The sequence below is a fragment of the Streptomyces sp. NPDC050085 genome (assembly GCF_044460595.1).
GTDB lineage: Bacteria > Actinomycetota > Actinomycetes > Streptomycetales > Streptomycetaceae > Streptomyces.
Genome location: NZ_JBITJZ010000015.1, coordinates 113722 through 168574, shown reverse-complemented (window position 1 = coordinate 168574; position 54853 = coordinate 113722). Strand labels below are relative to the sequence as shown.

At 70.9% G+C, this 54853-nt stretch carries 54 protein-coding genes and 7 tRNA genes (2 of these 61 running past the window's edge); 17 read left to right on the top strand and 44 right to left on the bottom strand.

Annotation, left to right across the window (positions count from 1 at the left end):
- The 7 genes from ACIBUY_RS36315 to pgsA all read right to left on the bottom strand — a co-directional run.
- Positions 1–210, bottom strand: partial view of a YebC/PmpR family DNA-binding transcriptional regulator gene (locus tag ACIBUY_RS36315; RefSeq protein ID WP_365573508.1) — the 5' portion only. The gene continues 543 nt to the left of window position 1, outside the view; the window shows 210 of its 753 coding nt (coding positions 1–210); it begins with the start codon at positions 208–210; its stop codon lies off the left edge, out of view.
- Positions 211–259: 49 nt separating this feature from the next.
- Positions 260–871, bottom strand: a complete 612-nt coding sequence (pdxT, locus tag ACIBUY_RS36310; protein WP_399154912.1) for a pyridoxal 5'-phosphate synthase glutaminase subunit PdxT — start codon at positions 869–871, stop codon at positions 260–262.
- Between the two features lie 5 nt (positions 872–876).
- Complete coding sequence (gene pdxS, locus ACIBUY_RS36305) at positions 877–1788, bottom strand: pyridoxal 5'-phosphate synthase lyase subunit PdxS (protein WP_365573513.1); 912 nt, start codon at positions 1786–1788, stop codon at positions 877–879.
- 125 nt (positions 1789–1913) lie between these two features.
- The gene (locus ACIBUY_RS36300) at positions 1914–2459 is read right to left on the bottom strand and encodes a hypothetical protein (protein WP_365573516.1); all 546 of its coding nucleotides are present in this window, start codon (positions 2457–2459) and stop codon (positions 1914–1916) included.
- A 55-nt stretch (positions 2460–2514) separates the two neighbouring features.
- Positions 2515–3675, bottom strand: coding sequence for a glycosyltransferase family 4 protein (locus tag ACIBUY_RS36295; protein ID WP_365573519.1), 1161 nt, complete (start codon positions 3673–3675; stop codon positions 2515–2517).
- Positions 3672–4595, bottom strand: coding sequence for a phosphatidylinositol mannoside acyltransferase (locus ACIBUY_RS36290; RefSeq protein WP_399154911.1), 924 nt, complete (start codon positions 4593–4595; stop codon positions 3672–3674). The genes ACIBUY_RS36295 and ACIBUY_RS36290 overlap by 4 nt, the downstream gene beginning before the upstream one ends.
- Positions 4592–5254 carry a phosphatidylinositol phosphate synthase gene (gene pgsA, locus ACIBUY_RS36285; RefSeq protein ID WP_365573524.1) on the bottom strand — a complete coding sequence of 221 codons (663 nt, stop codon included), beginning with the start codon at positions 5252–5254 and terminating at the stop codon, positions 4592–4594. Before pgsA ends, ACIBUY_RS36290 begins: the two co-directional genes overlap by 4 nt.
- A 259-nt stretch (positions 5255–5513) precedes the next feature.
- On the opposite strand from pgsA, the gene ACIBUY_RS36280 reads away from it, so the two are divergent.
- Both ACIBUY_RS36280 and ACIBUY_RS36275 read left to right on the top strand, forming a co-directional pair.
- Positions 5514–7721 carry an elongation factor G-like protein EF-G2 gene (locus tag ACIBUY_RS36280; protein WP_365573527.1) on the top strand — a complete coding sequence of 736 codons (2208 nt, stop codon included), beginning with the start codon at positions 5514–5516 and terminating at the stop codon, positions 7719–7721.
- 166 nt (positions 7722–7887) lie between these two features.
- Positions 7888–9651: a hypothetical protein gene (locus ACIBUY_RS36275; RefSeq protein ID WP_399154910.1), complete on the top strand. Its 1764-nt coding sequence runs from the start codon at positions 7888–7890 to the stop codon at positions 9649–9651.
- On the opposite strand, the gene ACIBUY_RS36270 is transcribed toward ACIBUY_RS36275, so the two are convergent.
- Positions 9596–10369, bottom strand: a complete 774-nt coding sequence (locus ACIBUY_RS36270) for a YitT family protein (RefSeq protein WP_399154909.1) — start codon at positions 10367–10369, stop codon at positions 9596–9598. The genes ACIBUY_RS36275 and ACIBUY_RS36270 overlap by 56 nt on opposite strands.
- A gap of 113 nt (positions 10370–10482) precedes the next feature.
- Between ACIBUY_RS36270 and ACIBUY_RS36265 the strand changes: the two genes are divergently transcribed.
- On the top strand, positions 10483–11949 hold the full coding sequence (locus ACIBUY_RS36265) for a PLP-dependent aminotransferase family protein (protein ID WP_399154908.1): 1467 nt from the start codon (positions 10483–10485) through the stop codon (positions 11947–11949).
- 83 nt (positions 11950–12032) lie between these two features.
- Here ACIBUY_RS36265 and ACIBUY_RS36260 read toward each other — a convergent pair whose 3' ends face one another.
- Entirely contained in the window at positions 12033–12596 is a 564-nt protein-coding gene (locus tag ACIBUY_RS36260) for an HIT domain-containing protein (protein WP_365573539.1), read from the bottom strand.
- A gap of 66 nt (positions 12597–12662) precedes the next feature.
- Here ACIBUY_RS36260 and ACIBUY_RS36255 point away from each other — a divergent pair, with 66 nt between their 5' ends.
- Positions 12663–13352, top strand: a complete 690-nt coding sequence (locus tag ACIBUY_RS36255; protein ID WP_365573542.1) for a potassium channel family protein — start codon at positions 12663–12665, stop codon at positions 13350–13352.
- A gap of 75 nt (positions 13353–13427) precedes the next feature.
- Here ACIBUY_RS36255 and thrS read toward each other — a convergent pair whose 3' ends face one another.
- From thrS to ACIBUY_RS36240, 3 genes are all read right to left on the bottom strand, one after another.
- On the bottom strand, positions 13428–15407 hold the full coding sequence (gene thrS, locus ACIBUY_RS36250; protein ID WP_365573545.1) for a threonine--tRNA ligase: 1980 nt from the start codon (positions 15405–15407) through the stop codon (positions 13428–13430).
- 258 nt (positions 15408–15665) lie between these two features.
- Entirely contained in the window at positions 15666–16883 is a 1218-nt protein-coding gene (locus tag ACIBUY_RS36245) for a hypothetical protein (protein ID WP_365573548.1), read from the bottom strand.
- A 36-nt stretch (positions 16884–16919) separates the two neighbouring features.
- Positions 16920–17486: a DUF4365 domain-containing protein gene (locus tag ACIBUY_RS36240; RefSeq protein WP_365573551.1), complete on the bottom strand. Its 567-nt coding sequence runs from the start codon at positions 17484–17486 to the stop codon at positions 16920–16922.
- Between the two features lie 213 nt (positions 17487–17699).
- On the opposite strand from ACIBUY_RS36240, the gene ACIBUY_RS36235 reads away from it, so the two are divergent.
- The gene (locus ACIBUY_RS36235) at positions 17700–18425 is read left to right on the top strand and encodes a 3'-5' exonuclease (RefSeq protein WP_365573554.1); all 726 of its coding nucleotides are present in this window, start codon (positions 17700–17702) and stop codon (positions 18423–18425) included.
- Between the two features lie 84 nt (positions 18426–18509).
- Here the strand turns inward: ACIBUY_RS36235 and ACIBUY_RS36230 are convergent.
- From ACIBUY_RS36230 to ACIBUY_RS36190, 9 genes are all read right to left on the bottom strand, one after another.
- Positions 18510–18581 (bottom strand) — tRNA-Val (locus tag ACIBUY_RS36230).
- Positions 18582–18620: 39 nt separating this feature from the next.
- On the bottom strand, positions 18621–19070 hold the full coding sequence (locus tag ACIBUY_RS36225; RefSeq protein WP_399154907.1) for an SRPBCC family protein: 450 nt from the start codon (positions 19068–19070) through the stop codon (positions 18621–18623).
- A gap of 18 nt (positions 19071–19088) precedes the next feature.
- Positions 19089–21845: a Tat pathway signal sequence domain protein gene (locus ACIBUY_RS36220; RefSeq protein ID WP_399154906.1), complete on the bottom strand. Its 2757-nt coding sequence runs from the start codon at positions 21843–21845 to the stop codon at positions 19089–19091.
- 83 nt (positions 21846–21928) lie between these two features.
- On the bottom strand, positions 21929–22495 hold the full coding sequence (locus ACIBUY_RS36215) for a hypothetical protein (protein ID WP_399154905.1): 567 nt from the start codon (positions 22493–22495) through the stop codon (positions 21929–21931).
- A gap of 11 nt (positions 22496–22506) precedes the next feature.
- A complete protein-coding gene (locus tag ACIBUY_RS36210) occupies positions 22507–23379 on the bottom strand; it encodes a carbohydrate ABC transporter permease (protein WP_365573563.1) in 873 nt (290 codons plus the stop codon).
- Positions 23376–24332: a sugar ABC transporter permease gene (locus tag ACIBUY_RS36205; protein WP_365573566.1), complete on the bottom strand. Its 957-nt coding sequence runs from the start codon at positions 24330–24332 to the stop codon at positions 23376–23378. The genes ACIBUY_RS36210 and ACIBUY_RS36205 overlap by 4 nt, the downstream gene beginning before the upstream one ends.
- Positions 24333–24364: 32 nt before the next feature.
- Positions 24365–25684, bottom strand: coding sequence for an extracellular solute-binding protein (locus ACIBUY_RS36200; protein WP_365573569.1), 1320 nt, complete (start codon positions 25682–25684; stop codon positions 24365–24367).
- 213 nt (positions 25685–25897) lie between these two features.
- A tRNA-Val gene (locus ACIBUY_RS36195) sits at positions 25898–25969 on the bottom strand.
- A 61-nt stretch (positions 25970–26030) separates the two neighbouring features.
- On the bottom strand, positions 26031–26474 hold the full coding sequence (locus ACIBUY_RS36190; protein ID WP_399154904.1) for a TIGR02611 family protein: 444 nt from the start codon (positions 26472–26474) through the stop codon (positions 26031–26033).
- A gap of 190 nt (positions 26475–26664) precedes the next feature.
- Here ACIBUY_RS36190 and ACIBUY_RS36185 point away from each other — a divergent pair, with 190 nt between their 5' ends.
- Positions 26665–27078, top strand: coding sequence for an SsgA family sporulation/cell division regulator (locus tag ACIBUY_RS36185; RefSeq protein WP_004002642.1), 414 nt, complete (start codon positions 26665–26667; stop codon positions 27076–27078).
- A gap of 365 nt (positions 27079–27443) precedes the next feature.
- On the top strand, positions 27444–28013 hold the full coding sequence (locus ACIBUY_RS36180) for a CGNR zinc finger domain-containing protein (RefSeq protein WP_365573575.1): 570 nt from the start codon (positions 27444–27446) through the stop codon (positions 28011–28013).
- Between the two features lie 9 nt (positions 28014–28022).
- Here the strand turns inward: ACIBUY_RS36180 and ACIBUY_RS36175 are convergent, their stop codons facing one another.
- Both ACIBUY_RS36175 and ACIBUY_RS36170 read right to left on the bottom strand, forming a co-directional pair.
- Positions 28023–28229: a hypothetical protein gene (locus tag ACIBUY_RS36175; protein ID WP_365573578.1), complete on the bottom strand. Its 207-nt coding sequence runs from the start codon at positions 28227–28229 to the stop codon at positions 28023–28025.
- Positions 28230–28434: 205 nt separating this feature from the next.
- On the bottom strand, positions 28435–28881 hold the full coding sequence (locus ACIBUY_RS36170) for a hypothetical protein (protein WP_399154903.1): 447 nt from the start codon (positions 28879–28881) through the stop codon (positions 28435–28437).
- A gap of 178 nt (positions 28882–29059) precedes the next feature.
- Here ACIBUY_RS36170 and ACIBUY_RS36165 point away from each other — a divergent pair, with 178 nt between their 5' ends.
- Positions 29060–29569: a DsbA family protein gene (locus ACIBUY_RS36165; RefSeq protein WP_399154902.1), complete on the top strand. Its 510-nt coding sequence runs from the start codon at positions 29060–29062 to the stop codon at positions 29567–29569.
- Between the two features lie 3 nt (positions 29570–29572).
- On the opposite strand, the gene ACIBUY_RS36160 is transcribed toward ACIBUY_RS36165, so the two are convergent.
- From ACIBUY_RS36160 to ACIBUY_RS36150, 3 genes are read right to left on the bottom strand one after another with little or no spacing between them, the layout of a single operon-like run.
- A complete protein-coding gene (locus ACIBUY_RS36160) occupies positions 29573–30397 on the bottom strand; it encodes a GNAT family N-acetyltransferase (protein ID WP_399154901.1) in 825 nt (274 codons plus the stop codon).
- Between the two features lie 51 nt (positions 30398–30448).
- Positions 30449–31270: an aminodeoxychorismate lyase gene (locus tag ACIBUY_RS36155; RefSeq protein WP_365573590.1), complete on the bottom strand. Its 822-nt coding sequence runs from the start codon at positions 31268–31270 to the stop codon at positions 30449–30451.
- Between the two features lie 33 nt (positions 31271–31303).
- Positions 31304–32335, bottom strand: coding sequence for a chorismate-binding protein (locus ACIBUY_RS36150; RefSeq protein ID WP_399154900.1), 1032 nt, complete (start codon positions 32333–32335; stop codon positions 31304–31306).
- A gap of 167 nt (positions 32336–32502) precedes the next feature.
- On the opposite strand from ACIBUY_RS36150, the gene ACIBUY_RS36145 reads away from it, so the two are divergent.
- From ACIBUY_RS36145 to ACIBUY_RS36125, 5 genes are all read left to right on the top strand, one after another.
- Positions 32503–32575 (top strand) — tRNA-Gly (locus ACIBUY_RS36145).
- Positions 32576–32612: 37 nt separating this feature from the next.
- Positions 32613–32686, top strand: a tRNA-Cys gene (locus ACIBUY_RS36140).
- A gap of 1 nt (position 32687) precedes the next feature.
- Positions 32688–32759, top strand: a tRNA-Val gene (locus tag ACIBUY_RS36135).
- 40 nt (positions 32760–32799) lie between these two features.
- Positions 32800–32871, top strand: a tRNA-Val gene (locus ACIBUY_RS36130).
- A gap of 63 nt (positions 32872–32934) precedes the next feature.
- Positions 32935–33009: transfer RNA gene (locus ACIBUY_RS36125), tRNA-Val, on the top strand.
- 59 nt (positions 33010–33068) lie between these two features.
- Here ACIBUY_RS36125 and ACIBUY_RS36120 read toward each other — a convergent pair.
- The 4 genes from ACIBUY_RS36120 to ACIBUY_RS36105 all read right to left on the bottom strand — a co-directional run bounded on the left by ACIBUY_RS36120 (position 33069) and on the right by ACIBUY_RS36105 (position 35710).
- Entirely contained in the window at positions 33069–33353 is a 285-nt protein-coding gene (locus tag ACIBUY_RS36120) for a zf-TFIIB domain-containing protein (protein WP_365573596.1), read from the bottom strand.
- Positions 33354–33422: 69 nt separating this feature from the next.
- On the bottom strand, positions 33423–34373 hold the full coding sequence (locus ACIBUY_RS36115; protein WP_399154899.1) for a phosphotransferase family protein: 951 nt from the start codon (positions 34371–34373) through the stop codon (positions 33423–33425).
- 623 nt (positions 34374–34996) lie between these two features.
- A complete protein-coding gene (locus ACIBUY_RS36110; protein ID WP_365573602.1) occupies positions 34997–35194 on the bottom strand; it encodes a hypothetical protein in 198 nt (65 codons plus the stop codon).
- 237 nt (positions 35195–35431) lie between these two features.
- Positions 35432–35710: a hypothetical protein gene (locus tag ACIBUY_RS36105; protein WP_365573605.1), complete on the bottom strand. Its 279-nt coding sequence runs from the start codon at positions 35708–35710 to the stop codon at positions 35432–35434.
- 200 nt (positions 35711–35910) lie between these two features.
- Between ACIBUY_RS36105 and ACIBUY_RS36100 the strand changes: the two genes are divergently transcribed.
- Positions 35911–37110: a serine/threonine-protein kinase gene (locus ACIBUY_RS36100; RefSeq protein WP_365573608.1), complete on the top strand. Its 1200-nt coding sequence runs from the start codon at positions 35911–35913 to the stop codon at positions 37108–37110.
- A 22-nt stretch (positions 37111–37132) separates the two neighbouring features.
- Here ACIBUY_RS36100 and ACIBUY_RS36095 read toward each other — a convergent pair whose 3' ends face one another.
- The 10 genes from ACIBUY_RS36095 to ACIBUY_RS36050 form a co-directional block, all read right to left on the bottom strand.
- Positions 37133–37960, bottom strand: a complete 828-nt coding sequence (locus tag ACIBUY_RS36095) for an RNA methyltransferase (RefSeq protein WP_365573611.1) — start codon at positions 37958–37960, stop codon at positions 37133–37135.
- A 55-nt stretch (positions 37961–38015) separates the two neighbouring features.
- A complete protein-coding gene (gene cobA, locus ACIBUY_RS36090) occupies positions 38016–39251 on the bottom strand; it encodes a uroporphyrinogen-III C-methyltransferase (RefSeq protein ID WP_365573614.1) in 1236 nt (411 codons plus the stop codon).
- Positions 39252–39392: 141 nt separating this feature from the next.
- Positions 39393–42605: a nicotinate-nucleotide--dimethylbenzimidazole phosphoribosyltransferase gene (gene cobT / locus ACIBUY_RS36085; RefSeq protein WP_399154898.1), complete on the bottom strand. Its 3213-nt coding sequence runs from the start codon at positions 42603–42605 to the stop codon at positions 39393–39395.
- A 363-nt stretch (positions 42606–42968) separates the two neighbouring features.
- Positions 42969–44186: a precorrin-6y C5,15-methyltransferase (decarboxylating) subunit CbiE gene (cbiE, locus tag ACIBUY_RS36080; protein WP_399154897.1), complete on the bottom strand. Its 1218-nt coding sequence runs from the start codon at positions 44184–44186 to the stop codon at positions 42969–42971.
- Between the two features lie 115 nt (positions 44187–44301).
- Positions 44302–44940 carry a GNAT family N-acetyltransferase gene (locus ACIBUY_RS36075; RefSeq protein ID WP_365573623.1) on the bottom strand — a complete coding sequence of 213 codons (639 nt, stop codon included), beginning with the start codon at positions 44938–44940 and terminating at the stop codon, positions 44302–44304.
- Positions 44941–45087: 147 nt separating this feature from the next.
- Entirely contained in the window at positions 45088–45909 is an 822-nt protein-coding gene (locus tag ACIBUY_RS36070) for a MetQ/NlpA family ABC transporter substrate-binding protein (RefSeq protein WP_399154896.1), read from the bottom strand.
- On the bottom strand, positions 45909–46739 hold the full coding sequence (locus tag ACIBUY_RS36065; RefSeq protein WP_399154895.1) for a MetQ/NlpA family ABC transporter substrate-binding protein: 831 nt from the start codon (positions 46737–46739) through the stop codon (positions 45909–45911). The genes ACIBUY_RS36070 and ACIBUY_RS36065 overlap by 1 nt, the downstream gene beginning before the upstream one ends.
- 124 nt (positions 46740–46863) lie before the next feature.
- Entirely contained in the window at positions 46864–47583 is a 720-nt protein-coding gene (locus ACIBUY_RS36060; RefSeq protein ID WP_365573631.1) for a methionine ABC transporter permease, read from the bottom strand.
- Positions 47580–48635: a methionine ABC transporter ATP-binding protein gene (locus ACIBUY_RS36055; protein ID WP_399154894.1), complete on the bottom strand. Its 1056-nt coding sequence runs from the start codon at positions 48633–48635 to the stop codon at positions 47580–47582. Before ACIBUY_RS36055 ends, ACIBUY_RS36060 begins: the two co-directional genes overlap by 4 nt.
- 371 nt (positions 48636–49006) lie before the next feature.
- Positions 49007–49657, bottom strand: a complete 651-nt coding sequence (locus ACIBUY_RS36050; protein WP_365573636.1) for an HAD-IA family hydrolase — start codon at positions 49655–49657, stop codon at positions 49007–49009.
- A 71-nt stretch (positions 49658–49728) separates the two neighbouring features.
- Here ACIBUY_RS36050 and ACIBUY_RS36045 point away from each other — a divergent pair, with 71 nt between their 5' ends.
- Both ACIBUY_RS36045 and ACIBUY_RS36040 read left to right on the top strand, forming a co-directional pair.
- Complete coding sequence (locus ACIBUY_RS36045) at positions 49729–50088, top strand: hypothetical protein (RefSeq protein WP_365573639.1); 360 nt, start codon at positions 49729–49731, stop codon at positions 50086–50088.
- A gap of 124 nt (positions 50089–50212) precedes the next feature.
- Positions 50213–50596 carry a hypothetical protein gene (locus ACIBUY_RS36040; protein ID WP_365573759.1) on the top strand — a complete coding sequence of 128 codons (384 nt, stop codon included), beginning with the start codon at positions 50213–50215 and terminating at the stop codon, positions 50594–50596.
- Between the two features lie 29 nt (positions 50597–50625).
- Here ACIBUY_RS36040 and ACIBUY_RS36035 read toward each other — a convergent pair whose 3' ends face one another.
- The 3 genes from ACIBUY_RS36035 to ACIBUY_RS36025 form a co-directional block, all read right to left on the bottom strand.
- Positions 50626–51120, bottom strand: coding sequence for a GNAT family N-acetyltransferase (locus ACIBUY_RS36035; protein WP_365573642.1), 495 nt, complete (start codon positions 51118–51120; stop codon positions 50626–50628).
- A gap of 39 nt (positions 51121–51159) precedes the next feature.
- Positions 51160–51717 carry a sigma-70 family RNA polymerase sigma factor gene (locus ACIBUY_RS36030; RefSeq protein ID WP_399154893.1) on the bottom strand — a complete coding sequence of 186 codons (558 nt, stop codon included), beginning with the start codon at positions 51715–51717 and terminating at the stop codon, positions 51160–51162.
- A 74-nt stretch (positions 51718–51791) separates the two neighbouring features.
- Positions 51792–52985 (bottom strand): glycerophosphodiester phosphodiesterase, encoded by a 1194-nt coding sequence (locus tag ACIBUY_RS36025; protein WP_399154892.1) that lies wholly within the window; start codon positions 52983–52985, stop codon positions 51792–51794.
- 225 nt (positions 52986–53210) lie between these two features.
- Between ACIBUY_RS36025 and ACIBUY_RS36020 the strand changes: the two genes are divergently transcribed.
- Entirely contained in the window at positions 53211–53972 is a 762-nt protein-coding gene (locus ACIBUY_RS36020; protein ID WP_365573651.1) for a lysophospholipid acyltransferase family protein, read from the top strand.
- Between the two features lie 148 nt (positions 53973–54120).
- Here ACIBUY_RS36020 and ACIBUY_RS36015 read toward each other — a convergent pair whose 3' ends face one another.
- Positions 54121–54853 carry the end of an MFS transporter gene (locus ACIBUY_RS36015; protein ID WP_365573654.1) on the bottom strand. Its footprint extends 797 nt past the window's final position, so only the last 733 of its 1530 coding nucleotides appear in the window; its start codon lies off the right edge, out of view; its stop codon occupies positions 54121–54123.

The following is a 54853-nucleotide window of genomic DNA, read 5'->3' as shown; positions in this document are numbered from 1 at the left end:
GACGGCCGAGTCGATGTTCTTGTTCGGAACCGAGCTCTTCTTGGCCTTCTGGATGGCGTCGAAGAGGGTCGGGTTACCGGACACATCGGCGCCGCCCGTGCGGGCCGCGACCTCGATGTTCTTGATCATCTTCGCGAAGAGCTTGCCGCGCTTGGCGTCGATCACGGCCTTCTTGTGCTTCGTCGTAGCCCATTTAGAGTGGCCGGACATCTGCCTGTCTCCTTCGCGTAACCAACCTCTTTAACGAACGCCATGGATCCTACAAGGAACCCGACGCGTCCTTCTCCCTGACCATGTCCACGAACAGACCGTGGATCCTGTGGTCACCCGTGAGCTCCGGATGGAAGGACGTCGCGAGGACGTCACCCTGGCGTACGGCGACGATGTGTCCCGCGTGCTCGGCGAGCACCTGGACGTCGGCGCCCACGGACTCCACCCACGGGGCGCGGATGAAGACGCCCTCTACAGGATCGCCCTCCACGCCCTGTACGTCGACCGCCGCCTCGAAGGACTCGTTCTGCCGCCCGAAGGCGTTGCGGCGCACGATCATGTCGATGCCGCCGATGGTCTCCTGGCCCGAGCGCGGGTCGAGGATCTTGTCGGCCAGCATGATCATTCCGGCGCACGTGCCGTAGACGGGCAGACCGGCGCGCACGCGCGCGCGGAGCGGCTCCAACAGGCCGAAGAGCTCGGCCAGTTTGGAGATCGTCGTCGACTCGCCGCCGGGGATGACCAGGCCGTCGACCTCGGCCAGTTCTTCGGGGCGCCGCACCGGCCTGGCCACGGCGTCGGCCGCGGCCAGGGCGACGAGGTGCTCCCGTACGTCGCCCTGGAGTGCCAGGACGCCGATGACGGGTGTCTCTCGGCTCATCGGTGCTACCAGCCGCGGTTCGCGTAGCGCTCGGCCTCGGGCAGGGTGTCGCAGTTGATGCCGACCATGGCCTCGCCGAGGTTGCGGGACGCGTCCGCGATGATCTTGGGGTCGTCGAAGAAGGTGGTGGCCTTCACGATGGCGGCGGCGCGCTTGGCCGGGTCGCCCGACTTGAAGATGCCGGAGCCGACGAAGACGCCCTCGGCGCCGAGCTGGCGCATGAGCGCGGCGTCGGCCGGGGTGGCGACGCCACCGGCGGAGAAGAGGACCACCGGCAGCTTGCCCAGCTCGGAGACCTCCTTGACCAGCTCGTACGGGGCGCGCAGCTCCTTGGCGGCGGCGTACAGCTCGTTGTTGTCGAAGCCGCGCAGCTTCGCGATCTCGTTCTTGATCTGGCGCAGGTGGCGGACGGCCTCCACGACGTTGCCGGTGCCGGCCTCACCCTTGGAGCGGATCATGGCCGCGCCCTCGGCGATGCGGCGCAGGGCCTCGCCCAGGTTGGTGGCGCCACAGACGAACGGGGTGGTGAAGGCGAACTTGTCGCTGTGGTTGACCTCGTCGGCCGGGGTCAGGACCTCGGACTCGTCGATGTAGTCGACGCCGAGGGACTGCAGCACCTGGGCCTCGACGAAGTGGCCGATGCGGGACTTGGCCATGACCGGGATCGAGACCGCGCCGATGATCTCCTCGATCATGTTCGGGTCGGACATGCGGGCCACGCCGCCGTCCTTGCGGATGTCGGCGGGAACCCGCTCCAGCGCCATGACGGCGACCGCGCCGGCGTCCTCGGCGATCTTGGCCTGCTCGGCGTTGACGACGTCCATGATCACGCCGCCCTTGAGCTGCTCGGCCATGCCGCGCTTGACGCGGGCGGTGCCGGTGGCGGGGGTCTCGGACTGCGAAATGCTGCTGGACACGGGTGACCTCACTCGGTGAACTCTGCAGAAGGCTCGTTGCACCACCGAGGAAACTCCTGTGGACCAGGCCACTGCAAGGGCCAATGACCAGGAAGTGGCTCCTTCCGCCTGGCATTCGACGGAGGTCAGCTGGTGGCGCGGTCCGCGAGGGCCGTCGGGGGTTCGTCGTCCATCTCGAAGGCCAGCGGGAACGGGGCGTGCCCGGCGAGCCGGAACCAGCGGACCTTGCGGTGGCGGCGCAGGGCGCGGGCGGCGCGCACCGCGTCGTTGTGGAAGCGGCGGGCCATCGGGACGCGGCGCACGGCCTGGGCCAGTTCCTCCGCGGCCTCCTCGCCGCCGGGGGCCTCGCGCACGGCCTCGACCTGGTCGGCCTCGCCGAAGACCGCCCGCAGCGCCTGGCTGAGCTCGCTCTCGGCGACCTCGCGCTGCTCCTCCTCCGCCTGCCGGGCGGCGTGCGCGGCCTCGTAGAGCACGATCGACGCGGCCGGGTCGAGCACGCCCGACGTGGCCAGCTCCTGGGCGACGGAGGCGCGGCGCAGGAGTTGGGCGTCGAGGGCGGCGCGGGCCGCGTCGATGCGGGCGTGCAGCCGGTCGAGACGGCCCGCGGTCCAGCTCAGGTAGAGGCCGATCGCGAAGAGGCCTACGGCGATCCAGATCAGGGTGACGGTCACGGGCGCAAACGTTACCGGGGACCCGCGGCCGCCCCGTTCCCAGTCCGCCCCTGCCTCAGTCCCTGGCCAGGCCGAACCGCGCCCGGAACCCGGTCCGTTCGTCCGCCGCGACCGCTGCCGCGCCCTGCGTCACCGTCTCGTACACGCTCAGGATGTCCGCGCCCACCGTCGACCAGTCGAAGCGGCGTACGTGCTTGCTGCCCCGCTCGCGCAGTTCGGCGCGGCGCTCGGGGTCGCCGAGCAGGCGCAGCGCCGAGGCGGCCAGCGCGTCCGCGTCCTCGTTCGTGAAGAGCTCGCCGGCCCCGCCCTGGTCGAGGACCTGCGCGAAGGCGTCCAGGTCGGAGGCGAGCACGGGGGCGCCCGCGGACATCGCCTCGACGAGGATGATGCCGAAGCTCTCGCCGCCGGTGTTCGGCGCGACGTACACGTCGACGCTGCTCAGGAAGCGCGCCTTGTCCTCGTCGCTGACCATGCCGAGGAACTCGACGCGCTCGCGCATCTCCTTCGGCAGCGACTCGACGGCCTCCTCCTCGTCGCCGCGGCCCGCGATCAGCAGCCTCGTCTGCGGACGCTCGGCGAGGATCTTGGGCAGCGCCTTCATGAGGACGGGCAGGCCCTTGCGGGGCTCGTCGATCCGCCCGATGAAGCCGAGCGTGTCCCCCTGCCACTCGGGCTTGGGCTCGGCCTGCGCGAAGAAGTCGACGTCGACCCCGTTCGGGATGACGACCGCGTCACCGCCCAGGTGCTCGACCAGCGTGCGGCGCGCGTACTCGCTCACCGCGATGCGCGCGCTGATCTTCTCCAGGGCGGGCTGCAGGATCGGGTACGCGGCGATCATGGCGCGCGAGCGCGGGTTGGACGTGTGGAACGTGGCGACGATCGGCCCCTGCGCCGCCCAGCAGGTGAGCAACCCCAGGGACGGCGACGCCGGTTCGTGGATGTGGATCACGTCGAACGTGCCGTCGTGCAGCCAGCGGCGTACGCGCGCGGCGCTCAGGAAGCCGAAGTTGAGGCGCGCCACCGAGCCGTTGTACGGCACCGGAACCGCGCGGCCCGCCGAGACGACGTACGGCGGCAGCGGGGTCTCGTCGTCCGCCGGGGCGAGGACGGAGACCTCATGTCCCAGGGCGATGAGGTGCTCCGCCAGATCGCGGATGTGGAACTGGACGCCGCCCGGCACGTCCCAGGAGTACGGGCAGACGATTCCGATCCTCACGCCGGCCGCTCCTCGAAGTTCCCAGCGTTCTCGAAGTCAGCGAGCCACAAGCGCTGCAGCATGTGCCAGTCCTCCGGATGGTCCGCGATTCCCGTGGCGAAGGCATCGGCCAATGCCTGCGTCATGACAGACGTCTTCTCGGCGCGCGTACCTGTCTCGGGGACGTCGACGGGCGGATGGACGCGACCGCGCATTATGGCCGAGTCGTCGTACCAGAGCGTGACCGGCAGGAGCAGCGCGCCGGTCTGCTGGGCGAGCATCGCGGGGCCTGCGGGCATCCGCGTGGTCTCCCCGAAGAACTTCACCTCGACGCCGGAGGAGGACAGATCCCGGTCGGCGACCAGGCAGACCAGGCCGCCCGCCCGCAGCCTGCGCGCGAGCGTCCCGAAGGCGGCGCCTCCCGTGTGCGGTAGGACCTCCATGCCGAGGCCCTCCCGGTACGCGACGAAGCGGTCGTACAGGGTCTCCGGCTTGAGGCGCTCGGCGACCGTCGTGAACGGGGTCTCCAGCTTGGTGGTGACCCAGGCGCCCGCGAGGTCGTAGTTGCCCATGTGGGGCAGGGCGAGGATGACGCCCTTGTCGGAGTCCAGGGCCTCGGTGAGGTAGTGGACGTCCTTGGGGGTGAAGCCGTTCTTGATGCGTTCCGTGCTCCACGCGGGCAGCCGGAAGGACTCCATCCAGTAGCGCAGGTACGAGCGCATGCCCGCCTGGGAGAGCTGTCGCAGGCGCTCGGGCGTGGCATCGGGCACCACGCGCGCGAGGTTGGCCTCCAGGCGCAGGACGCCCTTGCCGCGCTTCTTCCACGCGATGTCGGCGATGCTCCTGCCCAGGCGCGTGGCGACCGGCTCGGGAAGCTTCTTGACCGTGGCCCAGCCGAGCCCGTACAGCGCGTCCGTCACCCGGTCCTGCGCGCCGCTCACGAGGCGGTCTCCTCCTGGGTGGCGGCCGCGGCGTCGGCCTCGGCGGACTCGCGGCGCACGGTCACCACGCGCTGGATCAGCGTGACGAGGCTGCCCACGGCGACGATCCACAGCGCGACCGGCAGCAGGTACTGGATGCCGGGCACGCCGAACTTGTGCAGACCCGCGAAGCCGGCCGCGACCAGCGTGATGACGAGGCGTTCGGCGCGCTCCACCAGGCCGTTGACGGCGACCGGCAGGCCGATCGCCTCGCCGCGCGCCTTGGTGTACGAGACGACCTGGCCGCTGGCGAGGCAGAAGATCGACACCGCGCACAGCACGTTGTCGTCGCCGCCGCCCGCGTACCAGAGCGCGAGTCCGCCGAAGATGGCGCCGTCGGCCACGCGGTCGAGCGTGGAGTCGAGGAACGCGCCCCAGCGGCTGGTGCGGCCGAGCTGGCGCGCCATGTTGCCGTCGACGAGGTCGGAGAACACGAACAGCGTGATGACGACCGTGCCCCAGAAGAACTCTCCGCGCGGGAAGAAGACCAGCGCTCCCGCCATCACTCCGGCAGTGCCGAGGAGCGTGACCGTGTCGGGGCTGACCCCGCGACGGATGAGAAACGCGGCGAACGGTGTGAGGACACGCGTGAAGAATGCACGCGCGTACTTGTTCAGCATGGCCTTCCCGAGGGTCGGTGCCGTGCGGCCCCTCTGGCCACCGGCTGGCCCATCGTAGTCACGCGCGCACGGATACGGCCGCCGGGCCACCACGCGCGCGTGCGATCGCGTACGACGTATGGACGCACAGTGACCGGAGTGGAAAGCTCAATGGCACCGCGGGCGTCGCCGAAGCCGCCTGAGCACGCGGGTTTGCGTGTCCGCATTTGTTTACGTGCCACACAGACCACCTCACCGAGGAATCAACCGGGAGGAAGGCATGGGCGACAAGGCGAACGCACACCCCGGAGCCGCCGGCAGGGCTACAGCGGCCGACCACCCCGCGTCCGTACGGAATGTGGTGCTGGTCGGCCACAGCGGATCGGGCAAGACGACCCTGGTGGAGGCCCTCGCACTGACCGCGGGGGCGGTGAACCGGGCGGGCCGGGTCGAGGACGGCACGTCCGTCTCCGACTACGACGAGATCGAGCACCGGCAGCAGCGCTCGGTGCAGCTCTCCCTCGTCCCGCTGGAATGGGACGGCTACAAGATCAATCTCCTGGACACCCCCGGCTACGCCGATTTCGTCGGGGAGTTGAGGGCCGGTCTGCGCGCCGCGGACGCGGCCCTTTTCGTTGTCTCCGCCTCCGACGGCCCCGAGACCATGGCCGGCGCGACCCGCATGGTGTGGGAGGAGTGCGCCGCGGTCGGCATGCCGCGGGCGATCGTCGTTACGCATCTGGAGGCGGCGCGGGCCGACTTCGACGACATGACGCGGACGTGCGCGGAGATCTTCGGGGGCGACGACCCCGATGCCGTACTCCCCCTGTACCTGCCGCTGCACGGCGCGCAGGCCGCGGACGGGCACGCGCCCGTGACGGGCCTGATCGGGCTGCTCTCGCAGCGCCTGTTCGACTACGCGTCGGGGGAACGCAAGGAGTCCGAACCCGGCGATGACCAGCTGCCGTTGATCGAGGAGGCACGCAACCGGCTGATCGAGGGGATCATCGCGGAGAGCGAGGACGAGACCCTCATGGACCGCTATCTCGGCGGCGCGGACATCGACGTCAAGACACTGGTCGACGATCTGGAGCGGGCCGTGGCGCGCGGCGTGTTCCATCCGGTCCTGGCGGCGGCCCCGGCGGCGGAGGGCGCACGGCAGGGCATCGGCACGGTCGAGCTGCTCGAGCTGATCACGGGTGGTTTCCCGACGCCCCTGGAGCGCGAGGCGCCCGTGGTGAGCACGCCCGACGGGACGGCGCGGACGGTCAAGGCCTGTGATCCGGAAGGGCCGTTGGTGGCGGAGGTCGTGAAGACCGCGTCCGACCCCTATGTGGGAAGGGTCTCTCTCGTACGGGTCTTCTCGGGCACCCTGCGTCCCGACGAGACCGTGCACGTGTCGGGGCACGGGCTCGCGGACCGCGGGCACGAGGACCACGACGTGGACGAGCGGATCGGCGCCCTGTCCGTGCCCTTCGGCAAGCAGCAGCGCACGCTGACCCACTGCATCGCCGGGGACCTCGCGTGCGTGGCGAAACTGACCCGGGCGGAGACCGGCGACACCCTCTCGGCGAAGGACGACCCGCTCCTGATGGCGCCCTGGGACATGCCGGACCCGCTGCTGCCGCTCGCGATCCAGGCGCACAGCAAGGCGGACGAGGACAAGCTGTCGCAGGGGCTGTCACGGCTGGTGGCCGAGGACCCGACCATGCGGCTCGAGCAGAACCCCGACACCCATCAAGTGGTGCTGTGGTGTCTGGGCGAGGCGCACGCGGACGTGGCCCTTGAACGGCTGCGCAACCGGTACGGCGTGCAGGTCGACCTCATCTCGCACAAGGTCTCCCTTCGGGAGACGTTCGCGGGGAAGTCGGGCGGGCGCGGCCGGCACGTGAAGCAGTCCGGCGGTCACGGGCAGTTCGCGATCTGCGAGATCGAGGTGGAGCCGCTGCCCGGCGGGGCCGGCATCGAGTTCGTGGACAAGGTCGTCGGCGGCGCCGTGCCACGGCAGTTCATCCCCTCCGTCGAGAAGGGCGTACGGGCACAGGCCGCGCGCGGCGTCGCGGCCGGGTATCCGCTGATCGACGTCCGGGTGACGCTGCTCGACGGCAAGGCGCACTCGGTGGATTCGTCCGACGCGGCGTTCCAGACGGCGGGGGCGCTCGCGCTGCGGGAGGCCGCGTCCGATGCCACGATCCATCTCCTGGAGCCGGTGGCCGAGGTGCAGGTGCTGGTCGGCGACGACTATGTGGGCGCCGTGATGAGCGATCTGTCCGGGCGGCGGGGCCGCGTCGTCGGGACCGAACAGGCGCCGGGCGGGCGCACTCTCGTACGGGCGGAGGTGCCGGAGATCGAGATCGGGCGGTACGCGGTGGATCTGCGCTCGCTGTCGCACGGGACGGCGCGGTTCAGCCGCAGGTACGCCCGGCACGAGCCGATGCCTCCCCAGCTGAGCGAAAGGATCCGCGAACAGGCGCAGGACTCCGCCTAGTTGGCCCCTGCTGTCGCCGAGGCCACCGACATCCCTCTTGTCAGGGCGGATGTCGGTGGCGGCCGTTACGCTGGTCGACGATCAGTCGGATCAGAACGATCAGCTGATCAACAGGTGTGCGGGGCAGGGAAGTCGGGAACAGCCGCAGCAGCGACGACGTGCGGCGATGGGGGCGGCAGTGGCGGACGATGCATTCGATTTCAGGCCGGGCGCGCAGGTTCCCCTGCAGGGATCGGCGGGCCGTACCGACGCGACCTTCGCCATCGCGTCGGCCGCGTACCGCGACGACCCCGCGGCGAAGATCCTGGACGCCAACAACGAGTGGCACAAGTCCGAGGTCAAGGACCCCAAGTGGGCGCTGCTGGCGCCCAATCTCGGTGAGGCGTTCTCGCAGGCCGTGCAGTCGCGCATGCTGGACGGCGGGCGCAAGCCGCTGATCCAGTCGTTCGGCGCCGAGCCGCAGGTCGTCGTGGAGCACTGCCTCGCGGCCACCCGCATCCGTCGGCAGCGCGACAGCATGCTGACGGTCCTGACGCTGGTTTTCGGCGTGCTGTTCCTGCCGGGGTTCCTGTTCTGGGCGGCGGCTTTCGAGCTCCGCCGCAGGAACAACAACAAGGTGGCCGCGGCGGAGAAGCAGGCCAAGGAGGCGCTGGACAAGAACAAGTCGGCCAAGGAGCAGTCCGACGCGAAGAAGGCGGAGCGCGACGCCCGCAAGCAGGCCGCGCTGACGACGGCCATCATCTCCGTCGTCGCCGTGGTCATCGTGATCGGCCTGGTCCGGATGCCCCCCACCGGAGGCTTGGCCTGGTATCTGCGGGCCGCGTTCGTGGCCCCGGTCATCGGCGGTGTGTGGGCCCGGCAGATCTGTCTGCGCACGGCCGCCGACCTGCGGGACCGCTGGGCGGGGCTGTTGTCGGGCGGCGGTGTCGGGGCGAAGATCCCGGAGGCGGTGCCCGGCAGCCCGGGCGAGACGGCGGCGGAGCAACTGCGGCAGAGCCTGGCCAAGTTGACCGCGGAGCAGCAGTCGAACGCGGTCTTCTACGCGGGGCCCAAGGGCATCCTCGGCATGGGGACGCGCTGGGGCAGCTGGCAGCTCGCCGAGGATCTGGTGCCGAGCGAGAAGGGCAAGGAGATCCACCCGTTCCGCAGTTGGACCGTGATCCGCGCGATCCAGGACCAGTTGCGCATGCTGGAGCGCGGCCCGCTGCACACGGGCGGTTTCCCGAAGCCCCACGTGGACCACTGGATCGTCACCCCGATCGGGGAGAAGGCGAAGGCCGTGTCGCGGCCCTCGGGCGCGGACGTCGACGCGTTCCGGATCAGGCCGCACGAGATAGAGCGGATCTGCAACGAGCAGCAGTTCGGCAGCGGCGAGCGCCACTACCTGGGCATCCAGTTCACGCTCTGGGACGGCCAGTTGGTGATAACGATGCTGATCACGGTGACAGTGCTGCACGAGACGTTGCGCATCGAGGTGACGGGACATGCGCTCGGCCCGGTCAACTCGCTGTTCACCTCCAAGCCCGAGCCGAAGACCAAGGAAGTCTCCAAGCCCATAGCGACCTGGGAGACCACGCAGAAGACCCTCCCGTTGGTCGACGCGGACGAGGCGGTCCGGCTGGCCATGCGGGCGCCCCTGACCATGTTCGGCAAGGGCCGGTCGTACCTCGACGCCAAGGGCGGCAAGCTCGTCCTGCCCGAGCCGTTCGGACTGCGGCACGCCTGGGCCGACCAGCCCTGGCGGCACCGGTTCATGGCGGACGACGCGCTGCGTACGGCGACGCCGGTGCTGCGGGTGGTGCACGCGGCGGCCCTGCGGGTCCTGGAGGAGCACGGCGTGGACACCGAGAAGTTCTCGGGCCGTTCGGGCGTGCTCAGTGGCCTGGTGCAGGATCCGACGCCGCGGAAGGCCGACGTGTACGACGCGTAGGCGCGGCGCCCCGGTCCCGGCCGTCGCCGTCCCGGCCGTCGCCGTCCCGGTCGAGGCGGTGCCGGTCGAGGCGGTGCCGTTCAGCGCGGTCCTGGTCAGCGCGGTCCCGTTCGGCGCGGTACGTGAAGCGGGGCAGGCAGTACTGCGTGACGGCCCCGACCGTGACCGCGTACAGGACGGTGCCGAGGCCCACGGAGCCGCCCAGGAGCCAGCCCACGGCGAGGACGACGAGTTCGATGCCGGTGCGGACGACGCGCAGCGAGCGGCCGGTCCACGCCGTGAGCCCGGTCATCAGGCCGTCGCGGGGACCCGGGCCGCAGCGCGCGCCCACGTAGACGGCGATCGAGAAGCCGTTGACGAGGACGCCCGCGGCGAACAGCGCGGCGCGGGCGGTCGGGCCCGGGCCGGCCGGGAGCAGCCACAGGCCCAGGTCGGAGAACCAGCCGACGGTGAGGATGTTGGCGAACGTGCCGAAGGTCGGGCGCTGGCGCAGCGGGATCCACAGCAGCAGCACGCCCGCACCGACCAGGGTCGTGAGGGTGCCGAAGCTGAGCGCGCTGCGGTGTGCGATGCCCTCACTGAGGACGCTCCAGGGGGCGAGGCCGAGGCCCGCGCGGACCATCAGGGACAGGCTGAATCCGTAGAGGGCGAGGCCGGTGAAGAGCTGGGGCAGGCGGCGCGCGGGGCGCTCGCGCAGGGGGACGTACGTGAGGGGCATGAGCGGTGACTCCGTGGTGGTTCGCGGGTGATCCGGGGTTCTTCCAGGCCAATGCCGCCACTCTGTAGATTGATCGGCACGGATTACATGGCCAATCGAGGGAGAGTGGTTTTGTGGGGGTCGCCGCCGGTCACCGTGAGCGGACACCGCGCACCATGGGCGCCCGGCAGCTCGCCGCGCTGCTCCCCGACCCCGCGCTCGCGCGTCCCGCGTACCGTCATCTCGCCCGTGTCATCGGCGAGTTGATCCTCGACGGACGGCTCGCGCTGCATGTGCGGCTGCCCGCCGAGCGGGAGCTGGCCGTCGCCCTCGGCACCAGCCGGACCACCGTCACGGCCCTGTACGACCTGCTGCGCGAGAACGGGTTCGCGCACAGCCGTCAGGGCTCCGGCACCTGGACGGCGCTGCCGCAGGGCCGCGCCGCCAAGGGCGTCAGCCGGCTGCTCGCCGCCGAGGACACGGCGATCGACCTGGCGAGGGCCGCGCCCACGCTGCCCGAGGGAACGCTGGCCGACGCGCTCGCCGAGGTCACCCCACGCCTGGCCGGGTACGCGGACACGCCCGGCTACCACCCGTACGGAATCCCGGAGTTGAGGTCGGCGCTCGCCGCCCGGTTCACGGCGCGCGGGCTCGCCACGACGCCCGAGCAGATCCTGGTGACAGCGGGCGCACAGCACGCGCTCAGCCTCGTCCTGGCGCTGCTGTCGGAACCCGGTGACCGGATCATGGTCGAGAACCCGTCGTACCCGAACGCGCTGGAGGCGATGCGGCGCGCCCGGCTGCGCACGGTGTCCGTGCCGGTGACGGACGACGCGGGCTTGGACATCGGGATCGTCGAGTCGACACTGCGCCACACGGCGCCCCAACTCGCCTATCTGATCCCGGACTTCCACAATCCGACGGGCCACGTGATGCCTGCGGACGCCCGGGCCGCGACCCTGCACGCGGCGAGCCGCTCGGGCACCTGGCTGATCGCCGACGAGACCCTCACCGATCTCGCCCTGGACGGCGCTCCCCCGCCGCCGTTCGCCGCGCACGGCCCTGCCGCGCAGGTCATCACGGTCGGCTCGCTGAGCAAGACGCACTGGGCGGGCCTGCGCATCGGCTGGCTGCGGGCCCCGGCCCGGCTCGTCACCGAGCTCGCGGCGCAGCGGGTGGCGAGTGACATGGGCGGTTCGGTGATCGACCAGCTCCTCGCCCTGGCCCTGCTGCCGCGCGGCGACGACCTCCTGCGCGACCGCCTCACCCGGCTACGCGCTCAACGCGCCGCGCTCATCGAGGAGTTGGGGCGGCACGTCCCGCACTGGAGCTGGCACACCCCGCCGGGCGGGCTCTCCCTCTGGGTCGACCTGGGCGCGCCGGTCGCCTCGGACCTGGCCGAGCGCGCCCTGGCCCACGGCGTCCGCATCGAGAGCGGCGCGTACTTCGCCACGGACCCTGGCCTGTTCGAGAACCGCCTGCGGATCCCGTACACCCTGCCCGAGGCCACACTCCGCGAATCGGCCCAACGCCTGGCCCGCGCAGCGGCGGACGACCCGGGCCCCACGCCGACCGCGTCACGGACGCACTGGATCGCCTGAGACGCCGGGGCCGGTGTTCCGGCGGCCGCGACGGCCGGCCACGTACGTGAACAGCTCGGCCGGCCCGACGTACCGCCAACGCCTCAGGCGCTCGCCCAAGCCTTCGCCAGTGCCGTGCGGGTGTCGCCGAGGAGTTGCGGCAGCACCTTCGTGTGGCCGACGACCGGCATGAAGTTCGTGTCGCCGCCCCAGCGCGGGACGATGTGCTGGTGCAGGTGTGCCGCGATGCCGGCACCCGCGACCGCGCCCTGGTTCATGCCGATGTTGAACCCGTGCGCCCCGGACGCGGCCCGCAGTGCGGTCATCGCGTGCTTGGTGAAGGCCGCGAGCTCGGCGGTCTCCGCCTCGTCGAGATCGGTGTAGTCGGCGACATGTCGATAAGGCAGCACCATCATGTGGCCGCCGTTGTACGGGTACAGGTTCAGGATCGCGAAGACGTGCTCGCCGCGGGCCACGATCAGGGCGTCCTCGTCGGACAGGCCGGGAGCGGTGCAGAACGGACAGCCGTCGTCGGCTCCGGGGCCGGTCGGCTTGCCCTCGCCCTGGATGTACGCCATGCGGTGCGGGGTCCACAGACGCCCGAATCCGTCCGGCTCACCCACAGGACCGATCCTCTGCTCCGGCTCACTCGTCATGCAGTGCAGCATATGGCGTCACCTCGGCAAGGCGTGTCGCCGGGTGCCGCCCCCGGCGGGCAGGGCGATGCTGTCGGGATGACCGACAGCCCCCTCGCCCGCTGGGAGCGGTACAACGGCCCCGCCCTGCTGATCGCCTCCGTCGTGTACCTCGCCTCGTACGCGATCAGAGTCCTGGGGCACGGCCTGCCCGACGCCGTCCGGGACACGTGTCTGGCGCTGACGCTGATGGCGTGGGCGGTGTTCCTCGTGGACTACGGGGTGCGCTGGCGGCTGAGCCGACAGCGGCCTGCCCACTTCCTGCGCACGCACTGGCTGGACACCCTGGTGCTGCTGCTCCCCCTGTTGCGCCCGCTGCGCATCGTGCAGACCTACGAGACGGTCCAGCGCCGCCACAACGAGCCGCGTCTTTCGCTGCACGCGCGCGTGATGACGTACGCGGGCATGTCGGCCGGGCTGCTCGGGTTCGCGGGCGCGCTCGCGGTGTACCAGCAGGAGCACGCGGCACCCGGCGCGAACATCCGGACCTTCGGCGACTCGGTGTGGTGGACGTGCACGACGGTGTCGACGGTCGGCTACGGCGATCTGGCGCCGGTCACTCCGATCGGCCGGCTCGTCGCGGTGGGCCTGATGGGCTGCGGTCTCGCGCTGCTCGGCGCGGTCACCGGCTCGTTCTCGTCGTGGCTGCTCCAGGTCTTCGCCCGGGAGGGGGAGGACACGGGAAGGCCCCCGGGGAAATCCCCGGGGGCCTCTCGAAGCGTGGACTGACGGACCAGACGGATCTGACGGTCCAGTCAGACGGATCCGACGGACCAATCTGACGGATCTGACGGATCTGACGGATCAGACCTGTGCCCGCTCCTCGACGACCTTCGCGATCTTCGCGATGGCCTCGTCGACCGGGATCCCGTTCTCCTGCGAGCCGTCGCGGTAGCGGAAGGACACCGAACCGGCGTTCATGTCCTCGTCGCCCGCGATGACCATGAAGGGGACCTTGGCCTTCTGCTGGTTGCGGATCTTCTTCTGCATGCGGTCCGACGACGAGTCGACCTCGACGCGCAGACCCTGGGCGCGGGCCTTCGCGGCGAACTCCTCCAGGTACGACACGTGCCCGTCGCCGATCGGGATGCCGACGGCCTGGACCGGGGCCAGCCACGCCGGGAACGCGCCCGCGTAGTGCTCGAGCAGCACGCCGAAGAACCGCTCGATGGACCCGAACAGGGCACGGTGCAGCATGACCGGCTGCTGGCGCGAGCCGTCCGCGGCGGTGTACTCCAGGCCGAACCGCTTGGGCTGGTTGAAGTCGACCTGCAGGGTCGACATCTGCCAGGACCGGCCGATCGCGTCCTTGACCTGGACGGAGATCTTCGGGCCGTAGTACGCGGCGCCGCCCGGGTCGGGCACCAGCGGCAGGTTCTGCTTCTCGGCGGCAAGCCGCAGCGCCTCGGTGGCCTCCGCCCAGTCCTCGTCCGTACCGATGAACTTGTCGGAGTCGTCGCGGGTGGACAGCTCCAGCTCGAACTCGGTCAGGCCGTAGTCGCGCAGCAGGTCGAGCACGAAGGTGAGGAGGTTGTCGAGCTCCTCGGCCATCTGCTCCTTGGTGCAGTAGATGTGCGAGTCGTCCTGGGTGAACCCGCGCGAGCGGGTCAGACCGTGCACCACGCCCGACTTCTCGTAGCGGTACACGGTGCCGAACTCGAAGAGCCGCAGCGGCAGTTCACGGTAGGAACGCCCGCGGGACTTGAAGATCAGGTTGTGCATCGGGCAGTTCATCGCCTTGAGGCGGTAGTTCTGCTCGTCGAACTCGATGGGCGGGAACATGCCGTCCGCGTAGTGCGGCAGGTGCCCCGAGATCTCGAAGAGCTTCTCCTTCGAGAGGTGCGGGGTGTTCACGAACTCGTAGCCGGAGACCTCGTGGCGGCGCCGCGAGTAGTCCTCCATGACCTTGCGGACGACGCCGCCCTTGGGGTGGAAGACCGCGAGACCCGGGCCGAGCTCCTCCGGGAAGGAGAACAGGTCGAGCTCGGCGCCGAGCTTCCTGTGGTCGCGCTTCTCGGCCTCGACGAGGAAGTCCAGGTACGCCTTCAGCTCGTCCTTCGACGGCCACGCGGTGCCGTAGATGCGCTGGAGCTGCGGGTTCTTCTCGCTGCCGCGCCAGTAGGCGGCGGCCGAGCGCATCAGCTTGAACGCGGGGATGACACGGGTGGTGGGCAGGTGCGGGCCCCGGCAGAGGTCCTTCCAGCACAGCTCGCCGGTCTTGGCGTCGAGGTTGTCGTAGATGGTCAGCTCGCCGCCGCCCACCTCCGCGTCCGCGCCGTCGGCGGCCTGGGCCGCATTGCCCTTGAGCCCGATGAGCTCCAGCTTGTACGGCTCGTCGGCGAGCTCGACGCGGGCGTCGTCGTCCGTGGTGACGCGCCGCGAGAACTTCTGCCCCCGCTTCTGGATCTCCTGCATCTTCTTCTCGATGCGCTTGAGGTCCTCGGGGGTGAACGGCTCCTTGACGTCGAAGTCGTAGTAGAAGCCGTTCTTGATGGGCGGGCCGATGCCGAGCTTGGCGTCCGGGAAGAGCTCCTGGACGGCCTGTGCCATCACGTGCGCGGTCGAGTGGCGCAGGATGTTGAGCCCGTCCTCGGACGAGATCTCGACGGGCTCGACCTCCTCGCCGTCGGCCACCACGTACGCGAGGTCCTTCAGCTCGCCGCCCACGCGGGCCGCGACGATGCTGCGCTCACCGGCGAAGAGCTCGGCGGCCGTAGTGCCCGTCGTCACCACGCGTTCTTCCCGCTCGGAATCGCGTTGGATGATCACACGGACGTCAGACACCGGTCTCTCCTACCTGAAGACGAAAGCCGCGCCATTACCTGTGACGCGTGCTGCAGCGATCGTACCGAGTCGCCGGGGCCACTCGCGAAACGGTTAACGGGCACCCCAGCGGGGCCGCCCGACGCTGCGCCCCCGCGACTCCGGCGGCTTCACCATCGACCGAGGTGTGAACGGCGGGCGGGCGCGGCCTCGGCGAGGCGGGCCTCGAGCGGCCGGGCGGCACGGCCGAGGGCCGTACGCGCACCGGCCCCTGAAGAGCTAGTCCTCCCCCGCGCAGGCCTCCTCGAAGAAGTCCAGGTTCTCCTGGAGCGACTTCATCAGACGGTCCCGCTCGGCCTCCTCCACCTGTACGGGTACCACGCCGGAGGCACCGGTGAGACGGCGGAAGCCGCCCCTGCTCTCCAGGCGTCCGTGCACCCGGATCGGCAGCCCGACCAGGTGCGCGTGGCCCGCGATCCGGTACGCCTCCTCGTCCAGCGTCATCCGTACGTGCGGGATCTCCGCGCCCGCGATGACGTGCAGGCGGACCGTGCCCTCGCCGCGCGGTCCGCTGCGGCGCATCCGGACGACGGTGCCGGTGATGCGTACGGAGATCGCGGGTTCGGCGTGCAGATAGCGGGCTCCGGCCTCGCGCAGCACGTCCAGGTCGCCGGGTGAGAACTCGACGGGCGCGTCGCCGTCCGTGCACTCCTCGGGCACACCCGCGGCGGGCGCCCAGGCGACGGCGACCCGGGCGCCCTCGGTCCCGCGCACCAACGCGACCAGTGCCTCGGTCAGTTCATGGCTGACGCCCGCCTCGACCGCGCCGTCGAAGGCGTCCATGCCGCCGGTGGCCCGCCGGTAGTCGATGGCCTCGCGCACCGCGTACAGCGCCTGGTGGAGGCGGACGGCGAGGCCGCGTCCGGTGACGACGGGCACGAAGGCGGTGAGGGTGCGGCCGCCGGGCGCCGTCTGCACCAGTACGTTCTCCAGGGCCGCGGCGGCGGGCCTGCGGTGCCGGGCCCCGTAGTACCCGGCGCGGCCGCGGGCGGCGAGGGCCCCGGCGAGCAGCATCCGCCGTGCCGCGGACCGCAGTTGCTCCTCGGCGGTCCAGGAAGAGGCGCCGCCCGGGCCCTCCGGGACGTCCCGCCACCACCGGATCTCGTCGCTCGGCACGGCGAGCGAGACGAGCACTTCGCGCGCGGAGGGGGTGCCGCTGCGCTCCAGCGCGATCAGCGCCTCGCCGAGCAGTTCCTCGCTGTCCGGGAACGCCCGGCTCTCCGGCACGAGCAGGCTCGTACGGGCTCCGGGGCCCGGCAGCGTCCAGCGCGCGTACCGCCCCGCCGCGCCGCCGCGCCGCTCCCAGCCGTGCCGGTCGAGCAGGGCGCTGAGGACGGCGGGGTCGACCTGAGCGGGCTCGGGCCCCGCGAGGTCGACGGGATGGGCGCGGGCCGCGCCGATGGACCGTACGGACTCGTCGAGCGGACGGTGCTGCATGCCGTAACTCCCTTCCAACCCCGCCCGGTTGACGGGTCAGGGCCGCCCGCCCGTCCCGACCCGGGTCATGATCTCGCACAGTGCGCGGTCGTCGAAGATCCGTGAGGTCGGGACGCGCACGGTGGTCCTGCGCCGGCCGGTGACCGGGTGGCCGGCGAGGTTGGTCCAGTAGCAGCAGTGCCGCAGGTCGAGCCGGTCGTGGCCGGCGCGCAGCCAGTCGTCCTGGGAGCGCGGTACGAGCATCACGACGAGGATCTTGTGCACCGAGACCGGGGTCCTGGCCAGCTTCTCGAGATGGGGGTTGTCGAGCGTGAAGGAGAAGGAGGGTCCCGGTGGGTGGGGTGCGATCTGATAGGTGGCTTTGAGCTGCACTTTTATGGTGACTTCGTCGTCGACCGTGTGCCCTGGGGCGCTGTGGCTGACGTGCCAGTCGATGCCGTTGTCGGGAAAGGGCTGCGAGAGCGAGCAGCCGGCGGCCGCGGCCACGGCGTGCAGATAGCCCACCTGGAGCGTCTCCATGCAGGCGGTGGTGGCGAGTGTGCCGCGCGGCGGTGCGAACCGCTCGGGCAGCAGCCCGCCCTGTTCGGGCTGCGCGAGCACCATGGTCCAACTGGCCTTCCAGAACGGTGAATCCCCGCGAAGATCAAGAATTTGATCAAGGCCGAGTCAATGGCACCCCGCTGAACTGCCATGACTCGTAACTGTGTTGTGACCGCTCCGCGTATCACGCAAACAGCCCGGGTATCACCGAATCGGGCAGGCGACGAAAAAGGTCGGGACGCCATCTGCCGTGCGTGAACAGGGAGTTGCATTGTCATGACGTGCTGGTACGAGGGCCCTCTTGCCGCCTTCGACACAGAGACGACAGGCGTGGACGTGGAGAGCGACCGCATCGTGTCGGCGGCGATCGTGGTGCAGGACGCGCCCGGTACGCGGCCGCGGGTGACGCGCTGGCTGGTGAACCCGGGTGTGCCGGTGCCGCCCGGAGCGACGGAGGTGCACGGACTGACGGACGAGCATCTGCAGCGCAACGGCCGCTGGCCGGCGCCCGTGATGGAGGAAATAGGCCGCGAGCTGGCTGAACAGGCGGCGGCGGGCCGCCCGCTCGTGGTCATGAACGCACCGTTCGATCTCACGCTCCTGGACCGCGAGTTGAAGCGCCACCGGGCGTCGACACTCGCCCGCTATCTGGAGAGTTCCCCGCTGTGCGTCCTCGACCCCCGGGTCCTGGACAAGCACCTGGACCGCTACCGCAAGGGCCGCCGCACGCTGACGGACTTGTGCGCGCACTACGAGGTCGAGCTGTCCGAGGCGCACGACGCGGCGGCCGACGCCCTGGCGTCGCTCGACGTGGTCCGCGCGGTCGGCCGCCGCTTCGCGACCCGCCTGGAGCGCCTCACCCCCGCCGAACTCCACACCCTCCAGGCGGTCTGGCACGCGGCCCAGGCCCGCGGCCTCCAGGCCTGGTTCGCCCGCAGCGGCAACCCGGAATCGGTGGACCCGGCATGGCCCCTGCGGCCGGAACTTCCGGCGGCGGCTTGATCGTTCCCCCGCTGGGGCCTCGAAGGCAGAAACGAAAAACCGGCCCGTCTCGAGGATCTCGATGACGGACCGGCATTCTCCGGGTGGGCGATACTGGGTTCGAACCAGTGACCTCTTCGGTGTGAACGAAGCGCTCTCCCACTGAGCTAATCGCCCGGGAACGGGTTGAACAATACAGGGCGCGGCGGGCTGTGTTCAAACCGGTTGCAGGTGGGCGAGGAGACCGCGGTGGCCGCCGCGCATCATCCACGCGTGGTTGGCGAGGAAGACGGGCCGCCCGGGCACGGCGAACCGCCGCATCAGAGGTCGGCGCACCTCGACCTCCTGCTCGTACACGGCGCGGGTGCCGCCGACGGGCCGCGCCCGCAGCGTCCACCGCGCCCACCCGTCGAGGTCCCCGCTCATCTCGATCTCGAGGATCCCGGCGGCCGGGTCGCGGCGCCGCTCACGGGCGACGACCGTCAGCTCGTACGGCAGCAGCGACCGGAAGACGGCGACGCCGCTGGTGTCGTCCAGCGGCGTCACCGACCGCACCTGCGGCCACCACACCGGGTACTCCTCGGCCTTCTCCAGGGCCGCGTACACGGCGTCCGGCGGCGCGGGCAGGACCCAGACACTGCGGAAGCGGTAACGGTTCCAGTCCATGAGCCGAGTCTGCCCGGATCAGGGCATCTTGTCCCCGACCAGAGCGAGGTTCTCGATGGCGGCGAGTCCGTACAGAGCGGTGTCGTTGGTGTAGACCCAGTTCGCCTCGGTGCCGGCGACCAGGGTCACGGGCCCGTCGACCTTCTCCGTCTTCCACGGCGAGGCCTCGGTGTAGCCGTCGCTGTTGTAGAACTTCGTCCACGCCCGCTTGGCCAGTGCGGCGTCCCCCGTCCGCACCGCCGCGTACGCGTCGAGCCGCGAGTGCCCCTGGAAGAGGAGCAGGGTGCCGAAGTTGGTGCCGTACCGCGCCGCCTGTTCCGTCTTGGTGGCGTTGAAGTAGCGGCAGTAGTCGTAGTACGCCTCCTCGAACTTCGGCATGTCGATGAGGTCGATGAGCTCGGCGCACAGTTCGTTGAGCCCGAAGACGGCGGACAGGTGCGAGACGCCGACGGCCGGCTTCTCGGCGATCGCGAACCTGCCGGTGTCGAGGTCGTAGAGCCCGCTGCCCTGCACGAACCCGTTGGGCTGCGCCGCGATCGTCTCCATGGTGGAAAGGACCCGGTCGCGGGCCTTCTCCCACTTGGGCCCGCGCCGCTCCCACTCGGTGAGCCAGGCCGAGACGAGCCCGCTCCAGTCGGTGCCGAAGCCGATGGACAGGGCGTTGCGGTCGGGCTTGTAGTCCGGGTCGGGGCGGACCTTGCGCTGCGGGTCGAGCACGAGGAACGTCTCGTCGGAGTCGACGTTCGCGTGCATCAGGTCACCGACGCGCTCGTCTCCCGTGAGGAAGTAGTAGTAGCGGCGGTACGTGGTGTTGGCGATGCGCTGCTGCTTCGCGGAGTCGGCGTAGTGCTGGACGCCGTGCCGGGTGCCGAGTCCGGCCCACTTGCCGAGGTGGTAGACGTCGACCTCGCCGGTGTGCCGGGTCATGGCCTCGGCGAACCGGAAGATGTCGGCGCGGCCGCTGCGCAGGTACGCGAACCAGAGCCAGATGTCGGGCGACAGCTCGGAGTTGTCCCAGGCGTAGCCGCCGACGTCGTAGCGCCACTGGTGGCGCACCGGGTCGTAGGAGTGCATGACGTCGCCGTAGTCCCAGAAGCCGTACCAACGCCGCATCTCCACCTGGTCCTTGTAGTAGGTGAAGAGGAAGTCGAGGTGGTCCTCGATCTTGGCCTTGGCGGGGGTGGAGCGGTCCGGCTCGGAGTACAGGCCGGGGCCGAAGACCTGCGCCTTGATCAACTGCTTGGGCGGGGCGGCGAGTTGGGGCAGCACCCGCACGGCCCGGACCTGCTGGGCGAGCACTTCCGGCTTCGGTGTCGCGGCGTTGGCCCAGAACATCAGCTCGCTGGTGCGCGCGATCCCGTACGGAGTGCCGAACTCGGGCTCGTAGTCCTCGTAGGTGATGTTGAGGCCCTCGAGCTGTTCCGCGAACGTGTCCTGCCCCATGCCGTCGTGGTAGAAGCGCAGGTCCATGGGTTGCGCCTCGGGCGACCAGAGCCAGAGCGTGACCTCGGCCTCGTCCGTGTGCGCGTCCCGGATGTCGAGGCCCGTGGGGTGCTTCTCCCAGAAGTCGCGAAGTCCGAAGGAGAATCCGCCACTCGGCCCGCCCAGGTACCCGAACCCGCTGGCCCGGCGGCCGCCGCCGGCGCCGATCCACCCGTGCCCCTTCTTGGTGCGCTTGCGCAGGGTGAAGCCGTCCGCGGAGAGCTGCGAGAGCGTGTAGTCGCCCCACTCGGGGATGTACTGAAGGCGCGTCGTGACGCGCTGGTCCCACGTCGAGGGGTCGGGCAGCTTCTCTCCCGCGAACTGCGCCGCCTGCACGGCCGCGCCGGGGTCCCGCCGCAGCCCGGTGATGCCCTTGACGGCTTCCCGGATCATGCCAGTGTCCTCGCCGCCGATGCGGACGTGCCGGTCGTACGAGGCGTCGCGCATCGGCACGGTGAAGCGCACACCGAGCCCGCGGATGAAGTCGCCGGACGCCTTGCCGGGCTCCTGCGTCCCGTCGAACGTGATGGTGTGCACCATGCGGAACGACTCGGCGCCCGCATAGAAGTAGAACCGGATGGAGAAGGGCAGCCAACTCCGGTTCCCCTTGCGGTGCTTGCCGTCGATGCGGACGACGGCACGCACGGGTCCGTCCTGCTCGACGACGGTCTCGTCGATGGCGCTCTCGAACCGCTCGTACTTCTGCGTGCCCTGGTCGCCGTCCTCGATCTCGCTCTGGCGCAGCAGCACGAGCCGCCCGTCCTTGGCGATCTCGGTGGAGCCGCGGGTGACGGTCTTGACCAGGGCCGATCCGCTCTTGCCGAGCTTGGCGACGATGACGCCGGTGTCGACGGTGACGGTCCCGCCACTCGTCGAGACGCTCACCTTCTTCTCGGGCGCGGCGGCCTGCCCGGCCGCGATCGTCAGTTTTCCGTCACCGGCGCCGGGCCCGACGGCGTGCGCGGTCCACTTCAGCGAGCCGTCCGGCCACTGCGCCAACGGCCAGGTCTGGACGGGGATTTGCTTGCCGTCGGCGTCGGTGAGCGCGAACTCCTGCCCCTTCTCGTACGCGCCCTTCGGCCAGGGCACGCCGACGGTGGAGCCGGGGGCGGCGCCGAGGCCGCCGTCCTCCAGCCAGTCGAGCGTCACCGGCTCGGCGTCCGCGGCCTGTGCGGCGGGCGCGGCCTGCGCCTCCTTGCCGCCGAGGGCCCAGCTGAACTGGGCGGCGGCGCCGGCGACCGCGGCGGCCTTGAGGAGGGATCTGCGGGGAAGTCCAGCGGGGAATGGGGACATCGTCGTTCCTTTCCGTGCATGCCAAACGTGCTGAACGTGCTTGTACGAGAAGGGAGTTGAGGGGACTGCGCGAGGTCCTGGCCTCAGCGGGCCCGGCCGCGTTCCTCCACGGCGACCGCGGCCGCGGCGAGAATGCCGAGCACCGGTACGGCGAGCGGGGTGAGGAACTCGGCGCTGAGGACCACGAGCGCGAGTCCGCACACGAGCAGGAGGGATCCGCCGGGGGCGCGCAGCGTGCGCCGCGCCGCGTCCCTGAGCAGCGCCCGCCAGGACGCTCCGGGCTCCCAGACGGCGGCGGCCCGCAGGACGGTCACGGCGGCGGCGAGCAGCGCGAGGATGCCGAGCGCGGCGGCGAGCCGGCCGCCGGGGAGTCCGGCGCGGGCCAGCTGCAGATCGGTCCAGACGGCGGCGAAGGCGGCGACCCCGGCGAGGCCGACCAGCCAGCCGCGCCGCGCGGCGGCCCGTACATCAGTGACGAACTCGCCGATCCCGCCCGCCTCTTGACCGAGGTGGCGGCGCAGGTGCCGGGCCCCGGCCGCGAAGGCGGCCGGGGCGGTGACGACGGGCACGGACGCGAGCGCGATCCATACGCCGGTCAGCAGGCACTCGGCGAACACCCCGAAGCCGACGCGCCGCCGCGACTCCACCATCGGGCCGGTCCTCACTTGAGCCCCGAGGTGGCCATGCCGTCGATCAGATACCGCTGGAAGGCCATGAAGAAGGCGATGACCGGGATCAGCGCCACCATCGCCATGGCGATCTGGCCGCCGTAGTCGGAGATGCCCTGCTGGTCGCGGAACATCATCAGGCCCAGCGAAACGGTGTATTTGGAGGGCTCGTTGAGGTAGATCAGCGGGCCCATGAAGTCGTTCCAGGCGTTGATGAAGGTGAAGATGGCGCTGGTGATGAGCGCGGGCCGGGTCAGCGGCAGCACGATCGACCAGTAGGTGCGCAGGTGCCCGCACCCGTCGAGCTTGGCCGCCTCGTCCAGCTCGCGCGGCAGTCCGCGCATGAACTGCACCATCAGGAAGACGAAGAACGCCTCGGTCGCGAGGAACTTGCCCGCGAGCAGCGGCACGTAGGTGTTGATGAGCTGCAGCTTCTGGAACATCACGTACTGCGGGATGAGCAGGACGTGGTACGGCAGCAGCAGGGTGCCGATCATCAGCCCGAAGAGCAGCTTGCGCCCGCGGAACGGGATCTTCGCGAAGGCGTACGCGGTCAGCGAGCTGGAGATGACGACGCCGACGACGGCCATCCCCGCGTAGAACAGGGAGTTGAGGAAGAAGGTGCTGATCGAGATGCCCGCGATGCCGTCGGCGAGGCCCTTGACGTTGTCCAGGACCGGGTCGGCCGGGAACAGGTCGAGGGAGCCGATGATCTGCTTGCCGGGCTTGAAGGCGGCGCCGATCACCCAGACGACGGGGTAGAGGACGACGCAGAGCACGGCGAGCGCGAAGACGTGCCAGACGATGGATCCGGTGCGCTTGCGCGGATTGGTGTTCCGGGGCAACTCCTGCGTCACGGTGGTCACTTGACGTCCTCCTCGTAGTGCACCCACTTCTTCTGGGACCAGAACAGGACGGCGGTGACCAGGGCGACGGCCAGCAGCATCATCCAGGCCATCGCGGAGGCGAAGCCCATCTGGGACTGCTGGAAGCCCTTCTGGTACAGGTAGCAGGTGTAGACGAGGGTGGCGTCGGCCGGGCCGCAGAAGGTGTTGGAGACGACGTAGGCGGAGCCGAAGATCTGGAACGAGTGGATCGACTCCAGCAGGACGTTGAAGAACAGCACCGGGGAGATCATCGGCAGGGTGATGTTCCAGAACCGGCGCAGCGGCCCGGCCCCGTCGACGGCGGCGGCCTCGTACAGCTCGCGCGGCACCTGCTTGAGTCCGGCCAGGAAGATGACCATGGGGGCGCCGAACTGCCAGACGGTGAGCGCCACCAGGGAGTAGATGATGAGGTCCGGGTCGCCGATCCAGCCGCCGAGGTTCAGGCCGAAGGCGCCGAGTCCCTTGTCGACGACGGCGTTGTCGGAGAAGATCGCCCGCCAGACGAAGCCGACGGAGACGCTGGCGCCGATCAGCGACGGCGCGTAGAAGGCGGCCCGGTACAGGCCCTGGCCGCGCCGGCTCTGGTTGAGCAGCAGGGCCACCCCGAGTGCGAGGAGCAGTTTCAGCGGCGTGCCGATGACCACGTACTTCAGCGTGACCTGCACCGACTTCTGCCAGCGCGGGTCGTGGAACATGGTCGTGAAGTTGTCGAAGCCGATCCACTTCGGCGGCGCGAACAGGTTGTAGTTCGTGAACGCGTAGTAGAGCGACGCGATCATCGGTCCCGCGGTGAGCAGCAGGAACCCTGCCAGCCACGGCGACATGAACAGATAGCCGGCGAGATTGTCGCGCCGCCCCCGCCGCTTGAGTGCGACGGGGCGGACGGAACTTCTCTCGTCAGCGAGGACGGTGGCGTCCTTGACGAGCGACATGGTGCTGTTTCCCCTCGGAAACGTCGGGGGCGTCAGCCCTGGAAGGCTGCCTCGGCCTCGCTGAAGAACTGCTTCACGGCGTCCGACACCTTCTGCTTGGAGTTGGCGACGTCACCGGCGATGCGCAGGAAGGCGGCCTCGACGACATCGGCCCCCGACGGATGCGGCGTGATCTTGCCGAGCACCCCTGCCTTGTCGACCTCGGTCTCGTAGGCGGCGATGCCCTTGTTGGCGTCGGCGACGGCCTTGTCGGTCTCCTCGCCCGGCTTGTACGCCTCGAACTGCTCGGTGGTGGCGAGTACGCCCATGTCGTAGCCCATGATCTTGCCGACCTCGGGATCGTGGACCATGAAGTCGATGAACTTGGCGGCCTGCGCCTGGGCCTTGCACTTGGTGGAGACCGACAGCATCAGCGAGCCGAGGTACTGTCCTGTGTCCTTGCCGTCGGTGGTCGGGATCGGCGCGAGCCCGTAGTCGGAGTCGCCCTCTCCCTCGTAGCGCACCGAGAAGTTGTCCCAGGTGAATTCGCCCGCCGCGAGTCCGGCGGAAAGCCCGGACTTCGGCTTGACCTGCTCGATCTTCTTCGGGTCGGTGACGATCCCGGACTTGACGCGCTTGTAGTAGTCGGACCACCACTGCGTCAGATCGTCCTCGGTGAAGCCGAGTTCGGTGTCGTTGAAGAACGCCTTGCCGTTCTGCCGCAGATAGAGGTCGTAGAGGTACATGATTCCGGCGTAGCCCGTGTCACCGGAGATCTTGAGCTTGTCCTGGATGGTCTGGAGCGCCTTGAAGTAGTCGTCCCAGGTCCAGCCGAACTTCGGCTCGACGCCCGCCTTGGCGAACGCCTTCTTGTCGATGACGAGGGCCATGGTGTTGGCCCCGACCGGCACCGCGACCTGCTTGCCGCCGGAGACCTGACCGGCCGCCTCGACGCCGCCGCGGAAGTTCTTCAAGTTCAGATTGCCCGCGTCGATCTGCGACTTGAGGTCGAGCAGCACGCCACGCTTGTCGTACTTGGCAAGGAATGCAACGGAGTTGAGGAAAACGTCCGGCGGATTCCCGCCAGAGGCCTGTGTCTGGAACTTCTCCCAGAACGCCTGGTAATCGGTGAATTCGGGCTTGATCTTGATCTTCGGGTTCTTCTTCTCGAAGAGGGCGATCGCCTTCTTGATTTTCACGGCCCGCGGTTCGCCTCCCCACCAGGCGAACCGCAGCGTCGCGGAACCGTCCGCGTTCGTCCCGCCTGACCCACCGTCACCACCGCACCCGGCGGCCGTCAGCCCGAGCGCCGCGACGGACGCCCCCGTGACCTTCAGCAGGCCACGCCGGTCAAGATCCCTGTTGCTAGGCACAGTTCGCCCCTCCACCTGCGCATTGAATCGTTTTAGGAAAGCGCTTGCCGGGCCAAGGTAGAGAGGAGTCGGGGGTGCGTCAACGGTTCCGGCAAAGATTAGGTCGAAGCGCTTCGAACGTACAGCTCACAGCGGTGCCTGAACCGATACACAGGAACGCCAAAACACCGAGGGCCCCGGAGACTTGGAGTCTCCGGGGCCCTCGGTTCCGGGTGGGCGATACTGGGTTCGAACCAGTGACCTCTTCGGTGTGAACGAAGCGCTCTCCCACTGAGCTAATCGCCCGGGCGCAGGAAGAACATTACCCCATGTCAGGGGGTGCCTGAGACCAGCCTGCGCCCCGTGGTCACTGCTTGATGTTCCAGGGCATCTCGAGCCCGAACTTCCACACGTACACCCCGACGAGCGCGGCGATGATCACCAGGCCGATCGTCGTCAGGATGATGTTCCGCCGGCGCACCCTGGGGTCGAGCGCGCGCTGCGTCGCCTCCGTGACCTTGCGCTTCGTCCAGCGCAGCACCAGCTGGGCCCAGACGAACTCGGTCGCCCAGATCGCCATGCCCCCGAAGATCACCAGCCAGCCGGGACCCGGCAGCGGCAACATGATGATGCCCGCGACCACGACCGCGAGCCCCACGATGAAGACGCCGACCTGCCAGCTCAGATGCAGCGCCCTGCGCGCCTGGATGAACTCCGGCGCCCGCGAGCCCAGCGGCTTCGCCCCGCTCTCTGCCTGCTCCGCCTCATCGGCTGCGACCGCATCGGCCGCCTCGTCACTCCCCGTATTCATGGACCCAAACCTACCGGACTGATTCGCGTCACCGGAATGGCCGTTCCCCAACAAGAAAGACTCGGCCGTACGAGTTACCTAAAGACGCCCAAAACCCTCAGAGGGGTTTACAACGGCACCGTAGGTGGCATGTCGATTTCGCCGACGTGCGAATCCCCGAGCGCACACTGAGCGAAAGGCCCTGGCGCTTATGAACACCACGGTCAGCTGCGAGCTGCACCTGCGCCTCGTTGTGTCGAGCGAGTCCTCACTGCCTGTACCCGCAGGACTGCGGTATGACACGGCCGATCCGTATGCCGTGCACGCCACCTTCCACACCGGAGCCGAGGAGACGGTCGAATGGGTGTTTGCCCGCGACCTCCTCGCCGAAGGCCTCCACCGGCCGACCGGCACCGGAGACGTCCGAGTCTGGCCGTCCCGTAGCCACGGTCAGGGCGTCGTCTGCATCGCCCTGAGCTCTCCGGAGGGCGAAGCCCTGCTCGAAGCCCCCGCGCGGGCCCTGGAGTCGTTCCTCAAGCGGACCGACGCAGCCGTGCCCCCGGGCACGGAGCACCGTCACTTCGACCTCGATCAGGAGCTCTCGCACATCCTCGCGGAAAGCTAGTCGCGCAGGAGGCCCGCGTCGGCACCCAGCCGGCGTGAGCAGGGCGGGAGCCCCTCGTGCCGTCCACTCGGGGAGACGGCACGGCCAGCACGTGCACGACAACCGCATACGGCAGACAGCGGCGCCGCCACCGTGGGACCTTCCACGGGGGCGGCGCCGATGCGTGACCACGGGCTCCGCCGCCGCCCGGGGGCGCTAGGGTCTGTGTCGAAAGTGGCGTCGCCGTCCGCCCGGAGGGCAGGCCCTGCGGCGTCCGGTGCGTGCTCTCGACGCGCCGGGGGCGCAGACGCCGCTTTCGACACAGGCCCTAGGCTCGGCCGGCATCGGCGGGCTGCGGCCCGACCCCCCAGGCCAGGGAGCGAATCGTGCTGATCACCCACGACACCCGGTGCGCGCTCGACACCGTGGTCGATCTGGTGAACACCGCACCGGACAGCGAGGCGGGCGACGCGGGGTCCGACACCCTCGCGAGCGTGGCGGCGCTGGCAGATTTCGTAGAAAAGCACGACATCAGCGATGTCGGGGTGCTCGCGGAACCCGACCTGGCCACGGTGCGTGACATTCGCGCCCGGTTCGCCCAGGTGTTCGCGGCCCCGGATCCGCACAGCGCGGCGACCGTGATCAACGACCTCGTCGCCGCCGCGGGCACCACTCCGCGCCTGACGGACCACGACGGCTACGACTGGCACATCCACTACTTCGCGCCCGGCGCGTCCGTCGCGGACCACCTGGCGGCCGACTGCGGGATGGCCCTGGCGTTCTTCGTGGTCGCCGGGGAGCAGGAGCGGCTGCGGCGCTGCGAGGCGCCGGACTGCCGGCACGCGTTCGTGGACCTGTCCCGCAATCGCTCGCGCCGCTACTGCGACAGCCGCACCTGTGGAAACCGGCTGCACGTGGCCGCCTACCGGGCCCGTCGCAAGGAAGCCGCGGGCTGAGCTGCTCCCTCACAGCAGCAGCAGGTCGTGCAGAGCGGCCATCATCAGCAGGCCGCCGATCACCGCGAGGAAGATCATCAGTGGCGGTTGGGAGAGCGCGAAGAGGCAGCCGCGCTGGGTGTCGGGGTGTACGGGCGTGGGCGGCGCGGGGTCGCTGTGCGACGGCTGCCCCGGGTCGGCGTCCAGCTGGTCGGCCAGCTGCTGTGTGTCCGGCATCTCGCCGTGATGATGACGCAGGTCGCACGCGACGGTGCCTCAACACGCCCGGGTCGAGCGGGAGTTCGCCGGATTCCGTGACCCCCGCCCGGGCATCTGCGCGAAAGAAGGCAGAGGGGTCGAACTTCCGTGCTGCGTACGGACGTTGCCGCGGCGCCTCTTCAACACCTGGCGGCGGTGCGGTTCTTGTCGCTCAGATGCCGCCTCAGATGCCGTGCTTCTTCAGGATCGCCTCGATGTCGCTGAAGTCCTCGGACGCGCCCGCCTTCGGCTTGGGCTGGGCGACGGGTGCGGGGCGGACGCCCTGACCGAGGGAGGGGGCCGACGCGGCCGGGGCCACCGCCTCGCGCCGGGCGGCCGCCTTCGCCGCCGCCCTGCGCTCCTTGCGGGTGCCGCCGTCGCGCCGCTCGACCGCGCGGGTCCCGAGGAACATCAGCCAGGCCACGCCGAGCACGCCGAAGCCCGCCCAGGCGGTCGGGCTGAAGGCGGTGTCCACGACCCAGCCGACGGCGCCCGTCATGACGAGGCCCAGCGGGACGAGGGAGTAGGCGGCCGTGCGGGCGGCCGCGAGGAAGCGCTTGCGGTACGCGGTGACCGCGGCGATACCCAGGCCCGCCACGGACACGGCGGAGCAGACGGTCTCGGCAATCATCCGGTCCTCCTGGGCTCGGGCATTCTGGTCGCGTTCGGGGCGCTGCGTCCCCTTCCATCCTGCACCGTCGGCCCGGCCCCGGGCCACGGCCGGGGCGGACCTCAGGGACATCTCCGGGTCGGCCCTCCTCCCCAGGTCCAGGTTGGGGCGCGGTGATCCGGCCTGGGAGACTGGCCCCATGAACGCCCCGAACCCGGCCCCCATCCTTGACGTGTGGTGCGAGCTGCAGTGCCCGGACTGCCGCTCGGCCCTGGACGACGTCCGCGCACTGCGCGAGCGCTACGGCGACCGCATCGAGCTGCGGCTGCGCCACTTCCCGCTGGAGAAGCACAAGCACTCCTTCGCGGGCGCGCAGGCCGCCGAGGAGGCGTTCGCGCAGGGGAAGGGATGGACGTACGTGGAGGCCGTGCTCGGCCGGGTCGAGGAGTTCGACCGCACCGGCGAGCCGTTCCTCGTCGAGGTGGCGGGTGAACTCGGCCTGGACGCCGAGGAGTTCGACACCGCGCTGGTCGACGGCCGGCACATCCTGATCGTCGACGCCGACCAGGCCGAGGGCAAGGTCATCGGCGTGACGGGTACACCGACGTACGAGATCGGCGGCGAGATCCTGCACGGCGGCCAGAGCCAGGAAGGACTGCGCGCCCGGATCGAGGAGATCGCGGACCGGCTGCTCGCCGAGCAGCAGTAGCGGTCACTGGAGCTGCTTGTAGAGGTGGTACTGGGTCGGCTCGTAGCCGAGCGACTCGTACAGGCGCAGTGCCGGGATGTTGCCCGCGAACACGTTCAGGCCGATCCGGTCGGCGCCCGCGGCGATCGCGTCGGCCTCGGCGAGCAGCAGCAGGGAGCGGCCGTGGCCCTGGCCCCGGTGCTCCGGCGCGACCTCGACGTCGTAGACGTACGCGCCGTCGGGGCGCTGGGCCACCCAGAGCGTGCCGACGCTCTCGCCGTGGTGTTCCAGGACGCTGATCAGGACGTCCGGGGTCGCGACGCCCTCGGGCAGCAGCGCGGCGTGGTCGCGCTCGGACTTCTCGCGGGCCTCGTCCGCCGTCGCGCCGCGATCGACGATGGTCGCCTCGTACCGCTCCTTCTCCAGCGCCAGCCACGGCCCGTACTCGGCCTCGGTCATGCGTCGCCCGACGCTGCCGGCGGGCGGGGCGGGGGGCCGGGCGGGCAGGGTCTTCGCCATGTTCCGATTGCGCTCCACGTATCCGAGGGCGCCCGCGAGGCGCAGCAGGGCCTGCTCGTGCGCGGGGACGGCCGCCTCGAGCCGCCGGCAGTTCCAGGAGCGGGCCACTTCCTCGGCGGCGAGCGCGGCGACGGTGCCGCGGCCGCGCCCCCGGTCCGGCTCCTCGATGCGCAGGTCCAGGATCCGGGCGACGGCCGGTCCCGCCGCGGGCTGCGTGGCGAGGTGGAGCGTGCCGACGGGGCGGCTGTTCACACACACCGCGTAGTGCCGCGAGCGGGTGCCGTCGGCCGCGCGCTGGAGCGGCTCTGTCGGCCGCAGGGTCGTGGTCATCAAGGCTGTTCTACCCGCCCGGACCCCGGGGACGACAACGGTTTTGCCGGCTCACGGATCCAGGTCGTCCGCGGCCCGCTCGTCCCAGGTCTTCATGGCGTTCGCCGTGACCGGGCCCGGAGCGTCCGGCAGGTCGCGGTCGTCGATCCGGTGCACGGACTGGATGTCGCGCAGCGTCGACGTCAGGAACACCTCGTCGGCCTCGGCCAGGACGGACAGCGGCAGGTCGGTCTCCTTGGCTCCTGTCCACTCGACGGCGAGGGCGCGGGTGATGCCCGCGAGGCAGCCGGAGGCGACGGGCGGGGTGTGGATCTCGCCGTCCAGGACGACGAACACGTTCGACCCCGTGCCCTCGCACAGCTGCCCCACCGTGTTCGCGAACAGGGCCTCGGACGCGCCGAGTTGATGGGCGCGGGCCAGCGCGACGACGTTCTCCGCGTACGAGGTGGTCTTCAGCCCTGCCAGGGCGCTGCGCTCGTTGCGCGTCCACGGGACGGTGACCACGGCGGTGCTGTCGGGGCGCCGGACGACCTCGCCGAGCGCCACGACGAGCGTGGTGCCCGCGTCGCCGCGGTCGGAGCCGAGCGGGGAGACGCCGCCGGTGTACGTGATGCGCAGCCGGCCGAGCGCCATCGGGTTGGCCTCGAGGACGGCGGCGCAGGCGCGGCGCACCTCGTCGAGGTCGGGCTCGGGCAGGCCGAGGCCGCGCGCCGAGCGGGCGAGGCGGTCGAGGTGGCGGGTGAGCGCGAACGGCCGGCCGTCGACCGACTTCACGGTCTCGAAGATGCCGTCGCCCACGGTGAGCCCGTGGTCGAAGACGGAGACGCGCGCTGCCTCCGGGTCCTGCAGCCCGCCGTCGAGCCAGATCTTCACGTGCACTCCTCTACGTCGCCCGGACCGTGCTCCCTAGCCCGCGTACCTGCCCGACGCTACCGCGAGCAGCCGGGACGCCTTCAGCTCGGTCTCCCGCCACTCCCCCTCGGGGTCGGAGCCCCAGGTGATGCCCGCGCCGGTGCCGAACCGCAGCAGGTCGCCCCGCTCGCTCCGGTCGATCCAGAACGTGCGGATCCCCACGGCGAGTTCGCCGGTCCCGCGGTCCGCGTCGACCCAGCCGATACCGCCGCAGTACGGGCCGCGCGGCGCCGTCTCCAGCTCCTCGATGATGCGCAGCGCGCTGGACTTGGGCGCGCCGGTCACGGACCCGGGCGGGAAGGCCGCGTCGAGCAGCTCCGGCCAGCCGGCCCCCTCGCGCAGCTCGCCGCGGACCAGGGACACCAGGTGCACGAGGCCCGGGTGCTTCTCCACCACGCACAGGTCGGGGACGGTCACGGAGCCGGTGGCGCAGACGATGCCCAGGTCGTTGCGGACCAGGTCCACGATCATCACGTTCTCGGCGTAGTCCTTCTCCAGGAGGTCCTCCTCCGTACGCCCTGTGCCCTTGATCGGCCCCGACTCGACGACCGGACCCGTGCGGCGCAGGAACAGCTCGGGCGAGGCCGTCGCGATCTCGACGCCGTGCTCCGGCAGCCGGATCGTGCCCGCGTACGGCGCCGGGTTCCCGCGCGCGAGGAGAGCGGTGAGGGCATCCACGTCGGCGTCCGCGGGCACGGGCGCGGAGAGCACGCGGCAGAGGTTGGCCTGGTAGACCTCGCCGGTCGCGATGTGGGCACGCACGCGTCGTACGCCCTCTGTGTACGCGGCGTGGTCGAGCGACGACGTCCAGTCCGCCGGGGCGGGGCCGTGCCAGGCGCCGGGGCGCGGGGCGGGCACGGGTTCGGTGCGCACGTCGGCGAAGCGGGCGCACACCAGGCGTCCCTCGAAGTCGGCGGCGACGGCCCAGAAGCCGCTGGAGTCCAGGGCCGAGGGATCGCTGGTCACGTCCTGCAGACCGGTCGCGAGGAGTTCGCCGAAGCGGGCGAGGGGAGGGAGCTCGTGCACGGTTTCGAGTCTATGGCGGGTGACGGGACGGTGACCTGGGGTGGAGGTGGAGCGGTCGGCGCGGTGGTCGCACCGCAGCACGCTGCGCAAACGCGTTTTGGACCTCCCCCGGGAATCCGCTAGAGTTCAACACGTCGCCGGGACGCGCAAGCGAAACGGAAAGACACGCGAACGTAGCTCAGTTGGTAGAGCGCAACCTTGCCAAGGTTGAGGTCGCCGGTTCGAACCCGGTCGTTCGCTCAGGATGTGGGGGATCTTCCCGAACCCCTACGCTCCTGGTGGAGTGGCCGAGAGGCGAGGCAACGGCCTGCAAAGCCGTCTACACGGGTTCAAATCCCGTCTCCACCTCCATGCGCGATTAGCTCAGCGGGAGAGCGCTTCCCTGACACGGAAGAGGTCACTGGTTCAATCCCAGTATCGCGCACTGGATCTTCGGACTCCGGTTCGTTCCACAGATCCGTCCCGCGCGATTAGCTCAGCGGGAGAGCGCTTCCCTGACACGGAAGAGGTCACTGGTTCAATCCCAGTATCGCGCACGCATGACCACGCAATACCTGGCAGTACGCCTCGCGGAGCCTGATAGAGTCTGGCCCGTTCCCGCGCGATTAGCTCAGCGGGAGAGCGCTTCCCTGACACGGAAGAGGTCACTGGTTCAATCCCAGTATCGCGCACCAGCAAGAAGCCCCCGGTCCTCGGACCGGGGGCTTCTTCGTGCTCAGGCCGCGCAGGCTGCTCAGGAGGAGAAGAGCATCCGGCCGAAGCCGCCCTTGTGGTGGCCGTGGTGTCCGTGGTGACCGCCGTGGTGCGGGGCTCCCCAGGCCGGGGCCGGGGCCGCCGGGTACGCCTGGGGGGCGGGCGGGACCGGCGGGACCTGCTGCTGCCACTGCGACTCCAGGCGCGTCAGCGACTCCAGCTCGCCGTAGTCGAGGAATATCCCGCGGCAACCGCTGCACTGCTCGATCTGGACGCCATTGCGGTTGTACGTGTGCATCGGTGCGTGACACTTGGGACACTGCATGGTCGGGTCAACTCCTCGCCGTTCGGCACTGCTTCGCCGGAACACTTCCCGGCATCCGTCCCCCGCACCCTACTTGGCGGCGCCGTGACCCAACTGGGGCGGTACGCGCACCATTCGGGCACACGCGTCGACGACCGCCTCCTCGACCTCGTCGAGTGCACGACCCGCTTCGACGGCCTTCGTGACGGCGAGCGCGGCGGTCTGCGCGGTCAGGGCGCGGGCCGGGACGTCGAGGGCGGGCCAGGGGTCAGGGGCGCTCAGTTCCGGTGCGCCGCCCGCCTGTTGGTAGGCGGTGAGGAAGCGGGTCCAGTCGTCCGCGGCGAGCAGGCCGCAGGCGAACCAGGCCGCCGGGCGGGCCAAGTCCCAGGCGGGGTCACCGAGTCCGAGGTCGTCGACGTCGATGAGGAGCCAGGGCCCCGAGCCGGCCGGGTGGCGGACCAGCTGGCCGAGGTGGAGGTCGCCGTGGCACAGGGCGCGGGCGTGGTCGTAGAGGGATTCGGCGCGGGCCCAGGGCGGGAGGGTGCGCCAGGCCCCGGTGACGGCTGCGGCGGCGGGGTGGTCGGGGGCCGTGGCCGCGAGCCGGGCCAGGGCGCGGGCCGCTTTGACCGGACCTCTCATCGGCGGGAGCGCGGGCGGGAGTTGGCCGGCGGGGGTGGTGTGGAGACGGGCCAGCAGGGCGCCCGCGGCCTCCCAGGGCGCACGCTCGGGGTGGTCCGGGTCGACGGGGGTGCCATGGGGCCAGAACGTGACGAGGCGGCCGTGCAGGGGCGCTGCCGCGGGGCGCAGCGGTGCCAGGAGCACGCCGGTCAGGGCGGGGTCGGCGGCCACGGCGAGGCGGAGGGCGAGTTCGGCCGGGTCCGTGTCCGGAGCGTGCGCCTTCGCGACCGTGTCGCCGTGCCGGACGACGGTGCCGTCGGGGCGGTCGGCGAGCACGCCGACACCGCATGCGCAGGGGGCCGGGTCCCGGTGGAGGGTGGCGTGGGCCGTGCCCTGGAGCGCGGGCGCGATGGACGTGGTCACGGGCCCGAGCCTACGGGCCCGGCGGACGCGCTCGGGCCGGGAGAGGAGGGAGGCTGAGCGGGGGGAAGGCAGCGAGGGCGACAGCACCGCGGGACGCAGGGTCCACTCCCTGGTGAGCGGAGCCCCGGGCTGCGCCCTGGAGCGCGGACACGACAGACGCGGAAAGGGGCTTGGGCCCACGGGCCTGACCGGCACGCTCAGGCTGGGAGAGCAGGAGGCTGAGCAGGGGGAAGACGGCGAGGGCGACAGCACCGCAGGCCCCGAGTCGCAGGCCCCGAGTCCAACCCCTGGTGAAGTGGACGGAGGCCGTGGGCTGCGGGCTGCGGGCCGGAGCGCCGTAGGGAAACGTCCCGCGAGTGGCCGCACCGCAGGCGCAAGAACCCAAGCCCCTGCGGGCAGCACCGTAAGACCCAGGAGCCCGAGCCCCCGCGGGCAGCACCGCATGCCTTGTGACCGCAGGGCCTGGAGAGGTGGTGGAAGGGAAGTAGCGGGGGAAAGGCAATGCCGCGTGCAGCTCCCCAGCTGCACGCGGCATTTTTGCCGTCCGCCGCACCCCCGTCCCCACGGGGTTTCATGGCCGGATGTCCCCGCCCGGACCGCTCTTCCGGGCCTGGAGGCGCCGCTCAGCGCCCCAGCATCACGCCCACGGACGACGCCTGTGTGACCACCGCGTCCCAGCCGCCGAAAAGGACGACGAGAAGGGCCGCGAGAGGGAGGACCATGGCCGTGGCCACCAACGGGTGGCGGCGGCCGGTGGCGGGGCTGTGCACCCTGCGGGTCCGCGTGCGGAACGCTGCCGTCCGCGATGCCGTGTCCGCCATGATCCTCTCCCGGTCGAACCTTGTGGATCTGTGCGGACGGGTCCGCGCAGATCGCGAGTTGTTGGCAGCGGCGAGTGCCTGACCTCGGGGGACGAGTGCTGCACCCGCCGCTTGACTTCAAATCTATGGGCGGCGGCCACCTGGGTCGTCATGCCCTCGTACCGATTGCCGGGCCTCCCGGAGGATGAGCGCTCCCACGCCACGTACTCCCCTGGGTGGAGAAGGAGGCCCCGAAACCTACTGGGGGTCGGGGTATTCCCCGAGGGGACGCCTCGTGCGGGCCTCGCTCTCGGCCGCGTCCTCGCGCGGAACCGGCTGCTCGACCAGCGCGAGGACCCGCGACGCCATGAAGCGCGCGGTGCGCACCACGGACCCGGAGCGGGTGACTTCGCTCACTTCCACGACTCCCCTGCGGACCGCCGTCTCCACTCTCCGGCCCGCTCGGCTCGCCACCACCTCGTACGTGCGCGTCGTGTCCCCGGCGTCCACGACTATCTCGACCCGGTCACCCTTCATGGACCCAATCCCCCTTCTGCGACGGGTGGTTGGGGGCACGGGCAGCATCAAGCCGCCCTGTTCCCGCGCTCCCTGACCACCTTTCAAGTTTCCCACCCGGCACTGACAATCGAATCCTGCGCGAGGGCGCGGCCTGAGCACACAGTCGGCCGCGTAAACGTAAGCTGTGGCTCGTCAGACGAGACCGGGCAGCAGCGGGGATGAACATGGCGATGATGCGCCTGAGGCGCGAGGACCCGCGCGTCGTCGGCTCGTTCAGGCTTCACAGACGGCTCGGCGCCGGCGGCATGGGTGTCGTCTATCTCGGCTCCGACCGGCGCGGACAGCGCGTCGCGCTCAAGGTGATCCGGCCGGATCTGGCGGAGGATCAGGAGTTCAGGTCGCGCTTCGCGCGCGAGGTGTCGGCCGCGCGCAGGATTCGCGGCGGGTGCACCGCGCGGCTCGTCGCCGCCGATCTCGACGCCGAGCGCCCGTGGTTCGCGACGCAGTACGTGCCGGGGCCCTCGCTGCACGACAAGGTGGCCGAGGAAGGGCCGTTGGCGGCCGCGGACGTGGCTGCCGTGGGTGCCGCCCTTTCGGAGGGGCTCGTCGCCGTTCACGAGGCGGGCGTCGTCCACCGTGATCTCAAGCCGTCGAACATTCTGCTGTCCCCGAAGGGGCCGCGGATCATCGACTTCGGGATCGCCTGGGCGACCGGAGCCTCGACGCTGACGCATGTGGGCACGGCCGTGGGCTCCCCCGGGTTCCTCGCGCCCGAGCAGGTGCGCGGGGCGGCCGTGACGCCGGCCACCGACGTGTTCGCCCTCGGGGCGACGCTCGCGTACTCCGCCATGGGCGACTCGCCCTTCGGGCACGGCAGTTCCGAGGTCATGCTCTACCGCGTGGTCCACGAGGAGGCACAGCTGCACGGGGTGCCGGACGCGCTCGCGCCGCTGCTGCGGGCCTGTCTCGCCAAGGACCCGGAGGAGCGGCCCAGCACGCTCCAACTGTCGCTGCGGCTCAAGGAGATCGCCGCGCGCGAGGCGCAGGGGCTGGGCGAGGCGCGGCCGCCCGCGCCGCGTGCGGACGTGGACCGGCCGACGGGGCGGCTCACCGAGAGCTACGTGGAAGAGCGCACCCAGCGGCGTACGCAGCCGGGCACGCCCGCGCCGCGGCCGAACACCGGTCGCAACGGCGGTACTCCCGGGCCGCGCTCGACGACGTCCCGGTCCGGCAGCAGGCCCGCTCCGCGCAGTGGCGCCGGGCGCCCCGCTCCGCGTACGAACGGCACGGGCGCGGGCAAGAAGCTGCGGCCCGCCAATCCGCGGCTGCTGCGGCAGCGGCTCTTCGTGTTCGTGGTGGTGACGCTGCTGGTGGCGCTGGCGATCGCGGCGGCGCAGGGCTGCCAGGGGCCCAGCTAGGGCCCGTCCCGGCCCTCTGGGGTCAGAGTTCGGGGCGGCCCGTCGCCACCGCGTAGAACGCGACCGCGGCCGCCGCGCCCACGTTGAGCGAGTCGACGCCGTGGGCCATCGGGATGCGGACCCATTCGTCGGCCGCCATCAGCGCCTGCGTCGACAGGCCCTCGCCCTCCGCGCCGAGCATCAGCGCGACGCGGTCCATCCGGTGCGGGGCGACCTCGTCCAGGGACTTGGCCTTCTCCGCCGGGGTCAGCGCCAGCAGGTTGAAGCCCGCCTCGCGGACCGTCTGCAAGGACTTGGGCCAGGCGTCCAGGCGCGCGTACGGGACGGAGAAGACGGCGCCCATGGAGACCTTCACCGAGCGGCGGTAGAGCGGGTCCGCGCAGTCCGGTGAGAGCAGGACCGCGTCCATGCCCAGAGCTGCGGCGCTTCTGAAGATCGCGCCGATGTTCGTGTGGTCGTTGACGGACTCCATGACGACCACGCGGCGGGCCGTGGCGAGGAGTTCGTCGGACGTGGGCAGCGGCTTGCGCTGCATGGAGGCGAGGGCGCCGCGGTGCACGTGGTAGCCCGTGACCTGCTCGGCGAGGTCGGGGGCCACGGCGTAGACCGGGGCCGGGACCTCGTCGATGACGTCGCGCATGACGTCGACCCACTTCGCGGACAGCAGCATCGAGCGCATCTCGTACCCGGCGAGCTTGGCGCGCCTGATCACCTTCTCGCCCTCGGCGATGAAGAGACCTTCGGCGGGCTCGCGCTTGCGGCGCAGTTCGACGTCGGTCAGGCCCGTGTAGTCGCGCAGGCGCGGGTCTTCGGGGTCGTCGATGGTGATGAGACCTTGAGGTTCAGACACGGGTCGATACTGCCTTGTCCTGAGTGTGGTGCCAACGGCTCGGAGCGGTTTGTCGTTACCGCTGGTTACGCGTGGGGCTCTCGTGCACCACGTCGCCGATCACGATGACGGCCGGGGGCCTGACCCCTTCGGCGACCACCGTCTCGCCCACCGTCGCGAGCGTGGCGTCGACGCGGCGCTGGGCCGCGGTGGTGCCTTCCTGGACCAGGGCGACCGGGGTGTCGGGCGACTTTCCGTACGAGACGAGGGCCTCGGCGATCTTGCCGATCTTGTCGACGCCCATGAGGATCACGAGGGTGCCGGTGAGGCGGGCCATCGCCTGCCAGTCGACGAGGGAGCGCTCGTCGTCGGGCGCGACGTGGCCGCTGACCACCGTGAATTCGTGGGCCACTCCGCGGTGCGTGACCGGGATGCCGGCCGCGCCCGGGACCGAGATCGAGCTGGAGATGCCGGGGACGACCGTGACCGGGATGCCCTCGGCGGCCAGCGCCTGGGCCTCCTCCATGCCGCGGCCGAAGACGAAGGGGTCGCCGCCCTTGAGGCGGACGACGGCCTTGCCCTGCTTGGCGTGGTCGATGAGGGCCTGGTTGATGGCCTCCTGGACCATCTGACGGCCGTACGGGATCTTCGCGGCGTCGATCACCTCGACGTGCGGCGGGAGTTCGTCGAGGAGGTCGCGCGGGCCGAGGCGGTCGGCGATGACGACGTCGGCCTCGGCGAGGAGCCGGCGGCCGCGGACCGTGATCAGGTCGGGGTCGCCGGGGCCGCCGCCGACCAGGGCGACGCCCGGGGTGCGGTCCTTGTGGGTCGTGACCGTGCCGTCGCGCAGGGCCTCGACGAGGGCGTCGCGGACGGCCGCCGTGCGGCGCGGGTCGCGGTCGGCCGCCTCGGAGGAGAGCACCGCCACGGTGACGCCCTCGGTGCGGCCGGTGGCCGGGGTCCAGGCGGTCGCCGCGTCGGCGTCGTCGGAGCGGACGCACCAGGTGCGGCCCCGCTCCGCCTCGGCCGAGGCCGCGTCGTTGGCCGTGCGGTCGGCGGTCGCGATCAGGACGTACCAGGCGTCGGCCAGGTCGCCCTCCTCGTAGCGGCGCTTGACCCAGGTGATCTCGCCCGCGTCCGCCATCGCGTCCACGGAAGGGGTCGCCGAGGGGGAGATCAGGGTGATGTCCGCGCCCGCCGCGATCAGGGCCGGGAGGCGGCGCTGGGCCACCTGGCCGCCGCCGATGACGACGGTCTTGCGGCCGGTGAGGCGGAGTCCTACCGGGTAGGCGGGGTGCTGTGCGGCGGGCATGGGGCGCTGCTCCTCGGGCGGGCTGTGAGGGGGCTACGGCTCTGGAGCTCCCGATGACGTGCAGGTCAGACTACGTGGGGGCGCTGTTGATGGCGCCCCCACGTCCACGTACCGGCTACTTCGTACCGGCTGGTCGTGCATCTACTTCTCGGTGACGCCGGCCGAGTCGAACGTCGCCACCTCGTGCATCGCCCGCGCCGCGCTCTGCACGATCGGCAGGGCGAGAAGAGCGCCGGTGCCCTCGCCGAGGCGCAGGTCGAGGTCGATCAGCGGGCGCAGGCCCAGCTTGTTCAGGGCCGCCACGTGGCCGGGCTCGGCGCTGCGGTGGCCCGCGATGCAGGCCGCGAGGACCTCGGGGGCGATGGCGCGGGCGACCAGGGCCGCGGCTCCGGCGCTGACGCCGTCCAGGACGACCGGCGTACGCAGGGAGGCGCCGCCCAGGAGCAGGCCGACCAGGGCCGCGTGCTCCAGGCCGCCGACCGCCGCGAGGACGCCGATCGGGTCCGCCGGGTCCGGCTTGTGCACGTCGAGGGCGCGGCGCACGACCTCGATCTTGCGCGCGTGGGTCTCGTCGTTGATGCCGGTGCCGCGGCCGGTGACGTCGGCGGGGTCGACCTCGGTGTAGACCGAGATGAGGGCGGCCGACGCCGTGGTGTTGGCAATGCCCATCTCACCCGTGAGCAGGGCCTTGTTGCCCGCCGCGACCAGGTCGCGGGCCGTCTCGATGCCGACCTCGATGGCCGCCTTGACCTCTTCGCGGGTCAGGGCAGGACCGGTCGTCATGTCGGCGGTGCCCGCCCGGACCTTGCGGGGCAACAGGCCCGGCGTGGCCGGGAGTTCGGAGGCGACGCCCACGTCGATGACGCAGACCTCGGCGCCGACCTGGTTCGCGAACGCGTTGCAGACCGCTCCCCCGCCGAGGAAGTTGGCGACCATCTGGCCGGTGACTTCCTGGGGCCAGGGGGTGACGCCCTGGGCGTGCACGCCGTGGTCGCCCGCGAAGATCGCGACGGCCGCGGGCTCCGGGATCGGCGGCGGGCACATCCGCGAGAGGCCGGACAGCTGCGCGGAGATGATCTCCAGCATGCCGAGCGCGCCCGCGGGCTTGGTCATGCGCTTCTGCCGCTCCCACGCCTCGCCGAGCGCCTTGGCGTCCAGCGGGCGGATGTTGGAGACGGTCTCCGCGAGCAGGTCGTGCGGGTCCTCGCCGGGCAGCGCACGACGGCCGTACGTCTCCTCGTGCACGACCCACGACAGCGGTCGGCGCTTGGACCAGCCGGCCTGCATCAGTTCGGGCTCGTCCGGGAACTCGTCGACGTAACCGACGCACAGGTACGCGACCACTTCGAGGTGCTCGGGCAGGCCAAGCGTGCGGACCATCTCGCGCTCGTCGAAGAAGGAGACCCAGCCGACGCCGAGGCCCTCGGCGCGGGCCGCGAGCCACAGGTTCTCGACCGCGAGCGCGGAGGAGTACGGGGCCATCTGCGGCTGCGTGTGACGGCCGAGGGTGTGGCGGCCGCCGCGGGTCGGGTCGGCGGTGACGACGATGTTGACCGGGGTGTCGAGGATGGCCTCGATCTTCAGTTCCTTGAACTGCTTCGCGCGGCCCTTGGGCAGGGACTTGGCGTACGCGTCGCGCTGGCGCATGGCCAGTTCGTGCATCGTGCGGCGGGTCTCCGCCGAGCGGATGACGACGAAGTCCCAGGGCTGCGAGTGGCCGACGGACGGGGCCGTGTGGGCGGCCTCCAGGACGCGGAGCAGCACCTCGTGCGGGATGGGGTCGCCGCGGAACCCGTTGCGGATGTCGCGGCGTTCACGCATGACGCGCAGGACGGCCTCGCGCTCGGCGTCGTCGTACCCGGGGGCGGCCGCGCCCACCGGCTCGGCGTCCACGGTCAGCGGCTCGGGCTCCGCGTCCGGGCTCTCGGCCTCGGGCTGCTCATCGATGTCGATCGCCCGGATCGGCTCCGGCTCGGGCTCCGGGGCGACCGCGATGAGCTCGGGCTCCTCGGGCTCGACGGCCTCGGGCTCCGGCGCGGTGCTGGGTCCGCCGTCGCGGGGCGCGGGCACGACCGCCGCGGCCTCGGGCTCCACGACCGGCTGCGGCTCCACGGGCTGCTCGGGGGCCGGGGCCTCGGCGGGGGCGGGCTCCTCGGCCTGTACGGGCGCGGGCTCGACGGCCGGTTCGACGACCGGCTCGGGGACGGGGGCCGCGACGGGCTCGATGACGGGCTCGGCGGGCCCGCTCTCCACGGGCGCCGGCACCGGCTCCGCGACCTGCTCGGCCATGGGCTCGGCCACCGGTTCCGCAGCGGGCTCGACGGCAGGCTCTGCGACGGGCTCGGCGACGATGTGCTGCTCAGTGACCGGCTGCTCGGCGACCGGCTGCTCGGCGACCGGCTCCTGCGTGGCGTCCGGCGTCTCCGGCAGCGGCGGCACGACCATGGCCTGCGGCGGGGTCGGCGCCAGGTGGGGCGTCGTGGGCACGAAGCCGTCGACGGGCACGAACTGGCCGAGGGGCTGTTCCGGAGCGGGCGGCTGCACCTCGTGCGGCTGCTGCTGGAGCCCGTGCGGCTGGGGCTGCATCTCGTGCTGCTGGATCTCGTGCTGCTGGATCTCGTGCTGCTGGATCTCGTACGGCTGCGGCTCGTGCGCGGCGGCGTACTGGCCCTGCTGCTCGGCCCGGCCCACGTACGCGGCGACCGGCGTCGGCTCGGCCGCGGGCGTGAACTCCTGGGCGGGCGTGGGCGGCTGGGGCTGCGGGAACTGCGCGGCCGGTTCGGCGTAGAAGGCCTGCGGCGGTTCCGGGACGACCGTTTCTGCGGGCGGCTGCGGCTGGGGCTCGGCGGGCTGCCACGGGTCGGCACCCTGCGGCGGGATGTCGAGGTACTCGGGGCCGCTGGTGGGCGGGCCGGCCTGGCGCACGGGCATGGCGTGCGGCGGGGTCTGCTGCGCGGGGCCGCGGTCGGCGAGGGAGCGCACCGGGCTGCCGCCGGTCTGAGGCTCCGGAGTCGGCGGTCCCATGTGCAGGGGGCGCCGGCCCTGGCCCTGGCTCGGCTGCGCGGGGCTCGGCACGTGCATGGCGCCGAGGTCGTGGTGTCCGCTGTCGCGGCCCGCCATCTCGTGCGGGCCCGGCTCGTGTCCGAGGGGCTGCGGAGGTGCGAGGTGCGGCGCCGCCTGCGGCTCGCCCCAGGCGCCCTGGGAGCCCGGCATGAGGAGCATCTCGTCGTCCTCGACGGCGGTGTCGGCGGGATCGAGGTAGGTGTACGCACCCGGGGCGGGAACGCCCGGCTGGTCCACCGTTCCTGCGGTCTCCGGCAGCCCCTCGCCCGGAACCTGACCGGTGTCGGTCATGCCTACCCCTCGCCCATCGATGAGAACTTCTGCCCGCCCCCGGCCGACCGCCGGAGATGCGAGCCCCTTCCGAGCCGCTGTCCGGAGCGGCGCGTCGTCCGCCCGTCATGAAGAACGAGCACGCGCGCCGCGCGGCACGAGCCGCCCCGGACAACAGGCATTGTCCCGGCCGGATCGCGACCGCGGCACAGTGATCGGCCACGGCGTGCTGTGGACTGCGCCACGTTGCGCGCCCTCCGGTCGCCGCCGTACCACACACGCCCCAAAAGTGGTGCGTTTCCAGGACATTGACCGGCGGAATTCCGGACGTCCTGGTGCGGTACAACGATCGGCCAGCCTACCGCGCGAGTTGGGCCGTCCGGGTCACGGGTGGCGGTCCCCGAGGCGCCCGGAGAGCAGGAACCCCACGGTCCGCTCCTTCTCCGTCCAGGCACGAGTGTCCAGTTCGACGGATTGCAGCAGGGCGCACTCGACGTCGTATCCGTGCTCCGACAGGTCCCTGCCGACGAGTTCGGCGGCGTCGCGTGTCGCGGCGTGCGTGACGATCCGTGCGGGCCGCCGGTCGGCGACGGCGGAGACGACCGCCGCTCCCCCGCCCCCCACGCGGACGACGTCGGGCTCGGGCAGGTCCTCGAGGACGTGCGGGGCGGTGCCGTGCACGATCTGGGCCTGGACGCCGAAGCGGCGGGCGGTGGCCAGGGTGCGGGCGCAGGCGTCGGGGTCGCGGTCGACGGCGATGACGGCGGCGCCGAACCGGGCGGCCTCCGCGGTGAACGCGCCGCTGCCGCAGCCGATGTCCCACACGAGGTCGCCGGTGCGCGGCCCGAGCCGCGCGAGCTGGGCGGCGCGCAACTGCTCGGTCTCGCCCTCCCCGAAGGGGCCCGCGTATGCGGCGGCGGGCAGGGCCCAGCCGCGGGGTGCCGCGTCGGGGTCGCCGCCCGCCACCCAGCCCCCGTTCTCGGGCGCCGCGGTGGTGACCGGACCGCCGATCACGATCACGACGTTCGGGTCGCGCCAGGTGTGGTCGGCGGCCTTGTCGGAGGTGACGACGGTGACCTGCTCGCGGTCGGTGCCGAGTTCCTCGCAGATGACGAAGGTGCGGTGGACGCCTTCGAGGAGCAGGCCGAGTTCGGCGGGCCCGGCGCCCGGCGAGGTGAGGACGGCGACCTTGGTGTGGGCGCGGCACACGTTCACCGCGCGGCGCAGGGTGCGGCGGTGGGCGACGACGACCTGGGCGTCGTCCCAGGGCATGCCCGCGCGGGCGAAGGCCTGGGCGACGGAGGAGACGGCGGGTACGACCTCGACCTCGAGGCCGTACTCGGGTGCGCGCAGGGTGCGTACGACACCGAAGAAGCCGGGGTCGCCGTCCGCCAGGACCACGGCGGTGCCGCGGTGGCCCGCGATGCGGCGGGCGGCGAGTGCGACGCTGCCGAGCCGGATCCGCTCGGCGCGCGCGGGGACCTCGGGCAGCGCCAGATGGTGGGCGGCGCCGGCCACGAGGGTGGCGGCGCCGAGTGCGGAGCGGGCCGCCGCGGTCGGCGGCGAGCCGTCCCAGCCGATCACCGTGACCCGGTCGGCCATCGTCGTCAGTCTCCAGGGTGTACTCGGGAAGGGGTGCCGCCGGGTGAAGAGGGAGGCCAGGGGCCGGGCGGGGCACCGAGAGCGTACCTGCTGGGTCTGAGGACCGCCTGTGCGGTCAGTTCCAGTCCGAAAAGGCCGTGAAGCCGCCGGCCTCGGCGAGCTGCTCGGTGACGCCCTCCAGGTCCTCGGGCAGCAGGCTCCAGACGATGAAGTCGGTGCGGACCTCGGCCCAGGTGCCGTCCTCGGTGCGGGTACGCGCTATGCAGGCGTTGCGCAGGACGCCCTCGCTGATGCAGCCGATCTTCTGGGCGACCTGCTGCGAAGCAGTGTTGTCGGCGGCGGTGCGCAGCTCGATGCGCTCCAGGCGCTGGTCTCGGAAGAGCCACTGGGCGACGGCGAGCGCGGCCTCCGACGCGTAGCCCTCGCCGCGTGCCCAGGGGGCGACGATGTAGGACATCTCGGTAGAGCGGACACGCCAGTTGGTCTTCGTCAGCTGGATGATGCCGACCAGGCGCTGGGTGAGGAATTCGGTGACGGCGAAGTCGAGTCCGGTGCCGGCCGTGCGCACCTTCGGTGCGTACTCGGAGATCCAGCGGCGCGCGGCGTCCTCGGTGAACGGCTGCGGCGGCGACGTCCAGGCGGCGACCATCTCGTCGTTCATCATCTCCGCGAGCGCGGGGACGTCGTCCTCGTCGAGCGGACGCAGCACCAGGCGCTCCGTGCTGATGGAGACCTCGGGGAAGGTGTTCGTCATGGGCCGCTCCGTAACCTTCGTGGCCGCCTGCGTCCAACTCGTCGGCCGTGAAGTGCCCAGCATGCAGCATGAAGGCACGTAACTGCACATGGGGGCCGCCCCTGTTGTCAGGTGCGGCCCCCCTGTGCGGAGCGTGGCGCGGGCCCCTCAGACGGGGAGCACCGAGCCCTGGTACTTCTGCTCGATGAACTTCTTGACCTCGGGCGAAGTCAGCAGCTGCGCCAGCTTCTTGACCCGCGGGTCGTCCTCGTTGCCCTGCTTGACGGCGAGGACGTTGTTATAGGGGTTGTCCTTCGCGGACTCCAGAAGGATGGCGTCCTTCTTGGGGCTCAGGCCCGCGTCGAGCGCGAAGTTGTTGTTGATCGCCGCCACGTCGACGTCGTCCAACGAGCGCGGCAGCTGGGCCGCTTCGATCTCCTTGAAGGTGAGGTGCTTGGGGTTCTTCGCGACGTCCTTGGGCGTCGCGTTCACCCCCGCGCCCTTCTTGAGCTCGATCACGCCCTGGGAGGCGAGGAGTTCGAGCGCCCTCGCCTCGTTGGTCGCGTCGTTGGGCAGCGCGACCGTCGCCCCGTCACGCAGCTTGGTGACGTCGTCGGTCTTCTTGGAGTAGAAGCCGAGCGGCGGCAGATAGACCTCGGTGACGGCCGCGAGGGTCGCACCCTTGGACTTGTTGAAGTCGTCCAGGTACGGCTTGTGCTGGTAGAGGTTGGCGTCGAGCTCGCCCTGCTGGAGCGCGGTGTCCGGCAGGACGTAGTCCGTGAACTCCTTGACCTCCAGGTCGAGTCCGGCCTTCTTCGCCAGGTTCTTCTGTACGTACGCGAGGACTTCGCCGGCCGGGGTCGGGGTGGCCCCGACGACCAGCGTGCCGCTCGCGTCGCCCTTGCCGCCGCTCTTGTCGGCCCCGCAGGCCGTCAGGCCGAGCACGAGGGCTCCGGCGACGACGGCGGCGGGAATCAGCTGCGTACGCATCAGAACGAAGGAAGGACGGAGCCGGCGTACTTGCCCTCGATGAACTTCTTCACCTGGGGCGACGTCAGGAGCTTGGCGAGCTTCTTCACGCGCGGGTCGCTCTCGTTGCCCTCCTTCACGGCGAGGACGTTGTTGTACGCGTTGTTCTTCGTGGACTCCAGGGCGAGGGCGTCCTTGGCGGGCTTGAGGTCGGCGCCCAGCGCGTAGTTGCCGTTGATGACCGCGGCGTCGACGTCCTCGAGGGAGCGCGGGGTCTGGGCCGCCTCGACCTCCTTGAACGTCAGGTCCTTCGGGTTCTTCGCGATGTCCTGCGGGGTCGCCGTGGACTCCTTGCCTGCCTTGAGGGTGATGACCCCGTTGGCGGCGAGGAAGCGCAGGGCGCGGCTCTCGTTGTCGGCGTCGTTCGGAAGGGCGATGGTGCCGCCCTTCTTCAGGTCCGCGAGCGTCTTGGCCTTCTTGGAGTAGAGGCCGAGCGGCTCCAGGTGGACGACGGCGACCGACTTGAGGTGCGTGCCCTTCTTCTGGTTGAAGTCCTCGAGGTACGGCTGGGTCTGGAAGTAGTTGGCGTCGACGGACCCGTCCTCGGTCGCCGTGTTCGGCGTGACGTAGTCGGTGAACTCCTTGACCTCGAGGTTGAGGCCTTCCTTCTTCGCCAGGTTCTTCTTGATGTAGTCGAGGATCTCGGCGTGGGGCACGGCGGTCGCGGCGACGACGAGCTTGTCGGACGCCTTGGCCTTGGTGTCGCCCTTGTCGGAGCCGCAGGCCGCGAGGCCCAGGGTGAGGGCGCCGGTGGCGAGGACAGCAGCGGTGATCTTGGTGGTCTTACGCACGAAAAGTGCCTTTCTCCATGGGTGGTGCAACCCGCTTGGTGAAGCGGGGAGTTCAGGGGTGCGGGGACGGCCTGGGACAACGCGGACGGTCAGGCGCTGGTGGACGGTCAGGCGCTGATGGACGTCAGGCGCTGGTGGACGGCAGGCCGAACCAGGCCTTGAAGCGGAGCGGTTCGCCGCCCTTGCCCGCGCGGCGGTGCAGGACGCGGGCCGCGCTGTCCCCGGCGAACTGGATGACCGCGATGACGACGGCGAGGATCGCGACGGTGATCCACATCAGGTTCGACTCGAAGCGCTGGTAGCCGTACCGGATGGCGATGTCGCCGAGGCCGCCCGCGCCGACCGTGCCGGCCATCGCGGAGTAGCCGATGAGGGCGACGATCGTGGTCGTGGTGGCCGAGATCAGCGACGGCAGCGACTCGGGGACGAGGACCTTGCGGACCACGGTCCAGGTGTTGCCGCCCATCGACTGCACGGCCTCGACGAGACCGCCGTCGACCTCGCGCACGGAGGTCTCGACGAGCCGCGCGAAGAACGGGATGGCGCCGATCGCGAGCGGCACGATCGCGGCCTCGCGGCCGATGGTGGTGTCGACCACCCAGCGCGTGAAGCTCATCAGGGCGACCATCAGGATGATGAAGGGCATCGAGCGGACGATGTTCACGATCTGTCCGATGACCTTGTTCACCAGGCTGTTCTGCAGCAGCCCGCCGCGGTCGGTGAGGACCAGCAGGACGCCCAGCGGCAGGCCGGCGACGACGGCGATCAGCGTGGACCAGCCGACCATGTAGAGGGTGTCCCAACACGCCTGGGACAGCAGCGGCTGCATCTCCGACCAGGTCACTTGGACACACCTTCCTTCAGCAGTACGGACGCGCGGTCGTCGCGGGCCGTGTTCCCGACGATGTCGACCTGCAGGCCCTGCTCGCGCAGGAAGCCGATCGGGACGACGTTCTCCTCGTAGCGGCCGGGCAGTTCGATGCGCATGCGGCCGACCTGCCTGCCCGCGACGGTGTCCATCGCGGCGCCCAGGATCGAGATGTCGATGTTGTACGTGCGCGAGAGCTGCGAGATGACCGGCTGGGTCGTCGACTCCCCGTGGAAGGTGACGTCGATGACGGTGCGGTCCGCGCCGGTGGCGTCGCCGCTGACCGGGAAGAGCGCGGCGGCCAGTTCGGAGCCGGGCGTCGCGAGGAGTTCGCTGACGGTGCCGGACTCGACGATCTGCCCGTGCTCCATGAGCGCGGCCGAGTCGCAGACGGTCTTGACGACGTCCATCTCGTGCGTGATGAGCAGGACGGTGAGGCCGAGCTGCCGGTTGAGGTCGCGCAGGAGCTGCAGGATCGAGCGGGTGGTCTCGGGGTCGAGGGCGCTGGTCGCCTCGTCGGAGAGCAGCACCTTCGGGTCGCCGGCCAGCGCGCGGGCGATGCCGACGCGCTGCTTCTGGCCGCCGGAGAGCTGGGCCGGGTAGGCCTTGGCCTTGTCGGCGAGGCCGACGAGGTCGAGGAGCTCGAGCGCCTTGGCGGAACGTTCCTTCCCCGACTTGCCGAGGATTTCCAGCGGCAGCTCGATGTTGTCCTGGACGGTGCGCGAGGACAGCAGGTTGAAGTGCTGGAAGACCATGCCGATACGGCTGCGCGCCTCGCGGAGCTGCTTGCCTGCGCGCGGTCCGCGCCCGGCGAGGGCGGTGAGGTCCTGGCCCGCCACCGTCACGGTGCCGGAGGTCGGACGCTCGAGCAGGTTCACGCAGCGGATCAGCGAGGACTTGCCGGCGCCGGACTGGCCGATGACGCCGTACACCTCGCCTTCGCGCACGTGCAGATCGACGCCGTCGAGGGCGGTGATCTCGCGGCCGCGCGAGCGGTAGACCTTCGTGAGGCCCTGGGTGGTGATCACGTGGGTTTCCGTCACTGTCGAGTGCGCGGCACGGGTGGCGCCGGGCACGGGGCAATCATTTCGGGAACTTGCGGGAGTTTCCGGGCGCGGCAGGCTCGCTCTCCGAACAGTGCGGAGCGGTACTGGAATCAGTACGGGAAGCGGTGCGCGGGCAGTCCCGGAGTCTCGCTTCGGGGCGCGAGAACGGCAGTCGTGGGGGCCCTCAGAAGGCGCACATTCGACACATACAACGAGCACCGGGCGTCATCGTCGCCTCGGTCGCAAGGGTGCGGCTGCTCGTCGTGGTCATGCGGTAAGTAAAACAGACGTCAGGACGCACCCGGCCGCGCTGTCCGAATAGCGGACACGCCTGGGCGGGTGCGCCGGGCCGCTCACGCCTCAGCGGTGATCTCCACGCCCGCCTCCGTGACCAGCGCCGACACGGCCGACAGATCCTTCACCACGACGTCGGCGGTCAGCTCGTGCGCCTCGTGTGTTGTGGTCAACGCCACGGTGATCATCCCGCCCGCGCGGCCCGCCGTCAGACCGGCCGGAGCGTCCTCGAAGACGACGCAGCGCGCCGGGTCGACCCCGAGCTTGCCCGCGGCGAGCAGGAACGGCTCCGGGTCGGGCTTGCCGCGCGTGATGTCGTCGGCGGCGATGAGCAGCGGCGGATTGATGCCGACGGCGGCGAGCCGGGCCTCGGCCAGGCGGCGCGTGGCCGAGGTGACGACGGCCCAGCGCCCGTCGGGCAGCGAGGCGAGCAGGTCGAGGGTGCCGGGCAGGACCTGGGTGCCGCCGTTCGGCACGTCCTCGACCTCGAGCTCCTCGATGCGGGCCACGGCCCCGGCCACCTTCTCGGCGGGCAGCAGGTCGGCGGCGATCTCGGCGGCGGGGCGGCCGTGCAGCTCGACGGCGGCGAAGTCCTCGGCGGTGATCCCGTACTCCTGCGCCCAGCGGGTCCAGCAGCGGTACACCGACTCCATGGAGGAGAGCAGGGTTCCGTCGTTGTCGAACAGCAGGGCGTCAGCGGTGATCTTCATGTTTCCCAAGGCTACGGGGGACCGCGGGGGTGAGCGCACCGGGTCTTTTGGCCCGTAATAGGCTCACGGCCATGCTTGATGCCCTGACCCTGGTGACGGGTCTCGCCGCGCTCGCGCTCGCCGCGTGGTGCGGCTTCGCCGCCTATCGCGACCAGCCGACCAAGGACTGGCACTTCATCGGCATGGCCGTGGTGTCGGTGCTCGCGCTGGTCCAGCTGGTGGTCGGAATCGTGCAGCTGGCGCGGGGCGAGAAGGCCGACCAGGGCACGACGATCTTCGTCGCGTATCTGATCGGGGCGTTCGCCTGCATCCCGGCGGCCGGCTTCATGTCGCTCGCGGAGCGGACCCGTTGGGGCTCGGTGACGGTCGCGGCGGGCGGCATCGTGCTGGCCGTCCTCGAAGTACGGCTCTATGACATCTGGGGAGGATGAGGTGGCTGTGGCCTCTTCGGAACAGGGCGCGTCGGGACAGGGCGCGTCGGAACAGGGCGCGTCGAAGCAGAGCGCGTCGGAGCAGGGCACGGCCAAGCGTCGGCGTCTGATCGGCGGCCCGGGCATGCTGCTCGTGTGGCTGTACGGCGTGATGGTGGTCGGGGCGGTGTCCCGGTCGGCCGTGCAGATCTCGACGGACTTCGGCAAGGCGCCGCTCGCGTACACGCTGTCGGCGATCGCCGGGCTCGTCTACGGGTTCATCACGTACACGCTGGTGCGCGGCGGGGACGCGGCCCGGCGGGCGGCTTTCGTGTGCTGCGCCCTGGAGCTCGCGGGCGTGCTGATCGTGGGGGCCTGGACGCTGGTGGAGCCGTCGGCCTTCCCCGACGCGACCGTCTGGTCGGACTTCGGGATGGGCTATCTCTTCATCCCCGTACTGCTGCCGGTGACGGCGATGTACTGGCTGCGCAAGGGCGTGCTGCGGCAAGAGGCCTCGAACCCGGCCTGACCGGGCCCGGTTCGAGGCCTCGCGCGTCGTCAGGCGTGCGCCGGGACGGCCGCGTCCTTCCGCAGGGTGATCAGCGTCAGGCGGTCGTCCACCTGCTGCGTCGAGGCGGGGGCGTAGCCGTGCTTGCGGTACAGGCGCAGGTTGTGTTCGCTGCGGTGGCCCGTGAAGAGTTCGAAGTGCTTGGCCGTGCCCGCCGTGCCCAGTTCGGCCTCGACCGCCGAAAGCAGGCGGCCGCCGAGGCCGTGGCGCTGCATGCGCGGGTGCACGATGAGTTTGTTGATCCGGGCCGTGCCGTCCGCGCCGATCGTGCCGCGCACGGACGCGACCACTTCGTCACCGAGGCGGGCCACCAGGACGGTGCCGCCGGCCAGTTCGCCCCTGACCGAGTCGAGGGTCTGTGTGAGCGGCTCGATCGAGTAATCCCCGTAGAGCTGTGCCTCGCTCTGGTAGCAGAGGTACTGCAGTTTGAGGATCTGCTCGACATCGCCCTCGGTCGCCGCAGAGATGGTCACGCTCATGCCCATGTGTGCATGCCTCCCGCTCACCTGTCCGCCGGTTGTCCCTCACCCTTTTCCCCTGCGGGCCGTCGGCGCAACCTCGGACGCGAGGATTCTGCGCAGGCATCCCAGACATCTGGAACGTTCCGGCCCAAGACTGCCCTGTGAGATACCCAACTCACCTGCGATTTCACGGTAAGTGAGGTCTTCGGGGGACAGGAGGGCACCGATCAGCCGCGGACAGCGGCCGGGCAGGCGGCGGACGGCGGCGTGCAGGGCGCGGGCGCGCTCCCCGGCCAGCGCGTGCTGTTCGGGGTCGAAGTCGCCGGATTCCGCGGCGGGTTCGGTGGCGTACGGCTGCTCCTGCGAGGTCGTACGACGCTGGAGGCGGGCCTCCGCCCGCACGGTCGCCGTCAGCCAGGCCGCCGGGTCGTCCGGCGGCCCGTCCGTGCCGAGGCGCTCCAACAGGCGGACCCAGACGGCCTGTTCGAGGTCGCCGGGCTCGGTGGCCGCGGGCAGTTCGGCGCGGGCCTCCGCGGCGAGCAGCGGGCGCAGGGTCTCGACCACGGCCTCATGGCCCGTGGTCACAGTCGGCACGGTCGGCACAGGCGTCACAGTCGTCATGTACGGCGGGACGGGGCCGGCCCCGCGGACGGTTGCCGGGACGGCCCCGTGTCACTCCAACCGGGTCCCGCGGGTCAGCCGTTGACGAAGTCCTCGCGGGCGAGGAGGGCCGTGTCGCAGTTGTCGGAGAAGATGCCGTCGATCCCGGTGGCGTAGTACGTCTTGAAGGCGCCGAAGGCGTCGCCGTACGCGTTCGGGTCGGTGCCCTTCTTGAAGTCGGCGGGCAGGAAGGTGTTCTCGTTGCGCATCGTGTACGGGTGCAGGATCAGCCCCGCGGCGTGCGCGTCCTTGACGAGGGTGGTGGGCTGGAGGAGCTTGCCCGACGCGTCCTTCGGGATGATCAGGTCGAGCGTCGGGCCGATGCCCTGCGCGTACGTCGCGATCTCCTTGAGCCCCTTGGGGGTGATCAGGTCGGCGACGGTGCGCGGGTCGCCGAGGTCGACGAAGTCCGCGGGGCGGGAGTTCGCCGTGGAGAGCAGGACGGCGAGGGGGTTGTCGACCAGCTTGTTCAGGCGCTGGATGCTGGTCGGTTCGAAGGACTGCAGGATGACGGGCGAGTTCTTCCGGTGCAGTCCGTGGGCGCGCAGGATCTTCGCAAGGCGCTCCTCGAGGCCGAGGCCCAGCTTGCGGAAGTAGGTGGGGTGCTTGGTCTCCGGGTAGATCCAGACCTCGCGGCCGCGCTTCCTGCTCTGCTCGGCGCGCCAGGCGAGGACCTCTTCGAAGGTGGGGATCTCCCAGCGGCCGTCGTAGAGGGTGTTGTGCGGGCGGTTGCCCGGGATGCGCTCCTTGGCGCGCAGGGTCTTCAGTTCGGCGAGGGTGAAGTCCTCGGTGAACCAGCCCGTGGTCGATACGCCGTCGATGACCTTGGTCGTCCTGCGGCCGGCGAACTCGGGGTGCGCGGAGACGTCGGTGGTGCCGCCGATTTCCGGCTCGTGTCGGCATACGAGATGGCCGTCCTTGGTCGGGACGAGGTCGCCGGCCTCGATGACGTGCGCACCCATGTCGAGCGCCAACTGGTAGGAGCCGAGGGTGTGCTCGGGCCGGTAGCCGCTCGCGCCGCGGTGCCCGATGACGGTCGGCACGGGCAGGCCGCGGTAGCCGCGGCCCGAGTGATTCCCGCCACTGTCGCGGGTGGCGGCCGCGGCGGTGCCGGGTGCGGCGAGTGCGGCGGCTCCCGTGGCGAGGACGGCCGCGCCGAGCAGGGACCTGCGGCCCACTCCCCCGGTGTTCTGCGGCTCCTGCGCCCTGTGTGACGTCTCGTTCCCCATGAAGCACTCCTCCCGCCGAGTCCTGCTCTGTACTGCCGTGCGCTGCCTTGCACCTGTCAAAGCGGACCGATCGTAGGTGGGCGGGAGTGAAGAACGGGAGACCTCGTGCGGAACGTCGCGGTGATGCGGAGTGTCGGCCCGGTGACAGGAGGTGCTCCTGAGCGTCAACGGGGCACAACCACAGGTAAACAACTGTCAACTCTGCGTATCCACTCGGTGAACCCGATGTGCAACGGGTACCCGCCCGCGAGTATCGTCCTCACCTGCACAGACCGACGTACGTTCCTCATCCATTCCTTGACACCGGAGGGCCCGTTGTCCCGCTTCGCGCTCATCAAGGCAGTGCTCGGACCGATCATGCGCCTGATGTTCCGCACCCGTGTGGAAGGCGCCGAGAACATTCCGGGCACCGGTCCCGTCATTCTGGCGGGCAACCACCTGACGTTCATCGACTCGATGATCCTGCCGCTCGTCTGCGACCGGCAGGTGTGCTTCATCGGCAAGGACGAGTACGTCACCGGGACGTCGCTCAAGGGCCGCCTCATGGCCTGGTTCTTCACCGGCGTCGGCATGATCCCGGTCGACCGGGACGGGGCCAACGGCGGGGTGGCCGCGCTGATGACCGGCCGCCGCATCCTGGAGGAGGGCAACATCTTCGGGATCTACCCGGAGGGCACCCGCTCCCCCGACGGGCGCCTGTACCGCGGCCGTACGGGGATCGCGCGGCTGACGCTGATGACCGGTGCGCCCGTGGTGCCGTTCGCCATGATCGGCACGGACAAGCTGCAGCCGGGCGGCGCGGGCATGCCGAAGCCGGGCCGGGTCACCGTGCGGTTCGGTGAGCCGATGGAGTTCTCGCGCTACGACGGAATGGGGCGCGACCGGTACGTGCTGCGGGCCGTGACCGACTCCGTGATGGCGGAGGTCATGCGGCTGTCCGGGCAGGAGTACGTGGACATGTACGCGACCAAGGCCAAGGCCGCGTAAGGGATGTGGGCAAGGCAAGGCCCCGGGTACAGGACTTCTCCGGTACCCGGGGCCTTGGCTTGAGCGGGTCGATTTGTCCGCACCCGGCGCTGGTGTGCCGTGCCCACCCGTTCCGCCGTGCGGAACGCCTGCCCACAGCAAGGCGGTCCTACTTCTCGAGGTGCTGCCCCTTGAGCAGGAACCAGGCCGCCACCGCCGTGGCCAGCAGGACCGCCGCGCCGACGCCCGCCGCCACCTGCAGGCCGTCCACGAACGCCGTCTGGGCCGAGGACAGCAGCTCGTTCGCCTGGGGGGCCGGGAGCGCCGAGGCCGATTCGACCGCGCCGCCGAGTGACTCGTGTGCCGCAGCGGCCACGTCCGCCGGGGTGCCCGGCGGCGCCGTGAAGCCCGCGTAGACGCCCGTGACGATCGAGCCGAGCAGGGCGATGCCGAGGGCCGCGCCGAGTTCGTACGCCGTCTCGGAGACCGCCGACGCCGCGCCCGCCTGTTCCTTGGGCACGCTGGAGAGGATCACGTCGGCCGTGACCGTGAACGAGAACCCCGCGCCGACGCCGACGACCAGGAGCACCGCGCCGAGCAGCGGATAGCCGGTCGACTGGCTCAGGGTCGTGAGCGCGGCGAGCGCGAGGCCCACCGCCGCGAGACCGCCGGCGACCACCGCGCGCACCGAGAAGCGGCGCGCGACCATGCCGGCGATCAGACCGGCGACCACCGCGCCCACCGCGGCGGGCAGTTCGGCCAGGCCCGCCTCGAACGGCCGCCGCCCCTGCACCAGTTGGAGGAACTGGGAGAGGAAGAAGACCAGTCCCGACAGGCCGAGGATGGTCAGCAGGTCGGCCAGGACCGCGCCCGAGAAGCCGCGGTTGCGGAACAGGCGCATG

Excerpts from the sequence above, each read along its gene's own strand:
- ACIBUY_RS36190 (WP_399154904.1), bottom strand. The coding sequence starts at position 26,474 with ATGAATACGGGGAGTGACGAGGCGGCCGATGCGGTCGCAGCCGATGAG.
- ACIBUY_RS36245 (WP_365573548.1), bottom strand. The coding sequence starts at position 16,883 with ATGCAGCACCGTCCGCTCGACGAGTCCGTACGGTCCATCGGCGCGGCC.
- ACIBUY_RS36160 (WP_399154901.1), bottom strand. The coding sequence starts at position 30,397 with ATGACCACGACCCTGCGGCCGACAGAGCCGCTCCAGCGCGCGGCCGAC.
- ACIBUY_RS36240 (WP_365573551.1), bottom strand. The coding sequence starts at position 17,486 with ATGGTGCTCGCGCAGCCCGAACAGGGCGGGCTGCTGCCCGAGCGGTTC.
- cobT (WP_399154898.1), bottom strand. The coding sequence starts at position 42,605 with ATGACCGACACCGGTCAGGTTCCGGGCGAGGGGCTGCCGGAGACCGCA.
- ACIBUY_RS36075 (WP_365573623.1), bottom strand. The coding sequence starts at position 44,940 with ATGACGAACACCTTCCCCGAGGTCTCCATCAGCACGGAGCGCCTGGTG.
- ACIBUY_RS36175 (WP_365573578.1), bottom strand. The coding sequence starts at position 28,229 with ATGCCGGACACACAGCAGCTGGCCGACCAGCTGGACGCCGACCCGGGG.
- pgsA (WP_365573524.1), bottom strand. The coding sequence starts at position 5,254 with ATGCTGAACAAGTACGCGCGTGCATTCTTCACGCGTGTCCTCACACCG.
- ACIBUY_RS36280 (WP_365573527.1), top strand. The coding sequence starts at position 5,514 with ATGGGCGACAAGGCGAACGCACACCCCGGAGCCGCCGGCAGGGCTACA.
- ACIBUY_RS36100 (WP_365573608.1), top strand. The coding sequence starts at position 35,911 with ATGAACATGGCGATGATGCGCCTGAGGCGCGAGGACCCGCGCGTCGTC.
- ACIBUY_RS36120 (WP_365573596.1), bottom strand. The coding sequence starts at position 33,353 with ATGCAGTGTCCCAAGTGTCACGCACCGATGCACACGTACAACCGCAAT.
- ACIBUY_RS36025 (WP_399154892.1), bottom strand. The coding sequence starts at position 52,985 with ATGGGGAACGAGACGTCACACAGGGCGCAGGAGCCGCAGAACACCGGG.
- cobA (WP_365573614.1), bottom strand. The coding sequence starts at position 39,251 with ATGCCCGCCGCACAGCACCCCGCCTACCCGGTAGGACTCCGCCTCACC.
- ACIBUY_RS36225 (WP_399154907.1), bottom strand. The coding sequence starts at position 19,070 with ATGGACTGGAACCGTTACCGCTTCCGCAGTGTCTGGGTCCTGCCCGCG.
- ACIBUY_RS36020 (WP_365573651.1), top strand. The coding sequence starts at position 53,211 with ATGTGCAACGGGTACCCGCCCGCGAGTATCGTCCTCACCTGCACAGAC.
- ACIBUY_RS36070 (WP_399154896.1), bottom strand. The coding sequence starts at position 45,909 with ATGCGTACGCAGCTGATTCCCGCCGCCGTCGTCGCCGGAGCCCTCGTG.
- ACIBUY_RS36215 (WP_399154905.1), bottom strand. The coding sequence starts at position 22,495 with ATGGTGGAGTCGCGGCGGCGCGTCGGCTTCGGGGTGTTCGCCGAGTGC.
- pdxT (WP_399154912.1), bottom strand. The coding sequence starts at position 871 with ATGAGCCGAGAGACACCCGTCATCGGCGTCCTGGCACTCCAGGGCGAC.
- ACIBUY_RS36205 (WP_365573566.1), bottom strand. The coding sequence starts at position 24,332 with ATGTCGCTCGTCAAGGACGCCACCGTCCTCGCTGACGAGAGAAGTTCC.
- ACIBUY_RS36165 (WP_399154902.1), top strand. The coding sequence starts at position 29,060 with ATGAACGCCCCGAACCCGGCCCCCATCCTTGACGTGTGGTGCGAGCTG.
- ACIBUY_RS36185 (WP_004002642.1), top strand. The coding sequence starts at position 26,665 with ATGAACACCACGGTCAGCTGCGAGCTGCACCTGCGCCTCGTTGTGTCG.
- ACIBUY_RS36170 (WP_399154903.1), bottom strand. The coding sequence starts at position 28,881 with ATGATTGCCGAGACCGTCTGCTCCGCCGTGTCCGTGGCGGGCCTGGGT.
- ACIBUY_RS36235 (WP_365573554.1), top strand. The coding sequence starts at position 17,700 with ATGACGTGCTGGTACGAGGGCCCTCTTGCCGCCTTCGACACAGAGACG.
- ACIBUY_RS36275 (WP_399154910.1), top strand. The coding sequence starts at position 7,888 with ATGGGGGCGGCAGTGGCGGACGATGCATTCGATTTCAGGCCGGGCGCG.
- ACIBUY_RS36040 (WP_365573759.1), top strand. The coding sequence starts at position 50,213 with ATGCTGCTCGTGTGGCTGTACGGCGTGATGGTGGTCGGGGCGGTGTCC.
- ACIBUY_RS36050 (WP_365573636.1), bottom strand. The coding sequence starts at position 49,657 with ATGAAGATCACCGCTGACGCCCTGCTGTTCGACAACGACGGAACCCTG.
- ACIBUY_RS36255 (WP_365573542.1), top strand. The coding sequence starts at position 12,663 with ATGACCGACAGCCCCCTCGCCCGCTGGGAGCGGTACAACGGCCCCGCC.
- ACIBUY_RS36030 (WP_399154893.1), bottom strand. The coding sequence starts at position 51,717 with ATGACGACTGTGACGCCTGTGCCGACCGTGCCGACTGTGACCACGGGC.
- ACIBUY_RS36220 (WP_399154906.1), bottom strand. The coding sequence starts at position 21,845 with ATGTCCCCATTCCCCGCTGGACTTCCCCGCAGATCCCTCCTCAAGGCC.
- cbiE (WP_399154897.1), bottom strand. The coding sequence starts at position 44,186 with ATGGCCGACCGGGTCACGGTGATCGGCTGGGACGGCTCGCCGCCGACC.
- ACIBUY_RS36260 (WP_365573539.1), bottom strand. The coding sequence starts at position 12,596 with ATGCTGCACTGCATGACGAGTGAGCCGGAGCAGAGGATCGGTCCTGTG.
- ACIBUY_RS36270 (WP_399154909.1), bottom strand. The coding sequence starts at position 10,369 with ATGCCCCTCACGTACGTCCCCCTGCGCGAGCGCCCCGCGCGCCGCCTG.
- ACIBUY_RS36035 (WP_365573642.1), bottom strand. The coding sequence starts at position 51,120 with ATGGGCATGAGCGTGACCATCTCTGCGGCGACCGAGGGCGATGTCGAG.
- ACIBUY_RS36105 (WP_365573605.1), bottom strand. The coding sequence starts at position 35,710 with ATGAAGGGTGACCGGGTCGAGATAGTCGTGGACGCCGGGGACACGACG.
- ACIBUY_RS36110 (WP_365573602.1), bottom strand. The coding sequence starts at position 35,194 with ATGGCGGACACGGCATCGCGGACGGCAGCGTTCCGCACGCGGACCCGC.
- ACIBUY_RS36045 (WP_365573639.1), top strand. The coding sequence starts at position 49,729 with ATGCTTGATGCCCTGACCCTGGTGACGGGTCTCGCCGCGCTCGCGCTC.